The following is a 57,671-nucleotide window of genomic DNA, read 5'->3' as shown; positions in this document are numbered from 1 at the left end:
AGTCATTGTTATTATTAGAAGAGTTTGTAAAACGTTATTTTCCAATAAAAAATGAAGTTGTACTTGCTGTGAATGAAAGAAATATTCCTGCACAAAATTTATATGCAAAAGTTGGTTTCCAAGATAAAGGTTTTAGAAGAATGGGACCAATTGGCCAACAAATAATAATGCATTTACCTATAATGAAATAATGAGATAGAAAACTTACTCTTGAATATTCAAGTAGTAGGTTTTTTTATTTTAACAATATATAATATATGTATATAAAATGAAACAGGAATGAAGGATATAAAAAATGAATCAAGATAGAAAATGGAATATCGTTGGAGGAAGAGTGATTAAAACTGGGATTGCAGTTTTTCTTACAGTGTTAGTTTGTGATTTTTTTAACATCCCAACTATTTTTGCTGTAATAACAGCAATTGTTACAATTGAACCAACTGCAACAGACTCAATAAAAAAAGGACTTATTCGCTTTCCGGCCTCAACAATTGGATCGGCATATGCCATGACTTTCACATTTTTCCTAGGCCACCAAGCAATTTCTTATGCATTAGCTGCAATGTTTACGATCGTTACATGTCAAAAACTAAGGTTACATGCGGGAACTTTAGTTGCAACTTTAACTGCCGTAGCAATGATTCCAATTACGGCAAATCATTATTTTACTGCATTTTTAATTCGTTTAGCTACTACATCTACTGGTATTATAGTATCTACTTTAGTGAATTTTTTCATTTTTCCACCCCACTACACGAAAATGATTTTTGGATGTACAGAGGATCTATTTGCTAAAACAGCAAATATTATGGAAGAATGGATTACTGCATTAGTTGCAGGAAAAGGTGTGAAAAAGGAGACTGCTCAGGATTTATCTAAATTGACTTTATTATTGCATAAGGCGATACAATTTGTTCAATATGAGCAGAAAGATTGGAAATATCATCAACATACAAAGAAGGAAATGAGAAGCTTTTTAACGATGCAGAAGCAACTTCATATATTACAGCAAATCATTTACCATATAGATAATTTAGCTCGGGTATCAATTGAGACTTGTGACTGGTCACAAAGTGAAAGAGAAATATTACAACGAACAATTCATTCTATAATTGCTATATTGAGAAACCGTTGTAATGAAATTGATGAGGAACATTTCAAACTTATTGCTGAATTAGACAAGCAATTTTGGAGTTATAAAAATGATTTAAAAGATTATAAACCAAATCATTATCATCACCATTTTTCAAGTGAATCTATTATTTTATTTGAGGTATTATCTATTCATGATATGTTAGAAGAATTAAAACAAATATCCGAGAAATATGAGTGGGAAAACCGATTCAATTGATAAGTTCATTTTACTGTGGGGGGATAATATGACATTTTATATTGCATTACTAAGAGGAATCAATGTCGGTGGCCATAAAGTAATCAAAATGGCTGATTTAAAACGAGTGTTTGAATCAATAGGGTTAAAACAAGTGAAAACATATATACAAAGTGGTAATATTGTGTTCGAATCTGAGGAAGGTATAAACTTTCTAAAGGACCAAATACAATCTGAAATAAAAAAAGAATTTGATTTCGATGTTCCAGTCATGCTAAGAACACATGATGAATTTATAAATATTATTAAACAATGTCCATATGAAGTTCATTCATTGTTAGAAGGAGAAAGTGTTCATATTGCTTTTTTAGCTAATGTACTTTCTGAAGAAGAGAGTAGTCAATTGCTTACATTTAAAAGTGAACTTGAAGATTGCTATATAGATGAGAAGGTCGTTTATTTATTTTTCAAAAATAGCATTCGAAATTCTAAATTAATGAACCAGTTTCAGAAGTTACATACACCAGCTACAGTTAGGAATTGGCGGACTGTGAATAAATTAAAAGCAATTGTAGAGAGTATGTAAATATAAAAAGATGAGGTTTTCTACATGTAGAAAACCTCATCTTTTTACTTATATTGTTTTGCAACTATGAGTTCGACAATAGGATAAATAAAGAATGAAGAGCAAATTGCGATGAACAGGGGGAGGTTTTTTACTCCATCTAAATTAGCCCCCATAGAAAATCCTTCGGAGAAGATTAATAAAAGGAACATTACAACTACAAGCACAAAATACGCAATTTTAAAGCTTTTATATGTAATTTGTTGTCCCATCTCATCTTGACTTTCTTCTGACACACCGTGGGGATCTCCCCAAGTAATGTGATTAATTAAATTACTAAGTATTAACGAAATAGCAAAAATCGTACCACCTAAAATAGAACCTTCAGTTATGTATTTATATGTGCCATGTACTAGTATTGCAATTAATGCTAAAACAATGATTATAAAAATAGTTTTTTTAGTATTCAATAAATAATTGCCCCCTCGATTGTAAAAAACTCTTTACAAATATAAGTATAAAATTGGAAAAGTATCATGTCAAATACTTTTTACACACAATATGTAAGTATGCAATATTTTGTTTTTATGATAAATAAAAAATTACAATACATTTGAATGTAAAAGAATGGGCTCGCATATATTTGGAAGGGATGTCAGATTAATTTAGGGGGTAGTTATGTCTATACTTTTAAAAGCTGGTGCAGATGCAGGAAACAACGGTTTGAAGTTAATGGTGAAAGGGCAAGACCCTATTTTTATTCCGAGTATTTATTCTTTATATATAGGTGAGCCTACAGGACTCTTAGATGAGGTAGATGTTTCATTATCTGAATTAGAAAACCACATTGATGTGACTATAAGTTCGCCATCGTTAATGCTAAATAATGTACGATACATCGTTGGAGAAAAAGTTATTCAAGATCAATTAAAAGGTACTGAGGTAGAGAAGAAATCGAATAAGTCAACGGATGAGTTAATGGTTATTACAATACTATCAGGTTTGGCGGTAAGCGCTATGCGTCAAAGTCCAACTTCTAGCCATATTAATATTCGTTATGATTTATCTGTCGCTCTTCCTATGCAGCTTATTACACAAGAAATAGCTGCTGAAAATGCAAAACGTTATATGGGAAATCATAAGGTTATTTTCCATTATCCGAACGGACGCGATGTGACAATTAATGTTTCAATTGAGTATTGTAAATGCCTGCCTGAGGGCGCTTCTGGTACGTGGGGCATTGTATACGATGAAGAAGGAAATGTTGTGAAACATAAAATAGAATGTGAGCAAAATCAAGTTTCTGAAATTGATTTTGTAGATAAAACTCTACTCTCTTTTGATATTGGTGCAGGGACGACAGAAGAAGTCGTTTCATTAGGGGTGAATTTCCGTCCGCAACTAAGTAAAGGTTTATCTTATGGTGTAAAAGAGACGTTACTACAAATCATTACGAGATGGAACCGGAAGTATCCAACTAAAACGATTGATAGTATTACAGAATTCAATCAAATTTATTTAAATGATAAGCATCCGAGAAATACCTTATTAGTTGAGGAATCACAGCCAGCGCTATTAGGTTTAGCAGCACGTGTTGCAACAGATATTATAAATAAAATTGATGATATGAAAGACGATCCATACGTGTTTATTTATGGCGGGGGTGCAGTAATTATTAAAAATAGTTTAAAAATGATTTTAAAGCAAAAAGGACGACTCAAAAATGTAATCTTTGTAGATAATCCGTTATTTACAAATGCACGAGGATTATTAGTTTATACTTGTTCGCCAAAATATAGAGAGCATAAGCAAAAAGAGTTAGGATTTACAAACTTAACGATAAGTTAGTTGGTGGAAGTATGCGATCTAGGCGATATAAACGTGGTGATCGAGTAAAAATCAATATTCATAAATCGGTATCACCTGAAATGCTTGCGTGGCTGAATAAACAATCAAATCCAACTAATTTCTTCTTTTTTGCTGCGCAGCAACTATTTAAACAAGTTGGAGATATTGACGTTTCAAAAGCTTTACCAAGCAGCCATGTTTTCTCATTATATGTGGAGCCTTCATCCTTATTAAAAGTCGAAGTAAACCCTTTTAAAAACATGACACTAGACACAAATACATCCACCGAAAATGCAAAAAAAAAATTATGGGAATCTGTTGATCAATTAGATTGTCCATTTTTTTAAACATAGAAAAATATAAAAAGTCCCCATCACTATACATACGAATACAGTGATGGGTTTTTGTTTGTAACTAGAAGGGGGCACAATTTGTGCCCCCTTCCATTAGTTATTTATCTAAATTTTAGATGTATGTTTAGAAACAGCGTTAATTATGCTTTCCCAGTCATCTGGATGGTTTTCATGGCCTGCCCCTTTAAGAGTTAATAGTACTGAGTTTGGAATTTCATCAATTAGTGCGAGGCCATGTTCAAATGGGAGTGCTGTATCGTCTGTTCCGTGAATAACCAATGTTGGTGCTTGTATGGAGTGAAGTACACCTTCATATGCATCATCACCTTGAAGTAAAGCGTGATTAAACATACTTAATAAATTGTTTGCGCGTTCTATTTCTTGTTTCACTTGTGTATAAACTCTATTTTCATTAAATATTCGTTCTGATCCACATAATAGACGAGATCCTGAAACTAAATATTCTGCCACATCATTTTTATTTGTCCAATCTATACTTGCGCTCTTTACATGATGTGTTAAAATCCTTTCATCCATTGGGGGTAAATCGCGAGTATTATTATCAGATCCTATTACACTAGTCGCTAGTAAAGTTAGCGTCAAAATTCTTTCGGGATGTTTTACAGCGGCAATTTGAGCAATCATACCACCTAATGACATACCAAAAAGATGGGCTTTATCAATATGATAAGCGTCTAATACTCCGATTGCATCTTCAGCCATATCTGCTACTGAATAATTTGAAGTGCCAGGTTCATATGTAACAGAGCGTCCAACATCGCGATTATCAAAGCGAATAACAAATTTTCCTGTGTTCGCCAACTGTTCACAAAATTCTTCATCCCAATATATCATTGAACAAGTAGCTCCCATAATTAATAAAATAGCGGGATCATTAGAGTTACCGAAGCTTTCTGTACATATATCAATACCGTTTATTTTAAATATCTTTTCACTCATAAAGTTAGCCCCATTTCTTTTGAATTTAATTAATAATACAGTTTTGAATAATTCTAAGATGTGTGTAAGATTCTTTTTGAAATTCATCCCGCTATTTGCCGGGCAGTAAGAGCCCGATTGGTGAGGAATGATTAAAGTTTCACTTTATAATGCTTTTTGCATAATTACCCCCAAAAATAAGTATATGGTAATTCAAGGCAAAAAATTTTGAGAAATAATTGTATGTTATTAAAATAAACAGCAAGGAGGAGAGGAAATGAAAGCAATCGTTATTGATCGATATGGTAGTGTTGAAGAATTAAAAGAAAGACAAGTTTTAAAACCGATTGTTAAGAATAACGAAAAAGCTCAACAATAGATAATATCCCATACTATAGTATGGGATATTATCTATTGTTGGCTAATGTGATATTGCTTCTAACAAATACTTTTTCGTATTGTATCATGTAATTTCTCTAATCCAATTTCCATATCTTTCTCGTTTAACATTGAATAGCTAATTCTTAATTGGTTATCATTTGTTTCGTAGTTTAATAGACAAGCTGTTCCTGGTAAAAAAGAGACATCTACTTCATTTGCTTTTTGTAATAAGGTAAAGGGATCTATCGAATCAGGCAGTGTCACCCATAAATTAAAACCTCCATTTGGTATTTCAAAGTGTAGTTCTTTTAATGGCGATAATATATCAATTGTTAAATCACGTCTCATTTGTAAAGCTATACGTAATTTTTCTAAATGGTTTTTCATACGTTCTGCACGTAAAAACGGTAGAAGTGCCTTTTGTGTTAATAAAGGACTACCGATATCCATTGAACCTTTTACTGCATATAGCCATTCAAAAATAGGACCATCGGCAATAAGTGCCGCGATACGCAGTCCTGGTGCTAACGTTTTACTAAATCCTTTTATATATATTACGTGGCCATCCTTATCAAAACTTTTGATTGGGGGCGGGACTATAGCATCCTCAAAATATATTTCTCCGAAAGAATCATCTTCAATAATAAAAAATTGATATAGCCCCGCTAGTTCTATAAGTTCCATTCTTCGTTCTTTACTCATTACTGTACCTGTCGGATTCTGAAAGGTGGGATTCGTATACAATAAAACGGGATTTTTACTTTGACAAATATCATCAATTAAGTCGGAGCGAACTCCATGATTATCAAGAGAAACGGGAATGATTTGAACACCTTTATTGATGAAAACATCAAGCGCGGCACTGTAACATGGACTTTCTACTAATACGATATCTCCAGGTTTTAATAATGTTTGAGCAATTAAATCAATTCCTTGTTGTGCTCCGCTTGTAATTAATAATTGAGATGGGTCTGTCACTAAATTCTGGTGTTCATATAAGTAATTTACTATTTCAACTCGCAATTCATAATCGCCTTGAACTGGCCCATAAGTTGCTAACAACATCGGATTTTTATCCAGCAATTTATGCATTTCATCTGCCAAAAATGGATTTGGTAACAGACGAGGATACAGAATTGCTTGTGAAAAATTATAATATTTACGGTGCTTATTCATTGCATATTGAGAACGCATAACATTAATCGTTTTCGTTTGTTGCCATTTATACGGAATTGGTTCGAAATCTTTCTTTACCCGTTTATATATGTAAGCACCTTTTCCTTGTTCGATGCGTATATACCCTTTCGTTTCTAATTGTTTATACGCTTTACGAACTGTTAATACATTGATTTGTAAATCTGTGGCCATACAACGTAAAGAAGGAAGAGATTCACCATGTGAAAGCATACCACTTTGTATTCTGTCAACAATTTGCATATATATTTGCTTGTAATACGGTATGTTTGATTCTTTACGCAATACAATCTTCATAGGTTCACCTATTTTTCTTTTTAATTTAATTAAAGCGAAAAATATATAGGGAATCAACTACAACTTGAAGTAACTGTTATATGTACCGATACACTGTTATACACCATACCCTCTATACTCATTTTAAGAGTAAAAAGGAGGAAGAAAAATGGTCATTTTTAATTACATTTTAGTATGTATTATTTTCGGGACAACATTTTTAACGATAAAAATTGGAATTGAAGCAGGGGCGCCACCGTTGTTTTCAGCAGGAATTCGCTTCTTTTTAGCGGGTATAATCCTTATGATTCTTTTTAAATTAAAGCGAAAAGAAATTATGCCACATATATTTTCAAAACGTATTATGTATGCTGGATTTTGTTTAACATTTATGACATTCGCAAGTTTATATTGGTCAGAACAATATATTTCTTCGGGATTAGCTGCTGTTCTTTCTGCTACGGGACCAATGATGATTTTATTAATACAAGCAAAGAGGAATAGGGAGAAATTACAAAAGGAACAACTCGTTGCTTTAGTTATTGCACTAGTAGGTGTTATATTTGTTTCTTTACCAGGAATGCATCAACAAGTAAGTTTCATATGGAGTATTGCTTGTATTGTTTTAGTTATAGGGGAGCTATTTTACGGAATAGGCTCTATTCGTTCGAAAGAAATACTGTCAGATTTATCAACTGTATCACCATTTCTTATTAACGGTATTCAAATGTTTTATGGAGGGATTTTACTACTCATCGCATCTATTATTGTAGAACAACCAAATGTAACCGTATTAACTTCATGGAGTGTGCAATGGCCTATTTTATATCTCATATTTATCGGATCGATTGGTGGACACGGATTATATTACTGGCTCTTATCAAAAACAAATCCAGTATTTCCATCGACGTGGTTATATGTATCACCATTAATTGCAATAATTGTGGGATATATCATTTTAGGAGAGCCTTTAAATCCTACAATGGGAATGGGGGCTTGTCTTATATTGATTGGTGTATTTTTGGCCAATCGTTCAACACTACGGACTTATTTCAAAAAAGGGCGGTTATTAGAGAAGGAGATGTAGTTTAATAAAGCAACAGCCCTGTATATTACAGGACTGATAAAATCAAAAACACAGTTGGAAAAATAACCAACTGTGTTTTTGATAATTAATTCACTTTTTTAATAAAGCCTTTATAATGACGTTTTACAAGCTGGCTTTCTAACGTCTTCATAGTTTCTAGTGCTACACCGACAATGATAAGTAAGCTTGTACCACCAATTTGAGCAGAAGGTGGTAACGTAGCAATTTTCGTGAATACGAGTGGTAATATAGAAATAGCACCTAAGAAAATTGCACCGATAAATGTTAAACGGTATAGAATTTTAGTTACATATTGTTCAGTTGCTTTACCAGGACGAATACCAGGAACATATCCATTTTGCTTTTTCAAATTCTCAGCCATTTGTTCAGGATTTACTTGAATAAATGCGTAGAAGTATGTGAAAGCAACGATAAGACCGACATAAAGTGTCATTCCAATTGGATGTGCGAAATCAAGATTTGCAACTAACCATTTTGATACGCTTGAATCAGGGAAGAGCTGCGCAATTGTACGCGGCGTCATTAAAAATGCAGAAGCAAAGATAACTGGTATAACACCAGCACTATTTACTTTAAGCGGTAAATGAGTGTTTTTTGCTCCTTGATATTGATTGTTTCCTGAAACAGCTTTTGCATATTGGATCGGTATTTTACGTACAGCTTGTTGAATGTAAATAACACCAACAACTATCGCTAAAATTACGAGTCCAATTAAAACAATTTTTATTATGTGCATAAATAGCTGATCGCCAGCATTTTGGAATTGTTGTAAATAAATTTGATTTGCAACATTTGGAATCGCGGCAACGAGACCTGCGAAGATAATCATCGAAATACCATTACCAACTCCGTTAGCGGTAATTTGTTCGCCTAACCAAAGTAAAAATGCAGTACCTGCAGTTAAAACTGTCGCAATAAATAAGTATGTAGTCCAGCTTTGATCTGTTATTAATTGTCCACCTGCTATATTATTAAAGCCATAAGACATTCCGATGGCCTGTATGAATGCGAGAATGATTGTAAAGTATCGAGTGAATTGAGCTGATTTCTTACGGCCCATTTCTCCTTGCTTTGCCCATTCCGAAAATTTAGGTATAACATCCATTTGTAGTAACTGTACTATGATGGAAGCTGTAATATATGGTGTAATACCTACAGCAAAGATTGAGAAGTGTTGCAATGCTCCTCCACCAAATACGTTTAACATACCTAGAACGTTAGCTTGATCTTGTACTTTTAATACCTCTGCGTTAGTATGAGGAACTGGAATAAACGTGCCAATTCGAAAAACGATTAACATCGCTAGTGTAAAAAGGATTTTCCTTCTTATCTCAGCTACTCTCATGAAATTTGAAATCGTACGAAACATTATGTCGCCTCCTATATTTTTATCAGTAAAAAACTGATTATTATACCCTATGAAGTAACCACAAACCTCCTTCCGCACTAAATTCATTTGACAAATGGATTTTCATACACTTTGTAGTTTTCACGGATATAAAAATATAAGGTGTTATATAAGCGACCTATACACTTCACGTAATCATTCAATACCCATAATATATCGAATAAATTAGCAAATGTACATACATACGCATTAAAAATGAATAAATAGGGTCATTTTTTACATTTATTTAATGATAAATTGATAGGACATTATACTGGTAAATGCGCTTCGTATATTCCTTTAATCAATTAAAATCCTCCACCTTTTTATTTTCTTACAATTAATATATCGATTTAAAAAGAATGTAAAATCAAATAAAAGTATGAAAGTACATACTACTTTAGTAGTAATAGTAATCAATTATATTTCAATTCAAATTCATCTCCCGCTGATTAAAGTTTCACTTTATATGATTAGAGAATTCTTTTTATTTAAGAAGGAATAAATGTTAAAGAAAGCTAATTAAACAGTGTACATATTTATAGGGGAGAAGATATAAATGAAAGTTGTTATAAAAAAATTACCACCATTAGAAGTAGCGTATATAAGACGAACTGGTAGCTACTTTGAACCGCAAGATCACTGGGGAAAGTTACTGAATTGGTCAATTGAAAATAAACTGTATCCACCAGAGCAATCCTTTATCGGAATATCATTGGATAATCCTGAACTTGTTGCAAGTCATAAGTGCCGGCATGATGCATGTGTTACGATTCCTGAAAACTTCGATAAAGAAAAGTATCATGATGTGCAATTTAAAAAATTAGATGGAGGTACATATGGTCTATACCAGTTCTATGATGAACCTCATAAATTAAGTGAAGCGTATCAATACATGTATGTAGAGTGGCTACCAAATAGTGAGTATGATGCAGATTATGATAGAGATAATTTAGAGTTTTGCTTAAATAATGTTGCTGAAGATCTAGACGGAAAGTTAAAGGTTGATTTATTTGTGCCAATTAAAAAGATAAAAAAAAACAAATAAGTTCATTTGTGGCTTTAAAATAAAATTGGAATAGTAGTGAAAGAAAAACTTTTTTTGAAGATAATATCTCTAGCGTAGAAATTTAAGTATGTAGGTTGCAATGAAAGGAGAATCCACATGGATACATTTGTAAATGACAAGTTTTATGAAACGAGAGATCAATTATTTGAGGAAATTACTTTGTTGAGTGATGCTCAATTTAATAGGAAACCAGATAAGGATAAATGGAGTATTGCACAAGTTTGTCATCATTTAGTTTTATTAGATGAGAGAGTGATAACAGTTATTTCCTCAGGGTTAAAAAAGTTAGATAGTACCCAAAATGAGCGTAAAGAAATTCACACTATTTTATTAGATAGAACGAAAAAGTTTATAGCTCCAGAAATGATTGAACCAAGTATAGAACCATTTGAAGTGGAGCAAATGCTCAATATGCTAAACGAATCAAGAAAAGAATTGATGCGTTTCCTGAGTACAATAGAAGATGAGTCTATATTAGCGAAAAAATCAGTGATGCATCCAGCTCTTGGAGAATTATCCCTTGATCAGTGGATAGAATTGATCTATTTACATGAACAGCGTCATATTTCACAAATAAAAGAGATAAAATTGCTTTGTGAAATTGAAAAGTAAAAATTATTCCCTATTTATTGATACGTATTATAAACAGGGGAAACGGTTGATTCATATTGATTCAGAAGAAAACAAAAATAGAATGAAATTAGTTAAAAGTGACCAATAAGCTTAAGAAAATATGAAACTATCCGATTTTCTGTATAAGTGTAACCCCGTCTTAAATGAAGAGCGGGGTTATTTTTTTGAAAGTACACTTCACACGCTTAAGGAAGGAGTATTCTGTCAGAAAACGATAAAATACAATTCTGTTAGGGGATGTATGCAATTTATTCTCTTTATTTTTGCAACAGAACCACCTTCAAAATTATCTTTTGTAGTTGAAGTTTCCTGAATAATAAGTTACATTTTTAAAGTTCAAGCAACTTTATGAAAGTACAAAAAGGGGAGAAATATTATTATTATGCAAAAAATGAAATGGAAGAACTATGTATGTTACTTTGTAATTTTATTACTGCTTGGAACGGCAGTAATAGTCAAACCATCTATCTCTAAGGCTGAGGAATCTGAAGTTAATATTACATTGTTAGGTACTGCAGATATTCATGGTAGATTTATGCCTTGGGATTATGCGCTTGATGGAGCAAATATGAGTGGAAGTTTGACGCAGCTTTATACGGTTATAAAGAAGGTCCGTCAAGAAAATCCAAATACCATATTAGTAGATGCCGGGGATACAATTCAAGGAAACTCAGTAGAATTATTCAACGATAAGCCACAATCGCCAATGATGGTAGCGATGAATACAATGGGATATGATGCCTGGGCATTTGGAAATCATGAATTCAACTTTGGATTAGATACATTGAAAAAAGTTAGTGAGCAATATAAGGGAAAAACGTTAGCAGGAAATATTTATAAGGAAAATGGAGAGCGCTTTCTTCCTGCATATACAATTGTAGAAAAAGGTGGAATTAAAGTTGGGATTATTGGTATGAATACACCAATGATTAGTGATTTTGAAAAAGGGACAGATCACTTAAATGGTTTAGTGGTGAAAAATCCGGTAGAAGAGACGAAAAAGGCAATTAAGGAATTAGAAGGTAAAGTAGATGTAATGGTAGGAGTTATGCATATGGGACTAGAAAATGAGAATGGTATCCCTGGTACTGGTGTTCAAGATATTGCAAATGCTTGTCCAGAACTAAGTGCTATTTTTGCGGCTCATATGCATAAACTTGTAAAAAAAGAAGTTGTAAATGGCGTAATTATTACAGAACCAGATAAATATGGAACACATATTTCACGTATTGACCTTACTTTTACAAAGCAAGATGGGAAGTTGGCTTTAAAAAATAAAACTGCTACCGCTATACCTGTAAAAAATGCTGATGGGACAACGATATTATCCGATCCTACACTTGAAGAAACATTAACACCTTTTCACGAATATGCGAGAGGAGATGCAAATGTTGTAGTCGCTCAATTAAAGGGTAGAAATCTTGTTCCTGAAAATGAAATAAAGGGTATTCCAAGTGTTCAGATTCAAGAAACACCTTTATCAGATTTCTTTCATGAAGTTATGCTCTACTACAGTAAAGCAGATGTAGTAGCCCATCAAATTGATAATGATTATGCCCGTTTAGATACAGGCCCTATTAAGAAAAAAGATATTGCGTACAATTACCAATATGCCTTGGGAGAAATTACAGTATATAAGATTTCTGGAAAAGATTTAAAAGACTATATGGAATGGGCAGCAGGATATTTTAACTCATCTCGTGCCGGAGATGTAACCGTTAGCTTTGATAAAACCCGCCGTGCATCTAAATACAGTACGAACGATTTCTTTGGAGGCGTAAAATACGAAATTGACTTAACAAAACCATATGGAAGCAGAATTACAAATTTACGCTCTATTCGTACAAACAAACCAATCAAAATGAGCGATGTTATGACGTTGGGAATGAATGCATATAGAATGGAGGCTCTTCAGGCAAAAGGTGGAGCTTTAGAGGGGCGTAAGTTTGAACAAATTTGGTCATCTAAACAAGAGAATGCATTTGGAGAAACAGGCGGAACCATTCGTAACCTTGCTATTACATATTTAAAAGAGGTAAAGAACGGTGTATACACACCAAAAGTTATGCATAATTGGAAAATTACTGGTGTAGATTTACATTCTTCAGAGCATAAGGCGGTAGTTGATCTTGTGAATAAAGGGATTTTAGAAATTCCAAAAACAGAAGACGGAAAATACACAAATATAGCATCTATAAATACGAAAGACTCAATTTCAAAAGAAGAGATTATATTACTCTCACAAAAAGCAAATATTAATCCAAATCAGTTTAATCATGTAAAGACAAAAGGTGAATTTTACAAAAAACTTAGTAGGATTACTAAAAAAATATAAATTATAAAATTTCTTATAGTAATTGTTATTTTAATAACATTAAACCCACTCTTACAATAGTAAAGAGTGGGTTTTTATGTTGTTATTTAGAGGTAAGTATACTTTTATTACAATGAATATAGATAATTAATAACTAACCAATTGGGTGAGCACCTATAAGGACTCTCTTTTATTCAAATTAATGTACATATGTGTTCCGTTCATTATTTATAATATTGACCACAATTTATGTAATTTTGCATAATGTTACATAAATTGTGTATTTTCTCTTTTTTTAGACATTAATAGACAGTATACTTTGTACAAGCTTTCTATTTCAAAAATTATACGAGGTGAAATAATGAAAAACAAAAAGACATTAACTAAGGTAGCATTAACAACAGGATTAGCTTTAACAGCTGTGGCACCATATGGGGTAGGTCATGCAGAGGAAACAGATCAACTACAAGTTCAAATTCAGGAGGAATCGTTCCGTTCGGGTGAACTTACACAGCCGTCACAAAAGGCACCAGAAAATGTAGTAAAGGATGCACTTAAGGAGAAAACAGAACAAGCTCTGTCCCAAAAACAAGTCAATGGAGAAGCAGGAGTAGATTATAAAGTCCTTCAAAAACGTGGTTCGTATGATGGAACTACACTTGTGCGTATGCAGCAAACATACGAAGGAAAAGAAGTATATGGACATCAATTAACTGCACACGTAGATAATAAGGGTGTTATTAAAAGTGTTTCAGGCGATAGCGCGCAAAATTTAAAACAAGAAGAATTGAAAAAACCTATTAATCTATCAAAAGATGAAGCAAAACAATATATTTATACGAAATACGGGAACGATATCAAGTTTATTTCTGAGCCAGAAGTTAAAGAGGTTATTTTTGTTGATGAAAATAATGGACAAGCTAGCAATGCATACCAAGTTACCTTCGAAGCTGCAACACCAAACTATGTTTCTGGTACTTATTTAGTAAATGCACAAAATGGTGATATGTTAAAAAATATGGTAAAAGAATCTAACTTAAAAGCAAGTGAAAAACTAGTTGGAGCTTTAAAGAAAAGTAAACAAAGCAGTCTTACATCATTAACCGGAACAGGAAAAGATGATTTAGGTATTAATCGTTCATTTGGTATCTCTAAACAAAGTAATGGCAAATATGCTCTTGCTGATTATACAAGAGGGCAAGGCATTGAAACATATGATGTGAATTACAGAGATATTACTAAAGAAGAAAGCTATTATCCTGGTACATTAGCGACAAGTACTTCGGCAACATTTAACGATCCAAAAGCAGTAAGTGCTCATTACTTAGCAACAAAAGTATTTGATTTTTATAAAGATAAATACAAGCGTAATAGCTTTGATAATAAGGGACAAAAGGTAGTTTCAGTTGTACACGCTTGGGATTCTGAAGAGACGAATGATCCGAAAAATTGGCAGAATGCATTAAGTGCTAATAATGGAAGTATGCTTGTATATGGCGATCCTATTGTTAAAGCATATGACGTAGCTGGACATGAATTTACACATGCTGTTACTTCTAGCGAATCTAATCTTGAATATTACGGGGAATCCGGTGCGATTAATGAGGCGCTATCTGATATTATGGGAACATCTATTGAGAAATACGTAAATAATGGAAACTTTAACTGGACAATGGGAGAACAAACGGGATCTGTTTTCCGTGATATGGAAAACCCAGCTTCTGTGCCATCTTCACTTGGAGTGCCTTATCCAGATGATTACAGTGAATTTAACGATTTTAATGGATGGGATCAAGGCGGTGTTCATTTTAATTCAAGTATTATTAATAAAGTTGCGTATCTGATTGCAAAAGGCGGAACTCATAACGGAGTAACAGTTAAAGGAATTGGTGAAGATAAAATGTTTGATATTTTCTATTATGCAAATACAGATGAGTTAAACATGACTTCTAATTTCAAAGAATTGAGATCAGCATGTATTCGAGTGGCAACTAATAAATATGGTGCGAATACAGCTGAAGTTCAAGCAGTTCAAAAAGCATTTGATGCAGCAAAAATTAAGTAATTTAGAAATATAGTTATCATTCATATATTAATACATTATAAAAAACAGCTAATGTCATTTTAAGGATATTAGCTGTTTTTTACGTAGCAATGTATTATTGAAAATAAACTGACTAAGCAATAATGAGGCACTTTACCTGTAAGAAGTTGTGACAAATAAATAAGGTTTAAAATATATAAAAACAGAAAATTAATAATATATTGACCTCTTGATAGAAAGTCTATAAAATGAAAGCGATAACAAACGATTGCTTTAAAATGTTTTCCCTGATCTTTTAGTATTTACAAATATATGAAGGCATAAACAAATCTATTTTTTTAAGTACTAATGCAAACGTTTTCGTATTAAAAGGTCATTGAAATACATACGTGAAAATAGCCGATATGGAGGTGAAGTAAAAGAGATTTCTAGATTAATTTAAGCAGTGTTATTCAGTGTAAGCATAATAAATCGTTAGTAATATTTGAAGAAAGGGTGTATGTGATGCAAATTATAAAAAGATTAATTAACAAAACAGTTTTATTACTTACTTTAATCGTTATGTTATCATCTGTTTTCTCCTTTCAGAGTGTGAAGGCAGTTTCAAATTCGAAAACAACTGAAATTATCATTCATTACAAAGAAAAGCTTGGAAATACAAAAGACTGGAATCTTTGGTTATGGGGAGAAAATGCAAATGGTACATCTTATGAATTTACTGGTGAAGATGAATTTGGAAAATACGCTAAGATAAAAATAGACGGTGACTATAATCGTGTAGGATTTATAGTTCGAACAAATGAATGGGAAAAAGATGGTGGGGATCGTTGGATTGAAAATATAAAGGACGGTCGTGCTGAAGTATGGATCCTTTCGGGTGATGAAAAAGTATATAATTCTAAGCCTTCATCGGATCTCTCAATTCAAAAAGCAACTATTGATAGTTTCCATGAAATTACTGTAACGACTAATGTCCCGTTTCATATTAAGGAAAAGAAAATTGAAATTGAAGGCATTAAAATTAAGAATATTACTCCTTATGATATAAACAGTGGCGATATTACTAATAAGGTCAAAATAATTACGGAACAGAAAATTGATTTAAAACAAACATACAAAGTTAAAATAGAAAACTTAGCTGATACGAATACTGAAATTGGTAAAGTCATTCGTAGCGAAGAATTTGATAATTTATTTTATTATGGTGGTAACGATTTAGGAAATACATATACTCCGCAACATACAAAGTTCCGTTTATGGGCTCCTACTGCAAGCGAAGCGAAGTTAGTTACATATAAAAAATGGAGCGATAAAATAGGTGCTGAAATAAACATGCAACAAGATGAAAAGGGAACTTGGACAGCAGAACTAAAGGGGAACCAAAAAGGGCTCTTTTATACGTATAAGGTCAAAATTGGTGATAAGTGGACTGAAGCGGTTGATCCATATGTGCGTGCTGCTTCTGTAAATGGGGATAAAGGTGCAGTCGTTAATTTAGAAGAAACAAATCCAAAAAAATGGAAAGCAAACAAAAAGCCAAAATTTAAAAATCCGGAAGATGCTATTATTTATGAGTTACATGTACGCGATCTTTCCATTCAACCTGAAAGTGGTATTAAACAGAAAGGGAAGTATTTAGGTGTAACAGAAAAAGGAACAAAAGGGCCAGAAGGTGTAAAAACAGGACTTGATTATATAAAGGATCTCGGTGTTACTCACGTTCAGTTTTTACCGATATTTGATTATGCTTCTGTAAATGAAGAGACTTTAAATGAACCGCAATATAACTGGGGATATGATCCTAAAAATTTCAACGTTCCAGAAGGCTCCTATTCTACAAATCCTTATGAGCCGACTGTGCGAATAACTGAATTAAAGCAAATGGTTCAAACACTACATGATAATAATCTTCGAGTGGTGATGGATGTAGTATATAACCATATGTATAACGCTGCTGAATCTAATTTCCATAAGTTAGTTCCAGGTTATTATTATCGTTACAATGAAGATGGAACATTTGCAAATGGAACTGGAGTAGGAAATGATACTGCTTCAGAAAGAAAAATGATGAGGAAATTTATGATAGATTCCGTCACATATTGGGCAAAAGAATACAATTTAGATGGATTCCGTTTTGATTTAATGGGTATTCATGATTATGAAACGATGAATGAAATACGTAAAGCTGTTAATCAAATTGACCCTTCTATTATACTACACGGAGAAGGATGGGATTTAAATACACCTCTTGCAGCTGAGCTAAAAGCAAATCAAAAAAACGCAGAGAAAATGAAAGGGATTGCTCATTTTAACGATAATATACGTGATGGGTTAAAAGGTAGTGTATTTGAGGAGAAAGAAAATGGTTTTATAAATGGAAAGGAAAACATGGAAGATCGTATTAAAAAAGGTATTACGGCAGGTATTGAATACGATACAAATTCGTCTACCTATCAAGATCCAGAGCAGGTGCTAACTTATGTGGAAGCACATGACAATCATACATTATGGGATAAACTTGAGTTAACTAATCCAGGTGACAGCGATGAAGTGCGAACACAAATGCACAAATTGTCTTCTTCGATTTTATTAACATCACAAGGAATTCCATTTTTACATGCAGGGCAAGAGTTTATGCGGACGAAATACGGTGATCATAATAGTTACAAATCTCCAGACTCAATTAACCAGATGGATTGGCTGCGCCGTGCAACGTTTAATAATGAAGTAGATTATATGAAGGGTTTAATAGAATTACGCAAAAAGTACTCAGCTTTTCGAATGACATCTGCAGAGCAAATAAAAAAACACGTATCATTTATTGATGCTCCAAAAAATACTGTAGCTTATATAATAGAGGGGAATAAACATGAATACTTTACAGTGGCTCACAATGCAAATAGAGAAGCTGTTGAAATAACACTTCCATCGAAAGGGCCTTGGAAAGTACTAGTAGATGGCAAGCAGGCGGGAAGTAAACCACTTTATGTTGTCCATGACAATAAAATTAAAGTTCCTGCATTAAGTTCCATTGTTTTAAAATCAGAAAAACCGATTAAATAAAAGCGAAGAGTGTGGAAATAAATACTGAATTGAGCAAAGTTAATAAGGATTGCAAATGAAAAAAGCGAAGTGAAGATTATTCTCACTTCGTTTTTAAAGTTAATGTAATATAATTTCACATACTGTAATTATATTACAATTTAATAAAAAAAATAAGCAATAGATTATTTCTTTTGTGACAGTAGAAAGAGAAGATATCTTTGAGTTTATTTATAAAATTATATGAAATACATTCGTAATTCATATAATTTTTATTAAATATTCGAACATATAACGAACTAGATGTTCGAGTTGTATTAATTCCTACAAATCTTTTAAAAATAACAAAAGCGTAAAAAGTATATGGAATTAAAATAGAGAAAAGACACCATTCAAGGTGTCTTTTCTCTATTTTGAATATGAAATGTAAGTAACTCGATTGTATGTAATAGTATGTGATATTTTCACACTAACTGATTAAGAAAAATTTAAAACTCTTTTCTTAATCTATTTGTAATAAATTGCATCATAAAATTTTATCGATATAATAAATAAAACTTTCTCAACATTATTTGATTTAATAACTATATTCAACCGCTCTCCAATCTATTACAATAATTTCACATTGAAAATACATGAATATTCTCAATGTTATAAATGGTTTATACCTTATAGGATTACTATGGGAAAGGATGTGAAATATCAAAAAAAAAATCATTTTTTATGATGAAATAAAAAATTTTAATGAAGAAAAAGTTATTTCATTATTTTCAAGTTTCGTTAAAGTGCATGTATTTATAATCACTATGAGACAAGGAGCAGAATCTAAAAAAATTTTGTAAATTAGAAAATTGCATTTCAAAAATAAGTTAAACGTTTATGGAGGGTTATATGAGCGAGAAAATTTATTACTGGTCTCCGATTAAGCATTGGGAGAAGTTGCATAATGAAGTTTTGATAGGGGAAATGAGATTTACAGGTATTCTGTCTGAGTGGTTTCCTGATTTTTATTTTATGGCTCAAAAAGGTGTGAAAATTAGTGAACTAGTAGAGCGCTTTTCGTTAGGAAATGTAGAAGAGACACAAAAAAACATAGAGCTCATGATAAAAAATCGTGTGTTAGTAAGTAACATATTACACCCAAGAGAAGTATTTTCTTCACAAGAAAAGATTTTTCCAAATCCATATAGCAACCAGATTCGCTTTTCTAAAGAAGAGTTAGATAAGTATATGAGTGAACAATTAAATCGCACGCACGTTGCTGCACGGTCAACCGAAATTCAACTTGAAACAACAGATGAGCTACCCACTATAATCAAGGAACGTAGGTCTTGTCGTCAATTTGAAATGGAAAAATACATTAGTTTTTCGGAATTTTCCCAATTCTTATCAACTCTAAGACAGGTTAGGGAAGAAAAAATATACTATCATTACGCAAGTGCAGGCGGGCTCTATCCCATTGATATCTTTGTTTATATAAAACCAAAACGTATAGAGGGTATGAAAGCTGGATTTTATTATTATAACCCATCAAAAAATAGTCTTGTGATTGTAAACAACATTGATCAAGTGATCAAAAGTGATCATGAGTTAATTAATCAGGATTTATTTACTCAATCTGCATTCTCAGTTTATTTGGTTTATAATGCGAACGCTTCCATCCCGAAATACGGTTCAGATGGATATTTATTTGCTTGTATCGAGTCAGGCATTATCACTGCTACCTTAAATATGGTTGCTGAGACATTAAATTTAGGGGTTTGTTCAGTTGGTCATATGAAATTTGAAGAGATTCAGCAATTTTTATGTTTGGATAACCATCAAGTGTTTCTCCATGGGCTTGAAGTTGGCTTGAAAATTAACGAGTAGAAGAAATGAATATTAGGGGGATAAAGATAAAAATGCACATTAAAGATCGAAGTTCAATTCATGAAAATCAAGAAGTAGAAGCGTTTTGGAAGGAGCAATTATCTTCCGAGGTTCTCGATTTTTCTGTATTTAATAGCGATAACCAACTAAATAAAGAAACACCTTGTGAGTTCGTTCAAGTCATAGTGAATGTAGAGTTTAGTAAAAATATACAAAAAATATGTAAGTCTCAAGATTTATTATTATTTAGCTGGTTTCAAGCCGCTTTAAGGGTTTGTTTGGCACATTATACAGATCAAGAAAGAATTACTATTAGTATTCCTATAATTGAAAAGAATCTTGAACAAAGTGAGAATCTTAATAAGTTGATTCCTTTAGGAAGTGAAATTCATCCGCATCACACCTTTAAACAATTAGTAAATGAGATTGAACAAACGACTTTATTCGGGTATGAAAATCAGGAGTATCCGCTCTCTGAATTATTAGTTAAACACAATTTAACTCCTTTTCAAATTGTAATCGGGATGGAAGGATTACATAATGAAAATTCGCTAGAAGAATACGCAGAGAATAATTTAGTCCTATGGATACGAAGAAAATGGAATGAAATACATAATGAATTTGAATTTCAAATTTCTTACAAGTCCCGTTCATTCTCTTCTTTGCAACAGTTTGCCAATTCGTATTGTTATGTTTTAAAGCAAGTTTCACAAAACCCGAATTTGGCATTGAAAGATATTTGTATTATTGCAGAAGAAGAAAAAGAGTTGCTAGAAGGATTGAATACTTTTCAAACGGGCATAGACTTGTTTCAATCATTTCAAGATTTGTTTGAAGCGCAAGTATTAAAAACTCCAGATCAAATTGCTGTTGTTTGTAATGATCAATCTTTGACATATAGAGAATTGAATAAGAAAGCGAATCAATTGGCTTCTATTCTTCAAAGTAAAGGTGTTTCAAAAGAAAGTATTATTGGCGTTATGGTAGATCGGTCATTAGAAATGATTATTGGTATGATGGGGATTTTAAAAGCAGGAGCAGCGTATTTACCAATCGACCCTAACTACCCAACTGAACGAATTGAATATATGTTACAAGATAGTCAAGCAAAATATTTACTTAGTAAGCGAAAAGAGGAAGTATTGCCGCAATTTGCGGGTGAAGTACTGTATCTTGATAAAGAATATCTTTTCCAAGGTGAAGAAAGTAATTTAGTACGAGAACATAATCCTAATGATTTGGCTTATGTTATTTACACATCAGGATCGACAGGAAATCCAAAAGGGGTAATGATCGAACAAAAATCGCTAGTTCATTTTTTAAATGTAATGAGAGAAAAAGTAAAAGCTAATCAATCATTCTTGTTTCTTGCTAGTGTATCTTTTGATATTTCCTTGTTAGAAATATGTCTTCCTTTAACGCAAGGTTCAAAAGTAGTAATTGCTACGGAGGACCAGTTTGCAACAAAAGAATTGGCTCATTTAGTCAAAAAACATAAGGTGGATTTATGGGAATCAACGCCATCGCGAATGGAAGTGATTTTGAGTGATCCAGAAGGGGCAAATTTTCTAAAAGATTTAAAATCTATTTTATTAGCAGGAGAAGCATTTTCCATTGATTTGGTTGAAAAAATTCGTTGTATCAGTGAAGCAACAATTTTAAATATTTATGGTCCCACAGAAACAACCATTTGCGCAACAGTAAAAGACTTGAGCACTTCCAAAGAAGTTACGATTGGCAAACCTAACCCGAATTATCATTCCTATATATTGAATAAGTATGGCCAATTAAAACCATTTGGAATTCCTGGTGAACTCTGCATTGCTGGCGTAGCGGTAGCACGAGGGTATCTTGGTAAAAGTAAACTGACAGATGAAAAGTTTGTACCGAGTCCTTTTGCGGCAGGGGAAATGATGTATCATACAGGTGATCTCGTTCGTTGGTTGCCTAATGGAGAACTTGAATATTTAGGTCGAATGGATCATCAAGTGAAAATTCGGGGGTATCGGATTGAATTAAGAGAAATCGAAACTCAATTAAGGGAATATCCAGAAATAAATCAGGCTATCGTTGTTGATCAAGTGTATGGAAATAGGAAATTATTAGCTGCCTACTATGTATCGGATAACAAGGTGTCTTTTGGTGAAATCAGAAAATATTTAAGTGATAAACTACCTGAGTTTATGATTCCTGAAAAAATGATTCAGGTAGAAGAGATTCCATTGAATCCAAATGGAAAAGTGGATAGAAAAAGGTTATTGGATATAACACAAACGGATTATGTATCAATTCCATACGTTGCCCCACGCAATGAAATTGAACAAAAATTAGTGTGTGCGTGGGAAAAAGTTATGGAGATTGAGGGAATCGGTATTCATGATAATTTTTTTGCATTAAAAGGAGAATCCATTAAAGCACTTCAGGTAATTAATTTATTAAGAAAAGACTGCTTAAAAATAAGTACAACAGATTTTTTTAAGCACCCTACAATCGCTCAACTGAGTTCTTGTGTAAAGTTAGAGCATAAAGAGGAAAACTTTGAAAGTAGACCAACTCATGTTAAAGATTTGTCTAATCCATTTTCCTTAACAGAAGTTCAGACAGCGTATATGTTAGGAAGGAATTCACAGTTTGAATTAAGTGGTATTTCACCTCAAACATATTTTGAATATGAAACAGCATTGGATATCAATCGTCTTTCAAAAAGTTTTCAAAAGGTAATCCATCGTCATCCAATGTTGCGAGCTGTAATTTTACCAGAGGGAAAACAACAAATATTACAAAGCGTTCCTGATTACGAGATTGAAATAGTGAGTCTCATAGATTTAGATGATAGGAATCAAAATGCTCGCTTACAAGAAGAGCGTTCTCGAATGACTAACCATGTATTCCCTTTGGGGCAATGGCCTTTGTTTGAATTGAAAGCTTTTCTTTTAAAAGAAGACACGTATTTATTATGTTTTCGATACGATGCTTTATTAATGGACGGAGCAAGCATGAACATTGTTGGACAGGATTTGTTGCATTATTATTATAAACCAAATCAAAAATTAGAATCTTTATCTTTTGATTTTCAAGATTATATGTTTATCTATGATGAGATGGAACAAAGCGAAGAATATAAAACAGCAAAAGATTATTGGACAAGTAAGCTTCCTGACTTTCCATTTGCACCTTCTTTGCTGTTAAAAAAGGATCCAGCAGAGATTGCTACTCCTAAATTCCAATCACTTACAAAAATCCTGGACAATGAAAAATGGACAAAGCTACGAAAGTTAGCACAAGAGAAAGAGGTAACCCCTTCCGCTCTACTTTGTACAATATATGGTGATGTGTTGGCATATTGGAGTAATCAACGTCGATTAGCAATTAATTTGACTGTATTTAACCGTTATCCTGTTCATGATGAAGTAGAAAAGATTGTTGGAGATTTCACATCGCTTATTTTGCTGGATGTTGATGTAAAACCAGAGCAAAATTTCTTTACTAGAGTAAAAGAAACGCAATCTACTTTATTAGACGGCCTTGAACATCGTCATTACGATGGAGTTAACTTTATTCGAGATTTCACTCGATATCATCAAATGACGCCAAAAGCAGTTATGCCAATCGTTTTCACCTCGATGTTAGCAGGTGCAGGTGCTTTCTCTTGGGAACAACTTGGTTCTCTTCGCTATATTCATGCTCGGACTCCACAAGTATATTTGGATAATGTAGTAATTGAAAAAAATGGAGAGTTATTAATTAGCTGGAACTATGTTGAAGAGCTGTTTGATGTTGATGTAATAGAAGCAATGTTTTCCCAATTTGTTGACTTATTGGAACAATTGGTGAAACAAAGCGATATAACATCTTTGCAGATGAAAGAATCGGATCAAACTTTAATTAAGCAATACAATGAAACAACAGAAAAAATACCTTCAACAACTCTGTATCAATTATTTACAGACCAAGTAAAACGTACACCGGATGAAGTAGCAGTGGTATTTGAACAAGAATGGTTAACATACTCGGAACTTCATAAACGCTCCAATCAAATTGCCCACTTCTTAAAAGAGCAAGGCATTGGTCTAGGTGATAAAGTGGGGCTTTTAGCAAAAAGGCGAGTTGACACAATTGTTAATATGTTAGGTATTTTAAAAGCAGGTGCCGCTTATGTTCCGATTGATTCCGATCATCCTTTAGATCGCCAAACATATATTTTAAAAAATAGCTCATGCAAACTTTTATTAGAACCTAGCCTTTATGAAGAAAATGATTTGTCATTTTATACAACAGAAGATATGCCTGCTATTGCTGGTCCAGAAGATATTGCCTATATTATATACACTTCAGGAAGTACAGGAAAACCAAAAGGAGTAATTATTACTCACCAAGCGGTTACAAATACTATTCAAGACATAAATCAAAAATATGAGGTAAATGAAGATGATCGTATTATTGGTATCTCTTCCATGTGTTTTGACCTATCTGTATACGATATTTTCGGAGCTTTAAGCACAGGTGCAATGTTGGTGATGATTCGTGATCCAAGAGACATGCAAGAATTAATCCGCACTGTCGAACGTAGAGGGATTACAATTTGGAATACAGTGCCTGCAATCATGGATTTGGCATTGGATCAAGTAGGTTCTCATTTTGAACATTCTTCTTTACGTTTAGTTTTACATAGTGGAGATTGGATTCCGCTTTCTTTACCAGAAAAAATAAAACGACATTTTCCGATTGCAGAAGTAGTTTCACTAGGAGGGGCAACAGAAGCATCGATTTGGTCAATTTATTATCCGGTCAAACAAGTGAAATCACATTGGAATAGTATTCCATACGGGATGCCCTTGGCAAACCAAACGTATTATGTGTTGAACTATGAAAAGAAAATGTGCCCTGTTGGTGTAATTGGAGATTTATATATCGGGGGAGTGGGCCTTGCTAAAGGATATTTAAATGATGAAAAGAAAACAAATGAAGCGTTTGTGTCACATCCTGATTTTGGTCTTATATACAAAACAGGAGATTGTGGAAAAATGCATTCTGAGGGATATATTGAATTTTTAGGCCGCCAAGATTACCAAGTGAAAATTCAAGGATATCGAGTAGAGTTAGAAGAAATCTCTCATTGTCTTCTAGCTTATAAACAAGTCGAACACGCTGTCGTAATTGATCAAACAGATGAGAACGGAATAAAATTTTTAGTTGCATATGTGGTAACTGAGCGAAATATTAGTACAACAGAACTACGAAAACATTTGCGAGATCACTTGCCAGATTACATGATTCCTTCTTATTTTGTTTATTTGGACCAATTACCCTTGACTCCAAACGGTAAATTAGATAGAAAAGCGCTCCCTACTCCAGAGAAACAAAAAAATGAAGTATTTATTGCTCCAAAAACTGAAATGGAAAAAATATTAACTAGTATTTGGCAAGAAGTACTCAAAATAGATCAAGTTGGAGTAAATGATCATTTCTTCGCCTTAGGTGGAGATTCGATAAAAGCGATTCAAGTGTCCGTCAGACTGTATCGACAAGGATTTGAGCTTGAACCAAAAAATCTATTTTCATTTCCTATATTAAGGGACATGGTTCAATTTGTTAAAGAGCTAGACCATTTTTCAAGTTCACAAACAAATGATGTAAACATAATGAACGATAATAAAGCTGCATTACTAAATATTAAAGATAAACAACTTAATCAACAAACGCTTACCAAAATACAAGAAAAAATGCCGGATATAAAAATAGAACATATTTACCCGTTAGCACCTTTCCAAGAAGTTATTTATGAACATGCTACGAATGAACCTGATACAAATGCATATTTTGAACAAACAATTTGGGCTCTTAAGGGGGAGCTGGATATTAAACTCTTTATTCAGTGTTTCCAACAATTGGTTAATCGTCATGATTCTTTAAGAACAATAATTGTGCAAGATGAACAAGCAAAACCTTGGCAAGCTGTTCTATATGATGTTCAAATAAATTCAGAAATAAAAAACTTGATTGAGATGACGAAACAAGAACAGCAAGAATTCCTAAAACAGTGGATGAATGAAAATTTAAGTCGAGGATTTAAAAATGATGAACTTATGACACGTCTCTGTATATTCCAACTAGGTAATAACGAGCATAAGGTAATTTGGAGTTCCCATCATCTGTTATGTGATGGTTGGAGCGTCAGCATTTTGATAGACGAATTATTCCAGCTCTACGAAACTACAAATGCGGGAACTATGGTGGAGTTACCTATGGTAAAACCCTTTGAAACATTCATAGACTGGACTTTGGCACAAGATCATGAGAAAGCACGTCATTTTTGGCGAGATTATTTATCAGGATACAATCAGAAAATTAGTATTCCTAAAAAGAAAGTCCCATCTAAAAGTGAAGGGTTAAACTTCACTTTTATGGATTTAACATTAGACAAGGATTTGACTAATCAGTTACAGACATTTGTAACTAAAAACAATATAACTATGAATACAGCACTACTAGCTGTATGGGGAATATTACTTGGCAAATTCAACGGAACGAAAGAAGTCGTATTGCCTAATCTAGTATCAGTCAGACCTCCCGAAGTAGAAGGAATTGAAAATATGTTCGGTCTGTTCACAAATGTTTTGCCTATCCGATTAGCATGGACAGAAACGCAATCTTTTGTGGATTTCCTACAAAAGGTACAACTAGAGACATTGAAATGTAATGAGTATGCATACTATTCATTTGTTGATATACAAAAGCAAAGTGAATTAAAAACAGAGTTGACTGACCATCTTTGGGTTTTTGAAAACTATCCAACTAATCCAGCAATCTTTTCTTCAAATGAAAACAGACATTTTGCTATCACGGATTACGAAGTTGTTGATGAGCCACATGTAAGGTATGGAATTATGTGCTTCCCTGAAGAAAACCTTACAATAAAGTTTGGATTTGATCAAACCGTATATGAAGCAGAGAAAATACAGGGAATATTAAATCACATCCATGGATTAATCAACATGATTCTTCAAAATCCAATACAAGCAATTGGTGATTACAAATTATAAAAAATGAAAAGGCGAGCAAGAACTCGCCTTTTTAAATAGAATAGGAGTAAACCAAATGACAAAAAACTTGCAGTTATCAGCCGAAGAGATGCGTCAGTTAGGATATCAAGCGGTTGACTTGATTGTTGATCATATGAATCATTTAAAAAGTAAACCAGTTTCAGAAACGATTGATAGTAATATTTTTAGAGACAAGCTAATTGAAACGATTCCGGAAAACGGATCTAATCCAAAAGAATTACTTCATTTTCTTAATAACAATGTGTTTAATCAAATTACTCATGTGGATCATCCTCATTTTATGGCTTTTGTACCAGGTCCTAATAATTATGTTGGTGTATTAGCAGATTTTTTAGCAAGTGGGTTTAATGTATTTCCTACAGCTTGGATAGTAGGTGCAGGTGCCGAACAAATTGAATTAACGACAATTAACTGGTTAAAATCAATGCTAGGATTCCCTGATTCAGCTGAAGGACTATTTGTCAGTGGTGGTTCCATGGCTAATTTGACTGCACTTACTGTAGCGAGACAGGTTAAGTTGAATAATGAAATCGAAAATGCGATTGTTTATTTTTCTAACCAAACTCATTTTTCTGTAGATCGAGCGCTTAAAGTATTAGGTTTTAAACAGCATCAAATTTGTCGAATTGAGACAGATGAAGATTTAAAAATTTCAGTTAGTACTTTAAGAAAGCAAATAAAAGAAGATCGATTAAAAGGAAAAAAACCATTTTGTGTTATTGCGAATGCAGGGACAACGAATTGCGGAGCGGTGGACTCCCTCGATGAATTGGCTGATGTATGTGGTGATGAAGATATATGGCTACACGCGGATGGGGCTTATGGAGCTGCAGCAATTCTCAGCGAAAAAGGAAGAGAGTTGTTAAGAGGAATTCATCGTGTTGATTCTTTGACGTTAGATCCGCATAAATGGCTTTTTCAGCCTTATGATGTTGGTTGTGTACTCATTCGAAATAGTCAATATTTAAGTGAAACGTTTCGTATGATCCCAGAGTATATTAGGGATACGGAAACTAATATAGAAGAAAAAGTGAACTTTGGGGAGCGTGGAATTGAACTTTCTCGTAGATTTAGAGCATTAAAGGTATGGCTTTCTTTTAAAACATTCGGAGTTACAGCTTTTCGTGAGGCAATTGATCATGGCATTATGCTAGCTGAACAAGTTGAAGAATTTTTAAGGAAAGAAAAAGATTGGGAAGTAGTAACACCTGCCCAATTAGGAATTGTTACTTTTCGTTATATTCCATGTGAGCTAACATCTACAGATACAATTCATGAAGTAAACAAAAAATTGGTGGAAGAAATTAATCAAAGAGGATTTGCTATGCTAAGTACGACTAAATTAAAAGAAAAAGTAGTAATTCGACTTTGCTCTATCAACCCAAGGACAACAAAAGAAGAAATACTTCAAATCATGATGAACATAAAAGCATTGGCAGAGGAAATAAACACATCGTCTAAACATCTTATATCTGTTTCTCAACCTTGATATATTAGGCGGATTTTACATATTAATAGCCGATTTCAAATGAGAATCGGCTATTATATTTAAATGATAATAACACTCACAAATGTATACTATTTATGAGTGTTTCTCTTGTAATGGGATTAAGCCTCAACCTTAGATACTCGTTTGAACCCAGTTTTTATTGCTTGTACTATTTCGTTCACAGCATAAATAGATACATCGGCATTTGGATTTAACCCTTCAAACCAGTGATAGGCATTTGGATATAAATGAAACTCCACATCAACACCAGCTTGTGCTAGTTTGCTTACATAGGTTAATGTTTCGCTGCGGAATGGATCTAATTGACCAACAAATGTGTAAGTATACGGTAAGTCACTATAATCCTCAGCTCGAGAAGGTGCTGCATAGGCAGGGATTTGATCCGTTCCATACATTTCTCCTAAATACATTTTCCAGCCAGCTTCATTTGCCTTTTGGTTCCAAACAAATCCCTCTTTAATTTCATTCGCTGAAGGTGTATCATTTCTGTCATCAATCATTGGATATAGTGGCATTTGTAAACAAATTGAAGGATATTTTCGATCTCGTGCTAATAATGATAATGCTGCTGTTAGTCCACCGCCAGCGCTTACTCCTGCAACCCCAATTCGATTCGAATCAATGTTTAATGACTTTGCATTATCAGCAATCCATTTTAAAGCTGAATAACAATCCTCAATTGGTGCTGGGTAAGGGTGTTCAGGTGCTAAGCGGTAGTCTACAGACACGACCACACAGCTAGCTTCTTTTGCAAACCTCATACAAGTATCATCGTTATCATCTATAGACCCTAAGATATAACCTCCACCATGTATCCATAATAAGACAGGTAAAGATTCATGATTTGATTTTGGACGATAAATTCGTAATGGTAACGGATTATCATCAGGCCCAACAATGACTTTATCTATTAAAGAAAGGGAGTCATCAACAACGGTAGGTGGTCTCATTTGAGCTATTCCTTCTCTGATTGATTGCAAATTTTCTGGGCGTAAATCGAGATCCGGAAACATCTCTAACCCTTGTAATAATTCTGGATTTACTCTAGTTTTCATTTTAGCACCTCTATTTGTAATTGTTTTCAAATAAATGAAGTGTATTCTAAGTAGTTTAATTGTGAAAGAACACCACAATTAAATTGTAAATTGGATATGTTATAACGGTCAACAGAATATTCGGAAATTAAAACCTTTCTCAAGGAGGAGTTTCATGCAATCAATAATACAAGTAGTGGATTTAAGAGCAAAGAGGTTTAATGTCGTTGTAATTATGTACATTAGAAAAATTTCTTTTCTAGACTCATGAAGAATTATGAAAAGCAAAATTTTATAGATGGTTATCTTAAAAATAAACAAAGAGAGAAGAACTAACCAATGTTCTTCTCTCTTTTTCATATGTAATTAGGGTATCCATAACTGTAAATATGGATGGTATAGATTAATGGATGAATAATTTATTTTTAAATTAATAACGTAATACATAAAGATTTTTGTATGTAATATTTCATATACAGGGACCACTGGTGAAAATGCTGAGCAATGTTTTTCCATATGGTAAATTAGTTCCTTAGTTATTTATTTTATTTTATTTTATTTTATTTTCAATCGTGTAAGGCTTGGGGCTAAGATTTACAAAGGTGACTAGTAAAAAATATAACAATACAAGTATAAGATTTTGTACTTAGTAATCTCGCGATTTAAGGCATGACATTGATAAGTGTGGGGAGTTCAATCGATTTTGAATAAAATCAATAGTATCAGTTGCAATTTTTTTACGTTTAAGAACGATCCCGGCATGCCCGCATGTATAAATATATCGTGGAGGTCTTTCCCAAGATTCCCACAAGTAGTCTGTATCCTCAGAATGCACATATAGATCATGCTTACCTGAAATTAATAAAATATTTTCTTTTTTTACTTTTGGCAATGCTTGACTCGGTTCAGTGATTTTCCAATAATCTATTAAATCATCATACGTAACACCATGATGTTCCAAGTCTTCTCTAATAAATTTACCCGGAATTGTATTCCAAATAGAATAAGAAAGTCGATTTGCATAGAAAATGGATGCTAACACATCAATTTCTTCTTCAACAAGAGAGGTTAAGTTAGTAATAAATCCGCCTAAACTAATCCCTATTAGAATCAGGGGACCATTTTTATTTGCTTTAATCCATTTAATCAAAGCTCGTAAATCAGCTATCGCTTGTCTAGTTGCTTGTACTGTTCGTTCAATATTTGCACTTACCATATACTCTCCACTGAATAAGGATTGATCGGGTTTTCTTTCAAAATGATAGGGTAGAGTGAAATAATACATATTCCACTTCAGGTTGGTCATATGGTCGTGGAATATTTTTTTTACACGTTCGTTAGAATCCATTCTCCAACCGTGAACAAAGATAATATGAGGTGCATTTTCATTTTTATGTAAGAATAATTCCCCAGTTACAGAGTCGTTGCGTGAATCACCGGATTGAACTGAGCTTTTATATTTGAATTGCCCAGCCATGTATTCCTTTTCCTGTTTTGAATGCTTAATGTCAAAATGAATATGTGATGGTTTTACTTTATAAAAAGATTCTATGTCCTTTATATTTAATGAAGTGTTAGAAAGGGAAGTATACTGAAACGCTACACTTCTTTTTTTGTGTAAATCATATAAGGCGTACCGATCAATGAGTTTTGAAAAAATCAAATTAACCTCCTCCAAAATACATATTGTTTAAAACATGGACAAAATTTATGGTGTAAATTAATTATAAAATATTCTCTTTTCCTAATAGTAGGTGATAAATTTGCATATCATATTATAAAGCTTGCAATAAAATAAAACTATAAATAAATTATACTAAAATCTAAAAAGCAATTTAATATTCTTATTCATATAAGAGAATATTAAATTGCTTATTTTCGTATTAAAAGATGCACCTTTTAAAGTGACGTGATTTGTATGAGATACAGTAACTATATTAAAATCCCTATTATAGATATCCAAATAGGTTTCTCTATATTTATTGTATAGAAATTACACAGTAAATATTTTTTGTGCTACATACATTAAATTAATCTTAACCTTTTCTTTTATATAAATTTATTAAACGGAATAACTCCTTACCAATATTCAAAAACGGCTGCGTTTTTGAATTTGTGTTCTAGCTTTTCTGAAACAGGTAAATAACTACACATAAACTCCTTATATCTCTAGTTAAACTACCGATTAGCTCCATATAAACTCTAGATAACCTATATAGAATACAAGTTATCAAGGAGGTAAGAAAAATGAATTTTATGAAACGAGCAATTCTCAGTATGAAAAAAAGGATAGGAACATCATTAATTTTGATGGCAGTTTTTCTGATTGTTACAAATTTGGTTCTTTCAGGTTTTACAATCCAAAATGCGTCAAAAAAAGCAGCGGATGCTGCGAGAAAAAAACTTGGTGCAGATGTTACTTTAGGTCTTGATTTCGACAAATTAGGTCAAAAAGCTAAGGAAACTGGAGAAATGCCAAGTCCGCAGCAGCTCGATACAAAAGAAACAGAACAATTAGCGAAGTCCAAGTATGTAAAAGACTATAATTACATAGCTAACACTTTCGGTATTTCTGATGGACTTAAACTAGTAGGAGCTTCAGAAGGAGAAGAAGGTAAAGGTAAAGGTAAAGCGGGAGTAGCGGCTGTGCGAGGCGGTTCAAGCTCTGGTACAGAAATAGATATGAATGCTTCTTTTATGATTGAGGGAGTCCGCAAGACTGCATTACAAGAAAGCTTTAAAAACGGAAAAAGTAAAATCATTGATGGAAAACCAATTACAGAGCAAATGAAGAATCAGAATGTAGCTTTAATGGAAAAACGATTAGCGGAATTAAACAATTTGAAAGTAGGAGACAAAGTTAAAGTGCAATCAGGGGATAAGAAGGAAACCCTTGAGGTTGAAATTATCGGTATTTACGAAACAAATGAGCAAGCAATGGGTCAACAGGCTCCTCCTATTATGGATCCGGCTAATAAACTATATATGCCGCATTCAACTATGAAAAAATTAGAAGTAGACCAAGGTATAAGTAGTGTTCAAGTCGTGTATTTCTTGAATGATCCACAATATATTGATGCATTTAAAAAAGAAGCAAAAAAATCTAATATTGATTTTAATTATTATAAATTAGATGCGCATGATTCATTGTACAAGCAAATGATTGGTCCTATTGAAAATATCTCTTCGACTTCTCAAATGATCATTTATATTGTATCGATTGCAGGTGCGATCATTTTAGGATTAATCATTATGCTATCAATTAAAGGGCGTCGTAAAGAAATGGGAATTCTATTGTCTATTGGAGAGAAAAAGTGGAAACTGATGGCGCAATTCGTAGTAGAAGTAGTGTGTGTCGCTATTTTAGCATTTGGATTATCCATAACAACAGGAGCTAAAGTTTCTCAATATATCGGGGATAATTTACTTTCGAATGAAATTGCTACTGCGAGCGAAGAAACAGATACCTCGCAACATGGTACTGTAATGATGGCTCGACCTGGTGGTACTCTACAAAATCAAAAAGAAGATCCAATTGATAAAATTGATGTAAGTGTAACAGGAGAAGATGTAGGGAAAATGGGGGGGATTGGACTAGGTATTGCTATAATAGCAACGCTTCTTCCAGCATTATCTATTCTACGTTTAAACCCAAAACAAATTCTTTTAAAAGATGAATGAGGAGGCTCGATATGGAGACGATTTTACAGTTTAAAAATTTGGATTATTATTATGAAAGTAATGGGAAAAATGTAGCGATACTAGATAATGTTAACTTTTCTTTTCAAAAAGGACATTTCTACACGATTTTAGGACCATCTGGATCTGGTAAAACCACAACTCTGAGCTTAGGTTGTGGACTGGATGTCCCTAAAAATGGTTATGTACTGTATAATGGCAAAGATATTAGAAAAATTGGTTTGGATCGATACCGTAATCAAAATGTATCTGTAATTTTCCAATCTTATAACTTAATTACCTATATGACCGCTCTTCAAAATGTCTTAACAGCAATGGAAATTACAGGTGTTAAAGTGCAAAATAAAACAGCAAGAGCATTAGAATTATTAAAGAGGGTAGGACTCACAGAACTTGAAGCGAAACGAAACGTATTGCAACTAAGCGGTGGACAACAACAGCGTGTAGCAATTGCTCGAGCACTATCTTGTAATGTTGATTTACTGATTGCAGATGAGCCGACAGGAAACCTCGACGAGGAAACCGCAATGGATATAATAGAACTGTTTCAAGAACTTGCACATAAAGAGAATAAATGCATTATTGTTGTGACTCACTCACAGGAGGTTGCTAAAAAATCAGATCGTGCAGTGTATTTAAGTAAGAAGAAGTTAGTCATAAATGAAATCTAATATAAACATCGTAGCTGTTTAATTCACATATTTTTCAAAAACTAGACCTTTAAAAAGCTTATATTTGATTTATAATAAAATCAAGCCATAATCAAAATGGTCTCCCTGTACTGAATGTTAAAATAGTTTGTCGTTCCCGTTTTAATAATATTTTTAAAAGAACTTGTAGGATATTCTACAAGTTCTTTTTATTATAATTGGTTACCTATCATGGGATAATTACACATAAAAAACGGGACAATACCTAGATATATAATCTAAATGCTGTCCCATTTACCTGTGTATCTGTATAGTTATTGTAGAATCAAACCTACAATCATAATTAAACTAAATACTATCATCCAACCAAAGGCACAATAGCCAAAAATACTAATCCATTTAGGTAATTGATTCATGTTAATTTTATTTGTGGGAACTCCTTGCATAGAAAACATCATTTTTTGATCTCTATCTCTATTATTTTGTTGTTCATACATAATATCATCACCTTTCCAGAACTATTGTGTTTATAGTATATCAGCCTAAATAAAATTATGTACAGAATAAGAGGGGATAACATATATATTATGTGGTGAATTTTATAAATAAAGACATTTAATTGCCATGGTTCTAAGCGCTAATCCGTTATAAATTCTGAAAAAGAGCCCTACATAAATAGGACTCTTTTTCTTCAAATATTAAGTTGCTGGATATACATCAGAACCAAGGTAACGTTCTTTTATAATTTGAAGATGATGAAGCTCATGACCAGCAATGATGTATGCTAATGCATGAACTGTAACTTCAGAATTATTCGCATTTCCTCTTTGTGACCAAGCTTCTTTATCTAAGCTTCTAAGTAAATACAGGGTAGATTGGCGAACAACTATTAAATTCTCAAGAAGATCTTGCATAGATTGCTTATCAAAAGCAGCTCTAAGAACATACATATCATCATTATAGCCTGGAAGTTCTGCTGTCTCGCCTCGAGCGATAGATAGCAATCGATACGCCATAATCCGTTCTGTATCTGCTATATGACCCATTACTTCTTTTATACTCCATTTAGTAGGAGCATACCGGAAAAGTCCCTCACTATTAGAAATTCCCTTTAATAAAAGATTCGTTTCCTTCATTTGTTGTTCTAGAATATGTATGATATTTCCGTCTGATACTAAGTTGGTATACGTTGCATAATAGGAGTTATATTCACTTACCTTTGGTCTTATTTGCATACGAATCATCCTTTTTGTTTTATGTTTAATCTTTACATATAGCTTATCATAAAAGAATTCCAAATTAATCTGAAAAATGGAGGCAAATATGCATTTTTCATCCTCCTTTTTAGTTTCATAGATGAAATGCATCTCAAATAAGAGAATCTAATTTGCGCTATGCGGAATTTCGTTTTTTTGCTGTTATAGTAGAAGATAAATATGTAAATTGAATACAGTTTGTCACTACTTATGATAATCGCCATTTAAGAAGCAGCATTTGTCCATTAAGTGAAAAACCTGTTAATAAGTTTATATTTACTACAAAAACAAACAAACTCGTCCTATTTAAAGGAGAGTTTGTTTGTTTTTGTGTTTAGATAATGGAATACTCATGCGAAATTGCACACTATGTTCCATATTTTTTATTGAATACTTTATATCTAGCGTTTCAAGAATTTGTTTAACAATATATAACCCCAAACCACTTCCTCCAGTATTTCGATTTCTTGATTTTTCAATTCGATAAAATGGTTTGAAAATTTGTTGTAAATCTTCATCTTTAATATTGACACCTGTATTTATAATTTGCATTTCGATTTGACCTTGTTTCGAATCCTCACTTAACTTTATATAGACTTTTTCATTATGTGGTGAATACATAACCGCATTGTGAATAATATTTTTACATGCTTTTTCTAAAAGAGCACAATCTGTATAAATAGAAAGATCAGAATCAATTTCTTTTATTATTTCGATGCTCTTTTGAGAAGCAAAAAATTCGAGATCTTTTGTGATTGTACCTATTAACTTTGAAGGATTAACTTTCTCTACTTTTAGTTTGAAGGTGTGTTGTTCTAATTTCGATACGCTTAAAATTTCACGAACTAATTGTTCCATACTTTCAATAATTTGATGATTTTTCTTTAAATATTGATCGCGATTTTGATAAGGGCCAATATTATAAATCATCCCTTCTAAGTAGCCTTTCATTACAGTAAGAGGGGACTTTAATTCATGTGCTACAATCGCAAAAAACTCTCTGCGTTTTGTTTCTATTTCTCTTTCTTTTTCAATATCATTTTTTAATTGTTCATTTGCTTTTTTTAAATCAAACATAGCTTGTTGTAAGTTAATAGACATGTCATTCAAACTATTAGACAATTCTCCTAACTCATCTGTAGAGCGAACCTCAATTTTTTCGGAGAAATCTAAATTTGCCATCTTTTGTGCACCTTCATTAATATAAATAAGTGGCTTTGTAATAAACCTGGAATAAAAATAAGCACTCCCTATACCAATTACAAGTACAATGATACTAATATAGGGGAGAAAGCGTACTAAAACCTGTGAAGCTTCATCAATCGGTTGAAATGTAGCAAAGACTATAAGCGTTAAACTACCATCTTGGAATTGAATTGGTTTCGTAACGTTATATGAATTGCTAAGGGTACTTGCATTCTCGAATCGTGTTGCTTTAGTAACTACTGTTTTTTGCGTACCACTTTGAATAAAAGAAAATGAAGGAGAGTAAATAATTACTCCTTCTTTATTTTGAAGGTAAAGCATCGCATTATTTTTTTTTGCGTATTCATCAAAAAGTGGTATCGCATCTTGAAACGTAAGATTTTTAGACTTATCAATGATTTCGTTTATCCCTGTTTGAAGTTGATCTGTTTTATATTGCTCATAAAATGTAGGAAGAAAGAAGTATAAAGTTAAATAAATCAATACTGCAAAGGATAACAAAATGAGAGATGTAGTCATAAAGAGTTTATAAGTGATTTGCTTCATTTTCATGAGTTTCACAATACTATTCATCAATTTTATAACCAATACCCTTTATTGTTTTAATATAAGGGATAGCTAATTTTTTGCGTAGGTTTTTAATATGTGTATCAATTATTCGTGTTTCTCCAAAATAATCGTACCCCCAAACTTTCTCTACGATATTTTCTCTTGTAAGTACTTTTCTCTCATTTTGAAATAGTAGTTGTAGAATTTCAAACTCTTTTGTCGTTAATATAATTTCAACGTCATTTACATACACTCTATATGCATCCACATCGATACGAACTTCTTTAAATATCAAATGATTATTTACATTTTTATCATAACTTCTTCTAAGTACAGCTTCGACTCGTCTAATCAAAACATGAAATGAAAAGGGTTTTGTTATATAATCATCGATCCCAAGATCGAATCCTTTCATTTGATCTTCCTCTTCTTCCAACGCAGTTAGCATAATAATTGGTACGTTTGACTGACTTCGGATCATTTTAGAAACTTCAAATCCATTAAGATTGGGCATCATGACATCTAGAAGAATTAAATCAAAGGATTGCTTATTAAATTGTGTCATACCCTCTAGTCCATCTGAAGCGACTACCACTGTATAATGCTGTGTCATTAAAAATTGTTTAATTAATTCCTGAATTTCTTGATCGTCCTCAACCACGAGGATATGATAATTTTTCATAATATCACCTCTGGTAGTCATTATAGCCGTACAATCTGGAGTTTATGTGGAGATACAGTAGTAAACTTCATAGGACGTTTACTACCAAAAAGTATTATTAGCTATATTCCTTTTTTATGGAGAAATAATTGCTTAAAAAAACTTATCGTATGAATTGATGTACGATTAATATTTACGAAAAACTAATGTATAATAACGTGAATTGTATGTAGTTTCTTAAAATTTGCGAAAATATACTTTTGCTTCTTTACCAAAAGAGGAAAAGGAATTTCAATATAGAAGAAGCTACCGTAATACTAGAGTGTGTGCCAAGAACTTTGGATTTCTTTCATCTATTTTCTATTTAATCGTTAATCACTACATAACAATGTTCTTGCTAAACCAAAAGTTTAAAGGTACAAACTTGGAGAGATTTATATAATGCTAGAAAGGTTGTGAAATGATTTGATGGGTTATAAAGCGATGCTGTTTGATTTAGATGATACATTACTTGATAGGAATAAAGCAGTAGAGGCATTATTTTTAATTGTTTTAGAAAAGTGTTATGAAAATGTAGATGGTGCGGCTAAAAGCAACATGTTACAGAAATTCAAAGAATACGATAAAAGAGAATATGGCATAAGTAATAAAACGACAGTTTTAGAATCATTGTTTGATGAATTCACGCCAAGGTATAGATTGCCACGCAATTACATCCAAGATTTTTGGAATAATAATTTCCCTAGATGTTTTTCAATAGACCAAAATACTATTCATTTCTTAAATCAAATAAAGAAGCACTGTAAAGTTGGAATTATAACAAATGGCTCAACTCAGAGGCAAAAAGCTAAAATATTTAACACGAATTTAAATAAGTATTTTGAAACAATCATTATTTCTGAAGAAGTGGGATGTAGTAAACCTGATAAACGTATATTCGAACTAGCATTAAATAAGTTAAATTTACAACCGGAAAATACTTTATTTGTTGGGGATGACTTAGAAAAGGATATTGCTGGTCCTCAAAATGCAAATATAAAAGGTGTGTGGTTTAACCCTCAGAAAATCAAGAATACTACCAAAATACAACCATATGCCGAGATTAACACTTTGGATAGTTTGTTAAGTTATGTTACTCCACAATATTTTTATAACAAGTAAAAGTAATCCCATATATATATTAAAAAATATAAAAAAGAGAAACTATCATTAATTTCATTGACCGTATTAGTAATAAAAAATAGAGGCGATTTTAATAGCTGTGGCTAATTTAATCTATGATTAATACGAAGTTTTGTAAAACAATTTTACTCATACTGTGTAAATTATAAAGGGGTAGTGTATAGTGATAATAAAGTTATTGAATTTTGATTAAAAAAGATAAGAGCCTTACTACATTCTATATGCAGCAAGGCTCTTTAAAGTTGTTTCAAATTATATCCATCTGCTTATGTAATGTTTAAAAAATGAATAATAAAGTTGTTTACTTCTTATTAAACTAACGCCCCCGTTAGTTTAAGTGTAACTCTTCACAATTATTTGATATTATATAGATAAATAGAAATATAAATCAGAATTTAGTTTATAGTTATAAAAATAAGTTATTTATACCCTTATAATTCTTCAGAAAGGAGAGTGTATGAAAAAGACTATTGTTTTTGTATTAACGATATTTATATTATTCTCAGGATTCGCAACACAAAGTTATGCGTTGTCAGATTCGAAATCTGTGGCAATACAAGCATTGCTAGATGATGCCTGTCGTACGTCAGGTGTGCCTGGAATGTCACTCTCAATACTTGCTGATGGTGAAGTGTTCTACTTTTCTTCTGGGTATGCAGATCTTGAAAAGGGACTGTCTGCAAGTGAAAATACACTCTATGAGTTGGCCTCGGTGAGTAAAGCTTTTACTGGTATGGGGATTTTGCTATTGGAAGAGCAAGGGCTGCTATCAATGACTGACCCTATCCAAAAATATTTACCTTGGTTTACGTTAAAGTATCAAGGTAAACCTGTTGATATGCAAAACCTTACACTAAATAACTTTCTTCACCATACCAGCGGCCTAACAAATATTAGACATCTTCAAAATATTCCACAAGGTAATACGCCTGATATGTTGCAAAAGACTGTGGAAACGCTGGTAGATGCAGAATTGGCGTTCTCTCCTGGTGAACAATATAACTATGGAACCGTTAATTATGACGTATTGGGTTTGGTTATTGAGATTGTATCACGACAAAGCTATGAAGACTTTATGAAGGAGCAAGTATTTCTACCCTTAGGTCTTCACCAGACGTATGTTTATAAAGAAGATGCTCAAGCCACTGGACAGTTAGCACAGGGTTACCGTTCTTCCTTTTTTATAACAACTCCATTTAACGCTCCGTATTATACCGGGAATAAACCTGCCGGCTATATCATTTCTAATACAAAAGATATGGCGCGTTGGATGGGCATACAGATGGGTATCGTGCAGGACATACCCGAAATATTTCACAGGGCCATCGAAAAATCACATAGAGGTGATATGTCTGTTTCGGCTGTCAATGATATGTATTATGCGGCAGGTTGGTCGGTAAACGCCGAACAAACGTTTATAGAACACACTGGGGGTAATCCAAATTTTAGTACCAAAGTAGCCATACTGCCAAATGAAAGAACAGCCATCTGCTTACTGAGCAACGGCGCAAATACCAATATAAACCTGGTACTACAAGTTAAAAATATATTAAACGGCAATCTAACTCAGTCATATGAGATAAGTGGCACACAGCTTTTGGACATCATTTTGTCGTCTACCACAATTATTCTTTGCCTATTAGCTGTTCTGTTATTTTTCTTAGGATTAAGAAAAAGGAAAACGAATGAGCAGCAGCCAATGACAAAAAAGAGAACAATCGTAACAATTATTTTCCTAATCGCTACGATTGCCCAGTGTATAATGTTTTTTGCCTTCGATTGGTCAACGATACTTATTTGGCAAACATATAGTGTTCTTACAGCTTTAATTTCGTCAACATTATTAATAGCAAGCATTACTTGGTTTGTATATACTCACCGATTAGATGCCTCGGTCCGAAAATAAGTACAATGTTAAGTAAATAAATCTTAATTTATCGATATCCTTAATTAAAAAAACAGAAGACACTTCTCCTAGTTAAACCCACTTGCTATTTCTTCTACTAACCTGCCTCGTTAGTAGAAGAAGAATTTTTAAACTACTATATTATTTTTTAAATGACTTTATTGTAAATTAAACAACTTTATTATCTCTGTACAGGTGGGACTATGGAAATAAAGAAAGTAGTAATCGATGGAATCAATATTGCGGTCATTAGAAACGATAAGGTATTAATATCGGATGTTCAGTCTGCATTAGATACTATGGCAACAGTTCAAAATGAGGTAGATGCGAAACATATTATTATCCATACATCTTTAATAAGTGAAGATTTCTTTGACCTAAAAACACGGTTTGCGGGTGATATCCTTCAAAAGTTTATAAACTATAAGGTAAAGATTGCTATTGTTGGAGATTTCTCTATGTATACTAGTAAAAGCTTAAAAGATTTTATTTATGAATGTAATAAAGGAAATGACATTTTTTACTTAGCAACTGAACAACAAGCAATTGAAAAACTAAGTACATTAAAGTAATAATTATATCCTGCTAAATTCCCCCATTTCACTTAGTTCATAATTATATACAATATAGAAGAACTGATGTTTGTGGTAAACTAAGAGATGAATAAAGGGGGAGTTTTTTTGAACAATTTTAATAATATAATCCAAAATTTAAATAATATAGTTTACAAACCTAACAACTTAATGATTACGAATCTAAAAGAAGAAAAGCAAAACGCAGAATATGCCGGATGTTTATTCCACTTAAATAACAAAACCATTCGTTTTAGAAAATCAAAAGTTACACCTAATAAAATTGGTCAATTTGTTTCTTTTTGGGAGAAAGATGAAAATATGCGAAATAGAGCTTTCTCTTATGAAGCTGCTCCTGATTTATTAGTAATCACTTGTATTGCTGATAATAAACTAGGGCAATTTATTTTTCCTAAAGAGATTCTTCTTAAAGAAAAAATATTGAGAACACAAAGTCAAACAGGGAAAATGGCAATGAGAATTTATCCTGTTTGGGATACCACTGTTAGTAATCAAGCTAAAAAGAGCCAAACGTGGCAACTTCAATATTTTGTTGATTTAAGTGATAGTAATAATTTGCCTATAGATAAACTATTAAATTTATATTCGTAGCTTTTGATTTGCCCCAAAAAGAAGTGATTACAAAAAACATGTGTAATGACACCTCCTATGTGAATCGTAATTTTTGTACCGGTACAGTTAAATGAAATGTACATTGTTACAGTGCCCCTTAAAATTTACAATCAGCATATATTATTTAAACTTATAAATTTTTAAGGGGTGCTAAATATGACAAGTTTACAAGATCAGCTTTTCACAAGATTAAATCTTAAAAAACGTAATGATGTAACGTTTGAAGAATTACCTACCATACTCTTTTCGTTTGCGCATACTATACCATTTGAGAATTTAGATGTTATAGCACGAAATACGAATCAAATCTCTCTGGAAAACTTACGAGAGAAAATTTTAACTAGTTCCCGTGGTGGACTTTGCTACGAATTAAATACTCTTTTTTACTATTTCTTAAGAGACTGTGGCTATGATGTACAACTGGCATTAGGTACGGTGTATAAAAACGATATAAATGCATGGGCACTTGAGGATGGCCATATAACAATTATTTTAACTTATGATAATGTACAGTATTTAATTGATATAGGTATAGCTTCGTTAGTACCTCTTGTTCCTGTACCTTTTACTGGCGAGTCGGTTTCTTCAAAAAATGGTTCGTACCGGGTGAGACGGAAAGATACGAATAAAGGAAATTATGTTTTAGAAAGAATAGATGCTGCTGGAGAATGGAAAGTTTGTCATGCTTTTTATAAACATATTATTGATGAGATAGTAGTAAATGATGTTCAAAGAAGAGTGATAGAAGATGAGAAGTCTATTTTTAATAAAGGACCAATTGCAGTAAAGTTGACGAACTCTGGCCATATTTCATTAACGAATACAAGTTTAACCGAAATTATTCATGGGGAAAAAACTAAGCGTGAAATTACAGAAGATCAATATAAAGAGTTTTTATATACTTTATTTGCTATTAAGTTATGAATAATAAAGATAGCCGGTTCTTATTCAGAAGCGGCTATCTTTATTATTTTTGGTGTAAATGATTTTCTTCTAATATGTTTCGGAAACTGCGGTATAGTTAATGTTTTTAATGTTTCCTCAGCTTCTTCATATGTATGAAAAATTGGTTCTTTTCCATCATCCCCTTGTAAAACTAGCCCTTCATCTCGGATTACATATGGCATAAAACCACCCCATCTAGTAAAGAATTATGTTCTTTTGCAGCAGAATAATACGATTTAAAGTTTGATTTTCTTAATACATATAATACACTAGAACAGTACGAAAAAGTATGTACAATGAATTTTGAATGTAAAGGAAGATTATTATGTCAGTTATTGATAAATTGAAACTTAATAAGTATACAAATATGGTCGTTATTAACGAACCAAGTGATTATGACATTTTTACAGGTAAAGAAACTGCATTCTCAAAAGAACACGATGCTATCTTTATATTTGTAGAAACGCTTGATGAAATGGTGAAACAAACGAATTTTATTATTAGTAATGAAGAATTACTAATTGAAAAAGGTTACGTATTCTTCGCATATCCGAAAAAAGGTAATGCGCGTTATAGTACGTTTATTCACCGTGATGAAATGTTTCCGGCATTAAACGTTGGAGAAGATGGTTATGTGGGAGAAAGCGATATTAAATTTGCACGAATGGTAAGTATGGATGAAGTCTTTACTGTTGTTGGTTTAAAACGTGAAAAGAAAAAAACAACAAAAACATCTGCTATGAGTCAATGTGTTGCCGATTATGCAGATCGAATTAAAGATGTTGAAGCATTATTAGCTAATCATCCGAATGAACTTAAGTTTTATCAAAGTTTAACGCCTGGATACCAAAAAGATTGGGCACGTAATCTTTTTTCTGTGAAACAAGAAAAAACACGTGAAAAACGTCTAGAGAAAATGATAGAAATCCTTTCACAAGGCTATAAAACAATTGAATTATTCCGTAAGAAGAAAAAATAATGATTAAGGAAGTCACAATGCTGCAACAATTAATTGTGATGAGTACATTGAAAAAAGCATTCCTTCCATTATACTAAGGAATGTTCTTATATTTATATAATTAGCAAAAGAGAAAAGGTGTTTGAAATGAAATCGTATATTGTAGTTGGATCTGGAATTTTAGGAGCGTCTACTGCTTATCATCTTGCTAAGGCAGGTGCGAATGTTACTATCGTGGATCGCCAACAATTAGGGCAAGCAACTGATGCAGGAGCAGGTATTGTATGTCCATGGCTATCACAGCGTCGTAATAAAGCATGGTATAAAATCGTTAAAGGTGGTGCACGTTACTATTCTTCGTTAATTCAGCAATTAGAAGAAGACGGTGAAACTGACACAGGATATAATCGTGTAGGTGCAATTAGTTTACATACTGACGAGAAAAAGTTAGATCAAATGGAAGAGCGAGCTTATAAACGACGTGAAGATGCCCCGGAGATTGGTGAAATAACTCGCTTATCAGCTGAAGAAACAAAAAAATTATTCCCAGCATTATCAGACGAATATAGTTCTGTTCATATTAGTGGTGCTGCACGAGTAAATGGAAGATTATTACGCAATGCATTAATAAGTGCTGCGAAAAAACATGGTGCAACTTTTATAAAAGGCGATGCCATATTAGTCCGTGAAGGAAATCATATTACTGGAGTTACAGTAAACGATGAAACAATTTTAGCGGAAAAGGTTATTGTAACTGCAGGCGCATGGGCGAATGAAATCTTGAACCCATTAGGAATTAATTTCTTAGTTACATTCCAAAAAGGACAAATTGTTCATCTGCAAATTGAAAATACAGCAACAGAAAATATGCCAGTTGTTATGCCACCGAACGATCAATATATTTTAACGTTTGACAATGGGCATGTCGTAATTGGTGCAACACATGAGAATGATACTGGTTTCGATCATCGTGTAACAGCAGGTGGTTTACATGAAGTATTTCATAAGGCATTAACAGTTGCGCCTGGCTTAGAAAATGCTACAATGCTTGAAACGAGAGTTGGATTCAGACCATTTACACCAGGATTCTTACCTGTTATCGGACCGCTACCTAACTTTGAAGGAATTCTCGTTGCGAATGGATTAGGAGCTTCGGGTTTAACAGCTGGTCCATATCTAGGAGCGGAACTTGCTAAACTAGCGCTCGGACAAACGATTGAATTAGATTTAAATGATTATGATGTTGCTGGCGCAATTGAATAATATAGGGTACTGCTAACATTTAGGAAAAACCATGCTAAACAAATTCGACAAGAAATAATCAGTTTTTCCTCTGTTAAGAGTAAGCCTGTTTATGAAAAATGAAATTATTTAAAAATAGAGGGCCGACATTATAAACCTGCATTAATAATGTAGAATTGTGATGGCGGCTCTTTATTCATATTGATTTAAAACTTATTTTCGAGAGGAGGTTAAGTAATGAGAGCGCCATATCAAGTATTGATATTTCCTTATATAAAAACTGCCGATTCTATTCAATATGCCATTTTTAACCGAAGTGATTATGGTTATTGGCAAGGAATAGCTGGTGGCGGAGAAGACGGTGAGATTCCTATTGAATCAGCAAAACGGGAAGCGTTTGAAGAGGCTCGTATTACAAGAGAATGTCCATATATACAATTAGATTCTGTGTCTTCACTATCAGTAGAAGATGTAGTTGGAGGATTCCTTTGGGGAGAAGAGGTTTATGTAATAAAAGAATTTTCTTTTGGAGTTAAAGTCCCTACAAAAAACATATCATTATCTAAAGAACACTTCAATTATAAATGGTTATGCTTTGAGGAAGCAGTAACGCTTTTGAAATGGGATAGCAACAAAACAGCATTGTGGGAATTAAACAAAAGACTATTAAAACAATAAAAGTTTTTGCTAACAAAAATAGTTGTGGAAGAAGAATTGAACCATTAACAAACCCTTGCTACACTTCTAAACAATGTTTTATAGATTTGGCATGGGTAATGAACGAAGAGAACTTGTACTAAGAAAAGCCCTATACAGTTGACTCTGAAAAAATGAAAATAATTAGAAATATTTTTATATCGTACGGTTTTTGGCTATGAATAACGGAATAAATATTAAGTATTCAACAGTTTAAATAAAACGAGTTAGCTTTTTATTTTAAGAAGAAAGATGACTCGTTTTATGCTAAAATTCGCTTAGTGTATATTTTCGTTAAAATGTGGGTGGGCCCCCTTTTAGCAAAACCGGAGTGGGAATGATGAGTATAAATAGTTTTGTGGGATTGATAAATGACGAATTATTAAAAGAGGTAAGTATCAGAAGTGAGGATGAATTCGAGCCTGTAGTAGTTAAAGATATTCCTAGACTTTGGAAGTGTTTAGGAACAGGTAATTATGCCGCAGTATTCATGCACAAAGAATACAAAGATTGGGTAGTGAAAGTTTACGTGCGAGAAGGAGAAGGAATTGAAAAAGAGTCAGAAGTATACCGAAGAATTGGAGATCATCCTTCTTATTCAAAGCTTATATATAAAGGAGAAAATTTCATAGTATTGAAACGTTTAAAAGAAATTACCTTATACGATGCTATTCATAAGGGGATTAAAATTCCTAAGCAAGTAATACTTGATATTAATGAGGCTTTAGAGTATGCGAGGGAACAAGGGTTAACTCCTTGTGATGTTCACGGGAAAAATGTGATGATGGAAAAAGGAAGGGGATATGTAGTCGATGTATCTGATTTCTTAAAAACAAAAGAAGATAGTAAGTGGAGAGACCTAGAAAAGGCATATTTCACCTTTTATTTTCCTTTCATATATAAATTGCCTTTCCCGGTTAAAATACCGTATGTTATGTTAAACATTGTTAGACGTTCGTATAGAAAATATAAGAAGCTTAAAAAGAAATTCAAATTGTAAAAGGACCACATATGTTCCTGAAAACGAGTTAAATTCACATAAATAACTTTAGAAAAATTTCAAATTTTGTTTAGGGGCTACTCCAAGACCTTAGCTTGCTGGGCATGTGGTGTTACCTCAAAAAATAAAAAGATTAGGAGTGAATCCTAATCTTTTTATTTATACATATTTTTGTTAGTTATATCACTATCAATTCCAAAACGAGATATTTTGAATAAATGAAACTGTTAAAATAAATGTTGATGCGCAACCAGCAGTTACTAAAGTTACTATTTTTCGTCCATTCTGTTCTTTTGAAGGTTTTATAAGTTCTGTAATTAACACAATCCATATTATGATAGATACTATTGAAATAATATTTATAGACATATGTAACACATCCCTTCGTGTTTTTACATAAGTATTTCTTCTTTTATAAAATAAAAGCAATTTAACAAGAAAATATGTAACGCATTAAAAATCAATATTTCCCTGTTAAACCCCCTTTTTTAAATAGAAATATGACTGATAAAACGATAACAACAGCCTTCAAACTGCCCCAATATGGATAAATAGCATGATCTGTTAGACTAGCATGCTGAAAAATATTCTCTAAACCGAAAATTCCTATCATGACTGCTAAAAGGAATGAAGCTGATCCATACGTCCCTTTACGATAGAGGGTAAATAAATAGACTGCGAAAATTAGTGGTAAGATGATTTGTAGTACGATTATCATAGTTCGTCCCCCAGATTATTTATAATTATATTATATACAAAATTGTAATAAAAAGGAATAAAACTTATTTGATACTAACAGAACTACTCTAATCATATTCTTCTATAAAAAAGAAGAAAAAGGGGTGTACAGTTAATTGACAAAAGTTAAAGTTAGTTTACGACCCATTGTTCATAACGTAAATTTACCAACTGTATTGAAAACAACGATACTTCCAGGTGAATCGACCGAAAGACTATTTATCGCAACTCAATTAGGAGAGATTTTTTACATAGGGGACGGAGTTATAAAGATATTTTTAGATATTCGTCACCTAATTATTAAATTAGGTACATTTGAAGAAGGTGTTTCTAGTAGCGGTTATGATGAACGCGGATTGCTTGGACTTGCGTTCCATCCACAATTTTATCAAAATGGGTTATTTTATCTTCATTATTCAGTAGCTGGAACTCAAGGACCAGGTGCACTTTCTGAACAATTTAAACCGAATCCTTGTGACCCGAAAACTTTAAATTTAAAATGGCTAAATAGAGATACGCAATATGATCATATCGATACAATTGAAGAATGGATTTTACAATCAAACGGGCACCCTCAAAAACGTAGAACATTACTTAATATAAAACGCCCATTTTTTAATCATAATGGAGTAAATACTTTAAACTTTTCTCCAGAGACGGGGAAACTTGTTTTTACAAATGGAGATGGTGGCTCGGGTTATGATCCGTTCAATTTAAGCCAAGATGATTTAGAAATAGCAGGTAAAATTATTGAAATCGATGTAAGTAAAAATACATTCATAAATAATCCTCCATTCGTTACACGCTTTAATGAACTTCCTCTATCTATACAAGAAACACTTACAGTAATTGCGAAAGGTGTTCGTAATATAACCGGTATTTCATTTCAAAGGTTTTATAATCAATATATCAAATACGCCGGAAATGTCGGACAAGATATTGTAGAGTCTATTTTTTCATTTATTCAATATAAACCTATACCGGTTACAGAACTTGTTCAAATGCATTTTATGAGGTTAACTCCCAATCAAGATGGGGTTATCAATTTTGGGTGGCGAGGATGGGAAGGGGATTTACCTACTTCTTTTATACGACATTGTTCTGAGAATCAGACTTTGGATGAAAGAACAATGGTTTATTATGATGAAACAATACAAACTTCAGTGAAGCGTATTCTGCCTCTACTTAGTTATTTTCATAAAGATTCTAGAACAGATAAGTTTGGAGGAACTTCACTTACAGGAGTTCAGCCATATATGGGAAATGCAATTCCAAATTTAACAGGTAGCGTTGTTTTTACTGACCTTGCCAAGAAAGGAGAATCTCAGTCTCCAATTAAGGGTGTTTTAGCCTATACTAGAGCAGGTACAGATGGTAAACATGCTGACTTTCATGCTATTGAAACCAATTATGATTTTGGTACGCAACCAGCTTATTATATGAGTTTAGGAACAAATTCGGATCAAACTAAATTATATTTAGGAGTTTACAGTTCTATGAAAGTAACTGATTTTAACAAAGGTACCATTTTTGAAATTATTCCCTGATACGATATACACTTGTAGTTTATAATCCAAGGAATTTATTTTGTTTCAAAACGCACAATTTATCCCCCTAAAAGTCTTTTATTATATAGTAATTCATAACAAGTAGAAAGCAGCTCATAAACCACTAGTGTATGAATAATATAGAAAGTAATGAATGAGGCATCTTTAGGGGGAGATATTGATGAATCGGTTTGTACGTTATTGGTATCAACTGATGATAGAACATGATACGAGTTTTGTTCATAAAAGAAAATTGTCCCTTGCGAATAAGTTAGTACTTACAGCTTTGATGAGTACATTGGCCACCATGTTTCAAGCAGCAGGAAACTTAGTTCCTGGTATAGGTTTGCTCATTAGTCCATTTTCGACATTACCGATTTTTTTTGCTATTTTCTATTCTATTCGTGAGGGAATACTTTCTTATATTCTTACTATTCTTCTATTATTTATTATTGAGCCCAGTGAACTAATTGTCTTTCCTTTTACTACAGGCTTATTAGGTCTAGCCTTAGGAGTATCCTTTTTAAAATTAAAGAGGAGAATTTGGATTGTTTCTTTTTCAGCAACTTGTCTACTTATAGGTATTATGATCGTTCTCGATGTTTTCCGCTTTCCGGTACTTGGTCCTGCTGTTCATACAACTATGAATATAAAAATTATTTTATCAATATTTATAATGAGCTTTCTATACTGTTGGATTTATGCAGGTTTTTGCAGAATAATGATGAATAGATTATATAAAGTGTTATATTGACAATGGCATAATGAGGATTGGAGATTGAATTCATGACTAACGTTGCAGTTAGAAGACCGAATTTGAATGATATAGATGAACTATATTTATTTTTCCGTATCGTTATTACGAATACATACAAAAATGAAGGATTGTCACAATTATTGGATGACATAGAAAATGAAATTAACTCAAAAAAGCAGTATTTGAAAAGTGATTTTGATAGTAACGGAGAAAGTCGTTACTTTTTATTAGCAATTGATACAAGTAACGATAAAATCATTGGAACAATCGAAATCGGTCCAGCAAGTACATTGATTAATAGTTGTACAGGTGGTGTACTTAAAAATTTGTATGAAATAGGAACTGTATTCATACTTCCGGAGTATCAGAGAAAGGGAATAGGGAGTTTATTACTACATACAATGTTTCTTACATTACTTAGCAGAGGGATAACAGAATATTGTTTAGATAGTGGATATAAAAATGCGCAAAGTATATGGATGAAAAAGTTTGGAAAACCTAGCTATGTATTGAAAGATTACTGGGGAGAATCCAGTGATCATATGATTTGGAAGAAAAGTTTACATGATACACCTATAATATTTGAATTATAAAATGAAATATGCCTCTGAACATAGCTTTTCTTACTTATGTATGCTATTATTTATCTTTATAATAAAAGAGGACGTGAATGAACTTGATTAAAATTAATATTCCTGAAGCTGATGTTTCAATTACTGAACGTAAACAAGTTATTAAAGGAGACGAGCCAATCATTACTCCAATTAATGGATTTATCGATTTCCACTTGTTCCCTAGAGATAAAGGCGGCATTTTTATGTTTTACAATATTAATGACGAACTTCTTTTCGTAGGTAAAGCTCGTAAAATTAGACAACGTATTAAGAAGCATTTTGAAGATAATGTTTCACCAATTAAAAATCACCGTGATGAAGTATACCGCATTGATGCATGTATCGTAGAAGATCCAACAGAAAGAGAAATTTACGAAACATATATTATTAATGAATACAAAGCGAAATATAACGTTGATAAAGTATTCTACAAATAATCAACATTAATAAAAAACAATCCTAGCTAATATGCCAGGATTGTTTTTTATTTAGATTTATTCTTCATATCTTTCTCCTTTTTTCAAATGATTAGCAGCAACAAAACAGATTACACCTATAAATATAAGTACAATACCAACCGTTGTATGTTTTCCCTCAAAGAAAGGAATATCTGAAATAATATTTGTCATACATAGTCCTAAAAATACAAGGATAGGGCCCACCCAAAGTAATACATTACCGAATTTTGTGTGCTTCCACATAATAACCCTCCTTAATCCTCTTTACATATATATCCATAAACGAAAAGTAAATTCATAGAGAAATATAGTTTTTTTCATATCGAAAATTTAACCCTCATATATTGGTACAAGCAAAAGAGAAAGGAGACCATCATGAATTGGTTAGAAGCTTTCATATTAGGTATAATTCAAGGTTTAACAGAATTTTTACCAATCAGTAGTACCGGACATCTTTATTTAGGAAGGCATTTGTTCCGATTAGATGAGGCTGGCTTATTTTTAGATACGATGCTGCATATTGGGACTTTACTTGCGGTTTTTATTTATTACAAAAAAGAATTTATATATTTAATTAAAAACCCATTTTCAAAGCTCATGTTATTACTTATCGTTGGGACAATACCCGCAGTTGTAATTGGTTTATTGTTTAAAGATTTCTTTGAAGATATTTCAAAAACAGGAATCACGATCGGTTGGGAGTTTTTAGTGACCGGATTTTTTCTCTACACGGCAGATAAACAAAAGAATGGTCGGAAAAAAATGGATGACATAACATATAAAGACGCATTAATTATCGGTTCATTTCAAGCTGCTGCTATTTTTCCAGCCATTTCCCGTTCTGGAATGACAATGGTCGCTGCATTATGGAGAAAATTAGACCGTGAAACTGCTGCTTACTTTTCTTTTTTACTATCGACACCAGCCATTGTTGGAGCTATCATTTTGCAATTTGTAGACGTTTTTCAAGGGAAAGCGGAATCTATTTCTAGTACATCTTTAATTGTCGGAACGTTATCAGCAGCGTTTTTTGGATACATAGCCGTTTCATGGATGATTCAATATTTAAAACGTCACTCTTTAAAAGTATTCGCGTATTATGTATGGGGATTAGGTATTTTAATTTTAATGTTGCAATTTACTGATGTATTTTAAGTATAATGATAAAGAAGTTAATTAGTTTAAGATCCTGTTTCATTCATACAAGGCAGGATCTCTTTTTATTAAGGGGGAAAATATGTTTAATAAGGCTATCGTTATTGGTGGAAGTATAGCAGGAAAGTTTGCAGCAAAAGCATTATCAACTTCTTTTAAAGAAGTAATCATTATAGAAGCTGGTGAAAGGTGGGATGGAAATTCTTCGAGAAAAAGAGTTCCACAAAGTAATCATCCTCACGTGTTATTAAAAGGTGGAGAAAACGCAATTGAAGAATTGTTTCCTAATATTACGAATGAATTAATAGAAGCAGGTAGTATCGTAAATAACTTTACTCGTGATTTAAAATGGCATCAATTTGGTTTATGGAAACAGCCATTCATAGGGGAAGTACATATGATTCAACAAAGTCGTCCTTTGCTAGAATGGCATATTCAAAAACGAATACATCAAATTTCAAATATTACTATTAAATATGAAACATTGGTTAAAGGGTTATTGGTAGATGCAAAGCTTAACAAAGTGTGTGGAGTAAAAGTTAAATATCTAGAGACAAACACACAAGAAGAAGTTCATGCGGATCTTGTAGTTGATGCGAGTGGATTTGGCTCAAAAAGTATAGAGTGGCTACGAGAATACGAAATTGAAGTACAAGAAGAGAAAGTTCGTATTGATTTATTTTACGCAACGAAAATGTTCAAACTTAAAGAAAATGAGAAATTAGACTGTTGCAATGTGCTAATGTCTCCGAGTTTCCCTGATAACCCTTATGGCGTTCTTATTCAAACGATAGAAGATAATCGTTATTTTGTTACTTTCAGTGGATACGCAAACGAGAAAGCACCACAAACAGATGATGAGTTTTATGATTTTGCTGAAAACCTATCAATTTCTAATGTTACAGATTTCCTAAACAAGGCTGAGGGAATTACTGATATAAAGACATACAAAATTCCTTATCAAGTACGCCGGCGATTTGATTTAGTGAATAATGTACCAGAAGGCTTATTAGTTGTTGGAGATGCGCAATGTCGTTTTGATCCCGTTTTCGGCCAAGGCGTATCAGTTGCTGCTATGGAGGCTCACCAGTTGCAATTACTTCTGCAAGGTAGAAAACAACTTGATAAAACATTTACACAACAATTTTATAAAAAGGCAGCTAATATAATAGAAACCCATGGGATATGACAACAACGGAAATATCACGTCATCCGCAACTAAAGAGAGAATTAACTACAAAACAAAAATTTCAGCTATGGTATACGAAACAAATATATCGACTATCCGCAAGTAATTCTGATGTTTATATTCGGTTAGTACGAGTGATGAATTTAATTCGTAGTCCATTTCATCTTTTTCATCCGAAAGTGCTACTATCTGTATTACTTAATCGAAAGTAATAGCAGGAATATAATTGATTAAAAAAGAATGTATAACAGTTAGTAAATCTAGAAGGAGAATACGGGATGGAAATATACATAGAGCAACTAAAGAAACAAGATGCTAAGGATTTATTTACGTTTGAACTTACGAATAAATCTTTTTTTGAAACAATGGTACCAAATCGTGGCTCAAAATATTTTGAATTTGAATATTTCCAAAAACTACTAGACGATTTATTAATAGAACAAGCAGATGGAGATTCTTATTTTTATTTAATTCGTAATGAAGAAAAAGAAATTGTAGGGCGAATTAATTTAGTAGATATAGATACGGAAACTCGAATTAGTTCTCTAGGGTATCGGGTCGGAGAAAAATTTACTAAAAAAGGAGTTGCTACAGCAGCCGTAAAATTAATTTTAGATGTAGCGAAAAAGAATGAAATTACTGAAGTTCATGCTAAAACAACGACTAATAATCTCGCATCACAAATTGTACTAGAAAAAAGCGGATTTTCTTCTTATCAAAACGAATCAGATATAACATCTTTAGAATTAAATGGAGAACATGTAAAGTTTGTACACTATATTTGGAGAAATACTTTGCGCTTATAATAAGGAGGGCTTATTCATGAATGATTTACGTTATCCAATTGGCCAATTTACATACAAACGTCCTATAACTGAAGAAATGATTGATACATGGATTCAAGAAATTGAAGATTTACCTCATGAACTAACAAAGGCAATTAAAGATTTAGATCAGAAACAGTTAGATACACCATATCGCGTTGGAGGGTGGACTGTCCGTCAAGTTGTTCATCACGTTGTTGATAGCCATATGAATAGCTACATACGCTTTAAATTAGCACTGACAGAAAAGAATCCAACTATTAAGCCGTATAAAGAAGAGAAGTGGGCAGAGTTACCCGATTCAAAATTACCGGTAGATGTTTCACTAGTAATGCTAGATTCATTACATAAAAGATGGGTTAACCTTTTATATTCTCTAGAAATTGAAGATTTAGAAAAGACATTTAACCATCCTGAAACTGGTGAAACAAAACTTGCTGTTGCAATAGGACTATACGCATGGCATGGTCGTCATCATACCGCTCATATTACCTCGTTAAGAAAGCGACTTAATTGGTAACATGGAGATTATATTAGAGAAGGCGACAGAAAGTGATGCAGAAGTTATATTTCAAATGCAAATAGACTCATTTAGCCCTTTATTACATAAATATAAAGACTATGAAACAAATCCAGCAAATGAAACTATCGAAAAAACTATTTGTAGAATAAATCATGTAGACGGTGGCTTCTATAAAATAATAGTGGCAATGAATCTTGTTGGAGCGATATGCATTTCACAAAAAGAAACACCCTCTAAATTTTGGATCAGTCCAATGTTTATTCACCCGAGTTATCAAGGAAAAGGAATTGCCCAAAAGGTACTTACATTAATTGAGGAAATGTTTCCTGAAGCAACGAGCTGGGAACTTGCTACTATTTTAGAAGAAGAGAAAAATTGTTTTTTGTATGAAAAGATGGAGTATAAAAGAACAGAAGTTATAAAGAAATTAAATGATGAAACTACACTTATTTATTACAAAAAAGAAAGGTAAAGCATATAAAATACGCTTTACCTTTTTATGTTATTTTAGATTAAATATACAAAAACAATGTATGTTCTTCCAAAATACTCGGGTTAGTAATTTTAAAAATGAATAAAAATACAAAAAACCACTACTTTGTCGTAAAGATTACTAACGCTTTTTGAATGCTTAAAATACTATCGTCACCTTTAAATTCTTTCGTAATTGGATCCTCCATACTAGACACCCAAATTTTAAGTTCTGCATCTAAATCAAAATGCCCAGCCGTTTCGATGCTATATTGTGTAATACTTTTATAAGGAATAGAATGGTATTCTGTTTTTTTGCCAGTTACTCCTTGTTTATCTACTAAAATAAGACGACGATTTGTAAATACGATTAGATCACGAATTAATTTATAAGCATGCTCTACTTTTTCATCGTCCAGCATAATCTTCTCTAAATCACGTTCTACACTTTCAGAACTTGTATTTGATGCATTTCCTAAAATACCGCTAAATAAACCCATATTAAATTCCTCCTTTAATATATGTGGAATGAATTACTTATATTGTAACATGTTACTCACAAAGATATTATGACATTACTTTAGTAGTTTCTGGTTATTGTTGTAATTAGTTTATATAACCTCATCTTAAAATCTTATGCTAATATGAAATTAAGAAAAAAGAAGCAGAGGGATATAGCATGAAGAATATTGGTTTAGTATTAGAGGGCGGAGGAATGAAAGGTTTATATACTGCAGGTGTACTCGAATATTTCATGGAAAAGAACTTATTCTTTCCATATGTAGTCGGCGTATCAGCTGGAGCCTGTATGGGAGCAACCTATTTGTCACGTCAAAAAGGTAGAAATAAGAAAGTAAATACAGAGCTAGTATCAGATTACAGGTATATATCTTATCGAAACTTAATTCGAAAACGTGAATTATTCGGAATGGATTTTTTATTTGATGAAGTACCTAATAAAATTGTACCATTTGATTTTCAAACTTTCTTAAACTGTAATGAACAGTTTGTTATAGGGACAACTGATTGCGAATCAGGACAAGCCATTTATTATAATAAAGCAGAACACGGAAATGATATTTTAAAAATCATTCGTGCATCTAGCTCTGTGCCGTTTATAGCACCTGCTGTAGAATATAATAATCGAAAATTATTAGATGGAGGGATTATAGACCCTATACCTGTTTTGAAAGCCCAAAAGGATGGTTATGAAAAGAACGTTGTAATTATGACAAAGCCAGAAGGATATGAGAAGCAGCGAAATAAATTTTCAGGCCTGGCTAAAATTTTATATAGAAAATATCCGAAAATCGCAGAGAATTTAGTAAACCATTATCGTTTTTATAATGAGACGATATCTTATATGAATCAAGAAGAACAAAAAGATAATTTTTATGTAATTCAGCCAAGTGTACAGCTTCCTATAAGCGGAATAGAAAGAAATAAGGAAAAGCTTGTTAATCTATATAATCTTGGGTATATCGATGCTCAATATCATTATGAAAACTTATTAAATTGGATAGAGAAATAAAGGAGGAGGAAGTTGAAGTTAGGAAAACAAATTATTTTTAAGGAATTGCAGAAAATGCATAGTCCACTTCATAAACCGTTTCCTTATCGTGCTACAGCAAAATTGCAACGAGACCTAAAAAGTAAATTTACCGAAGATGATTGTATAAACGCTGATTTTAATCATTATTGGATGCATACAGCAGCTACTTTAAATTCTGTACTAAATGGAAACGAACAGAACATTACGTTTCAACAAATAAAGTGGTTAAGAAAATCGTTTTTTGAGTGGTTTCCGCAATATCGTTTTCTAGAAACAGAAATTGTGAATTATCCCATTTTGTATAGAGATTTCATAAGTTATGAGAAGACCAGGAAGCTATTACTTTATTACCTTACTGAATAAAAGCGAAAACGTACAGGTTACATTACTTGTACGTTTTTTTGTTCATAAAACATTCAATATTAACAACTAGTTTATATAGGAATTCTAATGAGAAGAAAGAAGTACATATAATAGAATGATACAGGGGAGGAGAGAGGAATAGCTGTTTTACTTTAAGTTATTGTCCAACTCGAATACAGTTAGTTATTTATGTTAAAATATTTCGAGTGAAATCAAGCTTTTAAGGATTTCATTAAACAAAACAAGTTAGCAACGTAGAAGGGATAACATTAACATGAAAAACGTATTAAATATAGATAAAGTAGAATCAATAAAATCTTTACAGTCAACAATTAGTAAACTTGAAAATGCCTTATCACAGATGA

51 protein-coding genes and 1 pseudogene (2 of these 52 only partly in view) are annotated in these 57,671 nt (G+C 32.6%); 37 read left to right on the top strand and 15 right to left on the bottom strand.

All coding sequences use genetic code 11. The features are described from left to right. The 3 genes from ACS2QP_RS07300 to ACS2QP_RS07290 form a co-directional block, all read left to right on the top strand. A protein-coding gene (locus ACS2QP_RS07300; protein ID WP_002025890.1) for a GNAT family N-acetyltransferase crosses the window boundary here: on the top strand, positions 1-191 show its 3' end. The gene continues 322 nt to the left of window position 1, outside the view; 191 of the gene's 513 nt are visible here — the last part of the coding sequence; the start codon falls outside the window, past its left edge; the stop codon is at positions 189-191. A gap of 104 nt (positions 192-295) precedes the next feature. Next, positions 296-1,351: an aromatic acid exporter family protein gene (locus ACS2QP_RS07295; protein WP_001070829.1), complete on the top strand. Its 1,056-nt coding sequence runs from the start codon at positions 296-298 to the stop codon at positions 1,349-1,351. A 28-nt stretch (positions 1,352-1,379) separates the two neighbouring features. After that, positions 1,380-1,916, top strand: coding sequence for a DUF1697 domain-containing protein (locus tag ACS2QP_RS07290; RefSeq protein ID WP_000145145.1), 537 nt, complete (start codon positions 1,380-1,382; stop codon positions 1,914-1,916). A gap of 44 nt (positions 1,917-1,960) precedes the next feature. On the opposite strand, the gene ACS2QP_RS07285 is transcribed toward ACS2QP_RS07290, so the two are convergent. Continuing rightward, entirely contained in the window at positions 1,961-2,365 is a 405-nt protein-coding gene (locus ACS2QP_RS07285) for a hypothetical protein (RefSeq protein WP_001093141.1), read from the bottom strand. A gap of 208 nt (positions 2,366-2,573) precedes the next feature. Here ACS2QP_RS07285 and ACS2QP_RS07280 point away from each other — a divergent pair, with 208 nt between their 5' ends. Then, positions 2,574-3,743, top strand: a complete 1,170-nt coding sequence (locus tag ACS2QP_RS07280; protein ID WP_000025622.1) for a ParM/StbA family protein — start codon at positions 2,574-2,576, stop codon at positions 3,741-3,743. An 11-nt stretch (positions 3,744-3,754) separates the two neighbouring features. After that, complete coding sequence (locus tag ACS2QP_RS07275) at positions 3,755-4,090, top strand: hypothetical protein (RefSeq protein WP_001257760.1); 336 nt, start codon at positions 3,755-3,757, stop codon at positions 4,088-4,090. Positions 4,091-4,201: 111 nt separating this feature from the next. Here the strand turns inward: ACS2QP_RS07275 and ACS2QP_RS07270 are convergent, their stop codons facing one another. Together ACS2QP_RS07270 and ACS2QP_RS07265 are read right to left on the bottom strand one after the other, a co-directional pair. After that, a complete protein-coding gene (locus ACS2QP_RS07270) occupies positions 4,202-5,056 on the bottom strand; it encodes an alpha/beta fold hydrolase (protein ID WP_001290778.1) in 855 nt (284 codons plus the stop codon). A 417-nt stretch (positions 5,057-5,473) separates the two neighbouring features. After that, complete coding sequence (locus ACS2QP_RS07265; RefSeq protein ID WP_326265331.1) at positions 5,474-6,907, bottom strand: PLP-dependent aminotransferase family protein; 1,434 nt, start codon at positions 6,905-6,907, stop codon at positions 5,474-5,476. Positions 6,908-7,055: 148 nt separating this feature from the next. Between ACS2QP_RS07265 and ACS2QP_RS07260 the strand changes: the two genes are divergently transcribed. Next, a complete protein-coding gene (locus tag ACS2QP_RS07260; protein ID WP_438882271.1) occupies positions 7,056-7,973 on the top strand; it encodes a DMT family transporter in 918 nt (305 codons plus the stop codon). An 85-nt stretch (positions 7,974-8,058) separates the two neighbouring features. Here the strand turns inward: ACS2QP_RS07260 and secY are convergent, their stop codons facing one another. Then, the gene (secY, locus tag ACS2QP_RS07255) at positions 8,059-9,363 is read right to left on the bottom strand and encodes a preprotein translocase subunit SecY (RefSeq protein WP_000490135.1); all 1,305 of its coding nucleotides are present in this window, start codon (positions 9,361-9,363) and stop codon (positions 8,059-8,061) included. 577 nt (positions 9,364-9,940) lie between these two features. Here secY and ACS2QP_RS07250 point away from each other — a divergent pair. From ACS2QP_RS07250 to ACS2QP_RS07215, 8 genes are all read left to right on the top strand, one after another. Further along, positions 9,941-10,429 carry an AraC family transcriptional regulator gene (locus ACS2QP_RS07250; RefSeq protein ID WP_061457319.1) on the top strand — a complete coding sequence of 163 codons (489 nt, stop codon included), beginning with the start codon at positions 9,941-9,943 and terminating at the stop codon, positions 10,427-10,429. A 117-nt stretch (positions 10,430-10,546) separates the two neighbouring features. Further along, positions 10,547-11,062 carry a DinB family protein gene (locus ACS2QP_RS07245; protein ID WP_000379366.1) on the top strand — a complete coding sequence of 172 codons (516 nt, stop codon included), beginning with the start codon at positions 10,547-10,549 and terminating at the stop codon, positions 11,060-11,062. Positions 11,063-11,465: 403 nt separating this feature from the next. Then, positions 11,466-13,418: a bifunctional metallophosphatase/5'-nucleotidase gene (locus ACS2QP_RS07240; RefSeq protein WP_001171089.1), complete on the top strand. Its 1,953-nt coding sequence runs from the start codon at positions 11,466-11,468 to the stop codon at positions 13,416-13,418. A gap of 340 nt (positions 13,419-13,758) precedes the next feature. Further along, the gene (locus ACS2QP_RS07235) at positions 13,759-15,462 is read left to right on the top strand and encodes a M4 family metallopeptidase (RefSeq protein WP_061457318.1); all 1,704 of its coding nucleotides are present in this window, start codon (positions 13,759-13,761) and stop codon (positions 15,460-15,462) included. Between the two features lie 483 nt (positions 15,463-15,945). Then, the gene (gene pulA, locus ACS2QP_RS07230) at positions 15,946-18,504 is read left to right on the top strand and encodes a type I pullulanase (protein WP_061457317.1); all 2,559 of its coding nucleotides are present in this window, start codon (positions 15,946-15,948) and stop codon (positions 18,502-18,504) included. 870 nt (positions 18,505-19,374) lie between these two features. Then, positions 19,375-20,352, top strand: coding sequence for a SagB/ThcOx family dehydrogenase (locus tag ACS2QP_RS07225; protein WP_001290959.1), 978 nt, complete (start codon positions 19,375-19,377; stop codon positions 20,350-20,352). Between the two features lie 32 nt (positions 20,353-20,384). Next, complete coding sequence (locus ACS2QP_RS07220; RefSeq protein ID WP_061457315.1) at positions 20,385-27,395, top strand: non-ribosomal peptide synthetase; 7,011 nt, start codon at positions 20,385-20,387, stop codon at positions 27,393-27,395. A 55-nt stretch (positions 27,396-27,450) separates the two neighbouring features. After that, positions 27,451-28,905: a pyridoxal phosphate-dependent decarboxylase family protein gene (locus ACS2QP_RS07215; RefSeq protein WP_438882270.1), complete on the top strand. Its 1,455-nt coding sequence runs from the start codon at positions 27,451-27,453 to the stop codon at positions 28,903-28,905. A 119-nt stretch (positions 28,906-29,024) separates the two neighbouring features. Here the strand turns inward: ACS2QP_RS07215 and ACS2QP_RS07210 are convergent, their stop codons facing one another. Beyond that, positions 29,025-29,981, bottom strand: a complete 957-nt coding sequence (locus ACS2QP_RS07210; RefSeq protein WP_103622010.1) for an alpha/beta hydrolase — start codon at positions 29,979-29,981, stop codon at positions 29,025-29,027. A gap of 625 nt (positions 29,982-30,606) precedes the next feature. Next, complete coding sequence (locus tag ACS2QP_RS07205; RefSeq protein WP_121868263.1) at positions 30,607-31,623, bottom strand: alpha/beta hydrolase; 1,017 nt, start codon at positions 31,621-31,623, stop codon at positions 30,607-30,609. Between the two features lie 584 nt (positions 31,624-32,207). Here ACS2QP_RS07205 and ACS2QP_RS07200 point away from each other — a divergent pair. Together ACS2QP_RS07200 and ACS2QP_RS07195 are read left to right on the top strand one after the other, a co-directional pair. Further along, positions 32,208-33,641, top strand: coding sequence for an ABC transporter permease (locus ACS2QP_RS07200; protein WP_326265722.1), 1,434 nt, complete (start codon positions 32,208-32,210; stop codon positions 33,639-33,641). A gap of 11 nt (positions 33,642-33,652) precedes the next feature. Continuing rightward, the gene (locus ACS2QP_RS07195) at positions 33,653-34,330 is read left to right on the top strand and encodes an ABC transporter ATP-binding protein (RefSeq protein WP_000447856.1); all 678 of its coding nucleotides are present in this window, start codon (positions 33,653-33,655) and stop codon (positions 34,328-34,330) included. Positions 34,331-34,623: 293 nt separating this feature from the next. Here the strand turns inward: ACS2QP_RS07195 and ACS2QP_RS07190 are convergent, their stop codons facing one another. The 4 genes from ACS2QP_RS07190 to ACS2QP_RS07175 all read right to left on the bottom strand — a co-directional run bounded on the left by ACS2QP_RS07190 (position 34,624) and on the right by ACS2QP_RS07175 (position 38,002). Continuing rightward, positions 34,624-34,806: a hypothetical protein gene (locus ACS2QP_RS07190; protein WP_000273239.1), complete on the bottom strand. Its 183-nt coding sequence runs from the start codon at positions 34,804-34,806 to the stop codon at positions 34,624-34,626. Between the two features lie 201 nt (positions 34,807-35,007). Then, a complete protein-coding gene (locus ACS2QP_RS07185; protein ID WP_332283015.1) occupies positions 35,008-35,544 on the bottom strand; it encodes a DinB family protein in 537 nt (178 codons plus the stop codon). A gap of 327 nt (positions 35,545-35,871) precedes the next feature. Further along, positions 35,872-37,323: a sensor histidine kinase gene (locus ACS2QP_RS07180; protein ID WP_078401664.1), complete on the bottom strand. Its 1,452-nt coding sequence runs from the start codon at positions 37,321-37,323 to the stop codon at positions 35,872-35,874. A 13-nt stretch (positions 37,324-37,336) separates the two neighbouring features. Continuing rightward, entirely contained in the window at positions 37,337-38,002 is a 666-nt protein-coding gene (locus ACS2QP_RS07175; protein ID WP_000800727.1) for a response regulator transcription factor, read from the bottom strand. A 447-nt stretch (positions 38,003-38,449) separates the two neighbouring features. On the opposite strand from ACS2QP_RS07175, the gene ACS2QP_RS07170 reads away from it, so the two are divergent. The 5 genes from ACS2QP_RS07170 to ACS2QP_RS07150 all read left to right on the top strand — a co-directional run bounded on the left by ACS2QP_RS07170 (position 38,450) and on the right by ACS2QP_RS07150 (position 43,198). Further along, positions 38,450-39,142 (top strand): HAD-IA family hydrolase, encoded by a 693-nt coding sequence (locus ACS2QP_RS07170; protein ID WP_326265282.1) that lies wholly within the window; start codon positions 38,450-38,452, stop codon positions 39,140-39,142. 478 nt (positions 39,143-39,620) lie between these two features. Then, positions 39,621-41,069 carry a serine hydrolase domain-containing protein gene (locus tag ACS2QP_RS07165; RefSeq protein ID WP_063536539.1) on the top strand — a complete coding sequence of 483 codons (1,449 nt, stop codon included), beginning with the start codon at positions 39,621-39,623 and terminating at the stop codon, positions 41,067-41,069. Positions 41,070-41,272: 203 nt separating this feature from the next. Further along, positions 41,273-41,641, top strand: coding sequence for a DUF4180 domain-containing protein (locus ACS2QP_RS07160; protein WP_438882269.1), 369 nt, complete (start codon positions 41,273-41,275; stop codon positions 41,639-41,641). A 108-nt stretch (positions 41,642-41,749) separates the two neighbouring features. After that, entirely contained in the window at positions 41,750-42,253 is a 504-nt protein-coding gene (locus ACS2QP_RS07155) for a MepB family protein (protein WP_001058863.1), read from the top strand. A 177-nt stretch (positions 42,254-42,430) separates the two neighbouring features. Continuing rightward, complete coding sequence (locus ACS2QP_RS07150; protein WP_000202746.1) at positions 42,431-43,198, top strand: arylamine N-acetyltransferase family protein; 768 nt, start codon at positions 42,431-42,433, stop codon at positions 43,196-43,198. A 20-nt stretch (positions 43,199-43,218) separates the two neighbouring features. Here the strand turns inward: ACS2QP_RS07150 and ACS2QP_RS07145 are convergent, their stop codons facing one another. Continuing rightward, entirely contained in the window at positions 43,219-43,401 is a 183-nt protein-coding gene (locus ACS2QP_RS07145; protein WP_199630293.1) for a hypothetical protein, read from the bottom strand. A 143-nt stretch (positions 43,402-43,544) separates the two neighbouring features. Here ACS2QP_RS07145 and ACS2QP_RS07140 point away from each other — a divergent pair, with 143 nt between their 5' ends. The 4 genes from ACS2QP_RS07140 to ACS2QP_RS07125 all read left to right on the top strand — a co-directional run bounded on the left by ACS2QP_RS07140 (position 43,545) and on the right by ACS2QP_RS07125 (position 47,115). Next, entirely contained in the window at positions 43,545-44,198 is a 654-nt protein-coding gene (locus ACS2QP_RS07140; RefSeq protein WP_000110844.1) for a YdeI/OmpD-associated family protein, read from the top strand. A gap of 126 nt (positions 44,199-44,324) precedes the next feature. Further along, on the top strand, positions 44,325-45,440 hold the full coding sequence (locus tag ACS2QP_RS07135) for an NAD(P)/FAD-dependent oxidoreductase (protein WP_000844384.1): 1,116 nt from the start codon (positions 44,325-44,327) through the stop codon (positions 45,438-45,440). A gap of 216 nt (positions 45,441-45,656) precedes the next feature. Continuing rightward, positions 45,657-46,097, top strand: a complete 441-nt coding sequence (locus ACS2QP_RS07130; RefSeq protein WP_416810086.1) for an NUDIX hydrolase — start codon at positions 45,657-45,659, stop codon at positions 46,095-46,097. 358 nt (positions 46,098-46,455) lie between these two features. Next, positions 46,456-47,115 (top strand): serine/threonine protein kinase, encoded by a 660-nt coding sequence (locus ACS2QP_RS07125; protein ID WP_063536534.1) that lies wholly within the window; start codon positions 46,456-46,458, stop codon positions 47,113-47,115. Between the two features lie 189 nt (positions 47,116-47,304). Here the strand turns inward: ACS2QP_RS07125 and ACS2QP_RS07120 are convergent, their stop codons facing one another. Both ACS2QP_RS07120 and ACS2QP_RS07115 read right to left on the bottom strand, forming a co-directional pair. After that, entirely contained in the window at positions 47,305-47,484 is a 180-nt protein-coding gene (locus ACS2QP_RS07120; protein ID WP_326265309.1) for a hypothetical protein, read from the bottom strand. A gap of 91 nt (positions 47,485-47,575) precedes the next feature. Further along, the gene (locus tag ACS2QP_RS07115; protein WP_086385706.1) at positions 47,576-47,833 is read right to left on the bottom strand and encodes a hypothetical protein; all 258 of its coding nucleotides are present in this window, start codon (positions 47,831-47,833) and stop codon (positions 47,576-47,578) included. 136 nt (positions 47,834-47,969) lie between these two features. Here ACS2QP_RS07115 and ACS2QP_RS07110 point away from each other — a divergent pair, with 136 nt between their 5' ends. The 4 genes from ACS2QP_RS07110 to ACS2QP_RS07095 all read left to right on the top strand — a co-directional run bounded on the left by ACS2QP_RS07110 (position 47,970) and on the right by ACS2QP_RS07095 (position 51,208). Then, positions 47,970-49,400: a PQQ-dependent sugar dehydrogenase gene (locus ACS2QP_RS07110; protein ID WP_438882268.1), complete on the top strand. Its 1,431-nt coding sequence runs from the start codon at positions 47,970-47,972 to the stop codon at positions 49,398-49,400. A gap of 181 nt (positions 49,401-49,581) precedes the next feature. Next, the gene (locus ACS2QP_RS07105; RefSeq protein WP_438882267.1) at positions 49,582-50,154 is read left to right on the top strand and encodes a hypothetical protein; all 573 of its coding nucleotides are present in this window, start codon (positions 49,582-49,584) and stop codon (positions 50,152-50,154) included. Between the two features lie 32 nt (positions 50,155-50,186). After that, on the top strand, positions 50,187-50,750 hold the full coding sequence (locus ACS2QP_RS07100; protein ID WP_006929726.1) for a GNAT family N-acetyltransferase: 564 nt from the start codon (positions 50,187-50,189) through the stop codon (positions 50,748-50,750). Positions 50,751-50,827: 77 nt separating this feature from the next. After that, positions 50,828-51,208, top strand: a complete 381-nt coding sequence (locus ACS2QP_RS07095) for a nucleotide excision repair endonuclease (RefSeq protein ID WP_001048941.1) — start codon at positions 50,828-50,830, stop codon at positions 51,206-51,208. A gap of 57 nt (positions 51,209-51,265) precedes the next feature. Here ACS2QP_RS07095 and ACS2QP_RS07090 read toward each other — a convergent pair whose 3' ends face one another. Next, a complete protein-coding gene (locus ACS2QP_RS07090; RefSeq protein ID WP_153580962.1) occupies positions 51,266-51,472 on the bottom strand; it encodes a hypothetical protein in 207 nt (68 codons plus the stop codon). A gap of 132 nt (positions 51,473-51,604) precedes the next feature. On the opposite strand from ACS2QP_RS07090, the gene ACS2QP_RS07085 reads away from it, so the two are divergent. The 5 genes and pseudogenes from ACS2QP_RS07085 (at position 51,605) to ACS2QP_RS07065 (ending at position 55,392) form a co-directional block, all read left to right on the top strand. Next, the gene (locus tag ACS2QP_RS07085; RefSeq protein WP_059303763.1) at positions 51,605-52,384 is read left to right on the top strand and encodes an undecaprenyl-diphosphate phosphatase; all 780 of its coding nucleotides are present in this window, start codon (positions 51,605-51,607) and stop codon (positions 52,382-52,384) included. Positions 52,385-52,466: 82 nt separating this feature from the next. Next, positions 52,467-53,785 (top strand): annotated as a pseudogene (locus ACS2QP_RS07080) (FAD-dependent oxidoreductase). Positions 53,786-53,851: 66 nt separating this feature from the next. Then, positions 53,852-54,379, top strand: a complete 528-nt coding sequence (locus ACS2QP_RS07075; protein WP_438882266.1) for a GNAT family N-acetyltransferase — start codon at positions 53,852-53,854, stop codon at positions 54,377-54,379. Positions 54,380-54,395: 16 nt separating this feature from the next. Next, positions 54,396-54,917: a YfiT family bacillithiol transferase gene (locus ACS2QP_RS07070; protein ID WP_000999062.1), complete on the top strand. Its 522-nt coding sequence runs from the start codon at positions 54,396-54,398 to the stop codon at positions 54,915-54,917. Position 54,918: 1 nt separating this feature from the next. Further along, positions 54,919-55,392: a GNAT family N-acetyltransferase gene (locus ACS2QP_RS07065; RefSeq protein WP_063536529.1), complete on the top strand. Its 474-nt coding sequence runs from the start codon at positions 54,919-54,921 to the stop codon at positions 55,390-55,392. A 121-nt stretch (positions 55,393-55,513) separates the two neighbouring features. Here ACS2QP_RS07065 and ACS2QP_RS07060 read toward each other — a convergent pair whose 3' ends face one another. Then, positions 55,514-55,891, bottom strand: coding sequence for a PH domain-containing protein (locus tag ACS2QP_RS07060; RefSeq protein WP_153580965.1), 378 nt, complete (start codon positions 55,889-55,891; stop codon positions 55,514-55,516). A 179-nt stretch (positions 55,892-56,070) separates the two neighbouring features. Between ACS2QP_RS07060 and ACS2QP_RS07055 the strand changes: the two genes are divergently transcribed. The 3 genes from ACS2QP_RS07055 to ACS2QP_RS07045 form a co-directional block, all read left to right on the top strand. Next, a complete protein-coding gene (locus ACS2QP_RS07055) occupies positions 56,071-56,922 on the top strand; it encodes a patatin-like phospholipase family protein (RefSeq protein ID WP_063536527.1) in 852 nt (283 codons plus the stop codon). 12 nt (positions 56,923-56,934) lie between these two features. Beyond that, positions 56,935-57,306, top strand: coding sequence for a YxiJ-like family protein (locus ACS2QP_RS07050; RefSeq protein WP_029442484.1), 372 nt, complete (start codon positions 56,935-56,937; stop codon positions 57,304-57,306). A gap of 274 nt (positions 57,307-57,580) precedes the next feature. Then, on the top strand, positions 57,581-57,671 hold the 5' end (the start) of the coding sequence (locus tag ACS2QP_RS07045) for a hypothetical protein (RefSeq protein WP_438882265.1). 275 nt of this gene lie beyond the right edge of the window; 91 of the gene's 366 nt are visible here — the first part of the coding sequence; the start codon lies at positions 57,581-57,583; the stop codon falls past the right edge of the window.

Source organism: Bacillus cereus group sp. Bce019 (genome assembly GCF_051781745.1).
In the GTDB taxonomy this organism is placed as follows: domain Bacteria; phylum Bacillota; class Bacilli; order Bacillales; family Bacillaceae_G; genus Bacillus_A; species Bacillus_A cereus.
This window is presented reverse-complemented; position numbering and strand designations above follow the sequence as displayed.

Bases quoted from the DNA above. Each gene is read 5' to 3' on its own strand.
- ACS2QP_RS07250 (WP_061457319.1), top strand. From the start codon at position 9,941: ATGAAAGTTGTTATAAAAAAATTACCACCATTAGAAGTAGCGTATATA.
- ACS2QP_RS07070 (WP_000999062.1), top strand. From the start codon at position 54,396: ATGAATGATTTACGTTATCCAATTGGCCAATTTACATACAAACGTCCT.
- ACS2QP_RS07295 (WP_001070829.1), top strand. From the start codon at position 296: ATGAATCAAGATAGAAAATGGAATATCGTTGGAGGAAGAGTGATTAAA.
- ACS2QP_RS07170 (WP_326265282.1), top strand. From the start codon at position 38,450: ATGGGTTATAAAGCGATGCTGTTTGATTTAGATGATACATTACTTGAT.
- ACS2QP_RS07150 (WP_000202746.1), top strand. From the start codon at position 42,431: ATGACAAGTTTACAAGATCAGCTTTTCACAAGATTAAATCTTAAAAAA.
- secY (WP_000490135.1), bottom strand. From the start codon at position 9,363: ATGTTTCGTACGATTTCAAATTTCATGAGAGTAGCTGAGATAAGAAGG.
- ACS2QP_RS07055 (WP_063536527.1), top strand. From the start codon at position 56,071: ATGAAGAATATTGGTTTAGTATTAGAGGGCGGAGGAATGAAAGGTTTA.
- ACS2QP_RS07165 (WP_063536539.1), top strand. From the start codon at position 39,621: ATGAAAAAGACTATTGTTTTTGTATTAACGATATTTATATTATTCTCA.
- ACS2QP_RS07185 (WP_332283015.1), bottom strand. From the start codon at position 35,544: ATGCAAATAAGACCAAAGGTAAGTGAATATAACTCCTATTATGCAACG.
- ACS2QP_RS07270 (WP_001290778.1), bottom strand. From the start codon at position 5,056: ATGAGTGAAAAGATATTTAAAATAAACGGTATTGATATATGTACAGAA.
- ACS2QP_RS07095 (WP_001048941.1), top strand. From the start codon at position 50,828: ATGAACTTGATTAAAATTAATATTCCTGAAGCTGATGTTTCAATTACT.
- pulA (WP_061457317.1), top strand. From the start codon at position 15,946: ATGCAAATTATAAAAAGATTAATTAACAAAACAGTTTTATTACTTACT.
- ACS2QP_RS07235 (WP_061457318.1), top strand. From the start codon at position 13,759: ATGAAAAACAAAAAGACATTAACTAAGGTAGCATTAACAACAGGATTA.
- ACS2QP_RS07275 (WP_001257760.1), top strand. From the start codon at position 3,755: ATGCGATCTAGGCGATATAAACGTGGTGATCGAGTAAAAATCAATATT.
- ACS2QP_RS07090 (WP_153580962.1), bottom strand. From the start codon at position 51,472: ATGTGGAAGCACACAAAATTCGGTAATGTATTACTTTGGGTGGGCCCT.
- ACS2QP_RS07215 (WP_438882270.1), top strand. From the start codon at position 27,451: ATGACAAAAAACTTGCAGTTATCAGCCGAAGAGATGCGTCAGTTAGGA.
- ACS2QP_RS07130 (WP_416810086.1), top strand. From the start codon at position 45,657: ATGAGAGCGCCATATCAAGTATTGATATTTCCTTATATAAAAACTGCC.
- ACS2QP_RS07195 (WP_000447856.1), top strand. From the start codon at position 33,653: ATGGAGACGATTTTACAGTTTAAAAATTTGGATTATTATTATGAAAGT.
- ACS2QP_RS07290 (WP_000145145.1), top strand. From the start codon at position 1,380: ATGACATTTTATATTGCATTACTAAGAGGAATCAATGTCGGTGGCCAT.
- ACS2QP_RS07120 (WP_326265309.1), bottom strand. From the start codon at position 47,484: ATGTCTATAAATATTATTTCAATAGTATCTATCATAATATGGATTGTG.
- ACS2QP_RS07200 (WP_326265722.1), top strand. From the start codon at position 32,208: ATGAATTTTATGAAACGAGCAATTCTCAGTATGAAAAAAAGGATAGGA.
- ACS2QP_RS07280 (WP_000025622.1), top strand. From the start codon at position 2,574: ATGTCTATACTTTTAAAAGCTGGTGCAGATGCAGGAAACAACGGTTTG.
- ACS2QP_RS07065 (WP_063536529.1), top strand. From the start codon at position 54,919: ATGGAGATTATATTAGAGAAGGCGACAGAAAGTGATGCAGAAGTTATA.
- ACS2QP_RS07245 (WP_000379366.1), top strand. From the start codon at position 10,547: ATGGATACATTTGTAAATGACAAGTTTTATGAAACGAGAGATCAATTA.
- ACS2QP_RS07220 (WP_061457315.1), top strand. From the start codon at position 20,385: ATGCACATTAAAGATCGAAGTTCAATTCATGAAAATCAAGAAGTAGAA.
- ACS2QP_RS07075 (WP_438882266.1), top strand. From the start codon at position 53,852: ATGGAAATATACATAGAGCAACTAAAGAAACAAGATGCTAAGGATTTA.
- ACS2QP_RS07060 (WP_153580965.1), bottom strand. From the start codon at position 55,891: ATGGGTTTATTTAGCGGTATTTTAGGAAATGCATCAAATACAAGTTCT.
- ACS2QP_RS07145 (WP_199630293.1), bottom strand. From the start codon at position 43,401: ATGCCATATGTAATCCGAGATGAAGGGCTAGTTTTACAAGGGGATGAT.
- ACS2QP_RS07140 (WP_000110844.1), top strand. From the start codon at position 43,545: ATGTCAGTTATTGATAAATTGAAACTTAATAAGTATACAAATATGGTC.
- ACS2QP_RS07210 (WP_103622010.1), bottom strand. From the start codon at position 29,981: ATGAAAACTAGAGTAAATCCAGAATTATTACAAGGGTTAGAGATGTTT.
- ACS2QP_RS07180 (WP_078401664.1), bottom strand. From the start codon at position 37,323: ATGAAAATGAAGCAAATCACTTATAAACTCTTTATGACTACATCTCTC.
- ACS2QP_RS07265 (WP_326265331.1), bottom strand. From the start codon at position 6,907: ATGAAGATTGTATTGCGTAAAGAATCAAACATACCGTATTACAAGCAA.
- ACS2QP_RS07100 (WP_006929726.1), top strand. From the start codon at position 50,187: ATGACTAACGTTGCAGTTAGAAGACCGAATTTGAATGATATAGATGAA.
- ACS2QP_RS07085 (WP_059303763.1), top strand. From the start codon at position 51,605: ATGAATTGGTTAGAAGCTTTCATATTAGGTATAATTCAAGGTTTAACA.
- ACS2QP_RS07225 (WP_001290959.1), top strand. From the start codon at position 19,375: ATGAGCGAGAAAATTTATTACTGGTCTCCGATTAAGCATTGGGAGAAG.
- ACS2QP_RS07190 (WP_000273239.1), bottom strand. From the start codon at position 34,806: ATGTATGAACAACAAAATAATAGAGATAGAGATCAAAAAATGATGTTT.
- ACS2QP_RS07115 (WP_086385706.1), bottom strand. From the start codon at position 47,833: ATGATAATCGTACTACAAATCATCTTACCACTAATTTTCGCAGTCTAT.
- ACS2QP_RS07175 (WP_000800727.1), bottom strand. From the start codon at position 38,002: ATGAAAAATTATCATATCCTCGTGGTTGAGGACGATCAAGAAATTCAG.
- ACS2QP_RS07135 (WP_000844384.1), top strand. From the start codon at position 44,325: ATGAAATCGTATATTGTAGTTGGATCTGGAATTTTAGGAGCGTCTACT.
- ACS2QP_RS07160 (WP_438882269.1), top strand. From the start codon at position 41,273: ATGGAAATAAAGAAAGTAGTAATCGATGGAATCAATATTGCGGTCATT.
- ACS2QP_RS07260 (WP_438882271.1), top strand. From the start codon at position 7,056: ATGGTCATTTTTAATTACATTTTAGTATGTATTATTTTCGGGACAACA.
- ACS2QP_RS07125 (WP_063536534.1), top strand. From the start codon at position 46,456: ATGAGTATAAATAGTTTTGTGGGATTGATAAATGACGAATTATTAAAA.
- ACS2QP_RS07240 (WP_001171089.1), top strand. From the start codon at position 11,466: ATGCAAAAAATGAAATGGAAGAACTATGTATGTTACTTTGTAATTTTA.
- ACS2QP_RS07105 (WP_438882267.1), top strand. From the start codon at position 49,582: ATGAATCGGTTTGTACGTTATTGGTATCAACTGATGATAGAACATGAT.